The organism is Diplocloster agilis (assembly GCF_019042275.1).
Lineage (GTDB): Bacteria > Bacillota > Clostridia > Lachnospirales > Lachnospiraceae > Diplocloster > Diplocloster agilis.
On sequence record NZ_JAHQCW010000045.1, the window covers coordinates 1 to 47411 of the forward strand.

Annotated in this window: 42 protein-coding genes; 4 read left to right on the plus strand and 38 right to left on the minus strand. The window is 49.8% G+C overall.

All coding sequences use genetic code 11. The features are described 5' to 3' along the window. Positions 1-254: 254 nt before the first annotated feature. The 12 genes from KTH89_RS20455 to KTH89_RS20510 form a co-directional block, all read right to left on the minus strand. Positions 255-896 (minus strand): GTP pyrophosphokinase, encoded by a 642-nt coding sequence (locus KTH89_RS20455; RefSeq protein WP_158344419.1) that lies wholly within the window; start codon positions 894-896, stop codon positions 255-257. A gap of 263 nt (positions 897-1159) precedes the next feature. Next, positions 1160-1396, minus strand: coding sequence for a DUF3343 domain-containing protein (locus KTH89_RS20460; RefSeq protein WP_238722925.1), 237 nt, complete (start codon positions 1394-1396; stop codon positions 1160-1162). 1 nt (position 1397) lies between these two features. Then, positions 1398-1604 (minus strand): sulfurtransferase TusA family protein, encoded by a 207-nt coding sequence (locus KTH89_RS20465; RefSeq protein WP_238722926.1) that lies wholly within the window; start codon positions 1602-1604, stop codon positions 1398-1400. A gap of 25 nt (positions 1605-1629) precedes the next feature. Next, positions 1630-2715 (minus strand): YedE family putative selenium transporter, encoded by a 1086-nt coding sequence (gene yedE, locus KTH89_RS20470; RefSeq protein WP_238722927.1) that lies wholly within the window; start codon positions 2713-2715, stop codon positions 1630-1632. Positions 2716-2983: 268 nt separating this feature from the next. Next, positions 2984-3895, minus strand: a complete 912-nt coding sequence (locus KTH89_RS20475; RefSeq protein WP_238722928.1) for a selenium metabolism-associated LysR family transcriptional regulator — start codon at positions 3893-3895, stop codon at positions 2984-2986. Beyond that, positions 3892-5808, minus strand: coding sequence for a selenocysteine-specific translation elongation factor (gene selB, locus KTH89_RS20480; RefSeq protein WP_238722929.1), 1917 nt, complete (start codon positions 5806-5808; stop codon positions 3892-3894). The genes KTH89_RS20475 and selB overlap by 4 nt, the downstream gene beginning before the upstream one ends. Beyond that, complete coding sequence (selA, locus tag KTH89_RS20485) at positions 5805-7214, minus strand: L-seryl-tRNA(Sec) selenium transferase (protein WP_158344414.1); 1410 nt, start codon at positions 7212-7214, stop codon at positions 5805-5807. Before selA ends, selB begins: the two co-directional genes overlap by 4 nt. Before the next feature lie 66 nt (positions 7215-7280). Continuing rightward, the gene (gene selD, locus KTH89_RS20490; RefSeq protein ID WP_238722930.1) at positions 7281-8339 is read right to left on the minus strand and encodes a selenide, water dikinase SelD; all 1059 of its coding nucleotides are present in this window, start codon (positions 8337-8339) and stop codon (positions 7281-7283) included. Positions 8340-8566: 227 nt separating this feature from the next. Next, positions 8567-8923 (minus strand): hypothetical protein, encoded by a 357-nt coding sequence (locus tag KTH89_RS20495; RefSeq protein WP_238722931.1) that lies wholly within the window; start codon positions 8921-8923, stop codon positions 8567-8569. A gap of 313 nt (positions 8924-9236) precedes the next feature. Beyond that, positions 9237-11573 carry a ferrous iron transport protein B gene (gene feoB, locus KTH89_RS20500; RefSeq protein ID WP_238722932.1) on the minus strand — a complete coding sequence of 779 codons (2337 nt, stop codon included), beginning with the start codon at positions 11571-11573 and terminating at the stop codon, positions 9237-9239. Between the two features lie 128 nt (positions 11574-11701). Further along, positions 11702-13585, minus strand: a complete 1884-nt coding sequence (locus KTH89_RS20505; RefSeq protein WP_238722933.1) for a heavy metal translocating P-type ATPase — start codon at positions 13583-13585, stop codon at positions 11702-11704. A gap of 23 nt (positions 13586-13608) precedes the next feature. Continuing rightward, on the minus strand, positions 13609-13827 hold the full coding sequence (locus KTH89_RS20510; RefSeq protein WP_158344409.1) for a cation transporter: 219 nt from the start codon (positions 13825-13827) through the stop codon (positions 13609-13611). A 168-nt stretch (positions 13828-13995) separates the two neighbouring features. Here KTH89_RS20510 and KTH89_RS20515 point away from each other — a divergent pair, with 168 nt between their 5' ends. The 3 genes from KTH89_RS20515 to KTH89_RS20525 all read left to right on the plus strand — a co-directional run bounded on the left by KTH89_RS20515 (position 13996) and on the right by KTH89_RS20525 (position 19532). Beyond that, positions 13996-14361 carry an ArsR/SmtB family transcription factor gene (locus tag KTH89_RS20515; RefSeq protein WP_158344408.1) on the plus strand — a complete coding sequence of 122 codons (366 nt, stop codon included), beginning with the start codon at positions 13996-13998 and terminating at the stop codon, positions 14359-14361. A 15-nt stretch (positions 14362-14376) separates the two neighbouring features. After that, entirely contained in the window at positions 14377-15291 is a 915-nt protein-coding gene (locus tag KTH89_RS20520; RefSeq protein WP_238722934.1) for a helix-turn-helix transcriptional regulator, read from the plus strand. Positions 15292-15533: 242 nt separating this feature from the next. Beyond that, complete coding sequence (locus tag KTH89_RS20525; protein ID WP_238722935.1) at positions 15534-19532, plus strand: lectin like domain-containing protein; 3999 nt, start codon at positions 15534-15536, stop codon at positions 19530-19532. 295 nt (positions 19533-19827) lie between these two features. On the opposite strand, the gene KTH89_RS20530 is transcribed toward KTH89_RS20525, so the two are convergent. The 6 genes from KTH89_RS20530 to KTH89_RS20555 form a co-directional block, all read right to left on the minus strand. Further along, entirely contained in the window at positions 19828-20643 is an 816-nt protein-coding gene (locus KTH89_RS20530) for a DUF2442 domain-containing protein (protein WP_238722936.1), read from the minus strand. Then, the gene (locus KTH89_RS20535; protein ID WP_238722937.1) at positions 20618-21442 is read right to left on the minus strand and encodes a hypothetical protein; all 825 of its coding nucleotides are present in this window, start codon (positions 21440-21442) and stop codon (positions 20618-20620) included. Before KTH89_RS20535 ends, KTH89_RS20530 begins: the two co-directional genes overlap by 26 nt. 212 nt (positions 21443-21654) lie before the next feature. Beyond that, on the minus strand, positions 21655-22680 hold the full coding sequence (queA, locus tag KTH89_RS20540; RefSeq protein WP_158344501.1) for a tRNA preQ1(34) S-adenosylmethionine ribosyltransferase-isomerase QueA: 1026 nt from the start codon (positions 22678-22680) through the stop codon (positions 21655-21657). A gap of 32 nt (positions 22681-22712) precedes the next feature. Then, positions 22713-23189: a ribonuclease HI gene (gene rnhA / locus KTH89_RS20545; RefSeq protein WP_158344499.1), complete on the minus strand. Its 477-nt coding sequence runs from the start codon at positions 23187-23189 to the stop codon at positions 22713-22715. Positions 23190-24256: 1067 nt separating this feature from the next. Continuing rightward, complete coding sequence (locus KTH89_RS20550; protein ID WP_158344403.1) at positions 24257-25402, minus strand: toxic anion resistance protein; 1146 nt, start codon at positions 25400-25402, stop codon at positions 24257-24259. Positions 25403-25444: 42 nt separating this feature from the next. After that, positions 25445-26740 (minus strand): 5-bromo-4-chloroindolyl phosphate hydrolysis family protein, encoded by a 1296-nt coding sequence (locus KTH89_RS20555; protein ID WP_238722938.1) that lies wholly within the window; start codon positions 26738-26740, stop codon positions 25445-25447. Between the two features lie 311 nt (positions 26741-27051). On the opposite strand from KTH89_RS20555, the gene KTH89_RS20560 reads away from it, so the two are divergent. Then, on the plus strand, positions 27052-27876 hold the full coding sequence (locus tag KTH89_RS20560; RefSeq protein WP_238722939.1) for a polysaccharide deacetylase family protein: 825 nt from the start codon (positions 27052-27054) through the stop codon (positions 27874-27876). A gap of 3 nt (positions 27877-27879) precedes the next feature. Here KTH89_RS20560 and KTH89_RS20565 read toward each other — a convergent pair whose 3' ends face one another. The 20 genes from KTH89_RS20565 to hisH all read right to left on the minus strand — a co-directional run bounded on the left by KTH89_RS20565 (position 27880) and on the right by hisH (position 46810). Next, a complete protein-coding gene (locus KTH89_RS20565) occupies positions 27880-29571 on the minus strand; it encodes a MutS-related protein (protein ID WP_238722940.1) in 1692 nt (563 codons plus the stop codon). Between the two features lie 218 nt (positions 29572-29789). Next, positions 29790-30065, minus strand: coding sequence for a spore coat protein (locus KTH89_RS20570; protein WP_158344497.1), 276 nt, complete (start codon positions 30063-30065; stop codon positions 29790-29792). 16 nt (positions 30066-30081) lie between these two features. After that, complete coding sequence (locus KTH89_RS20575) at positions 30082-30267, minus strand: hypothetical protein (protein ID WP_158344399.1); 186 nt, start codon at positions 30265-30267, stop codon at positions 30082-30084. Positions 30268-30542: 275 nt separating this feature from the next. After that, positions 30543-31982, minus strand: a complete 1440-nt coding sequence (glgA, locus tag KTH89_RS20580) for a glycogen synthase GlgA (protein ID WP_158344398.1) — start codon at positions 31980-31982, stop codon at positions 30543-30545. Between the two features lie 83 nt (positions 31983-32065). Then, complete coding sequence (gene spo0A, locus KTH89_RS20585; RefSeq protein ID WP_158344397.1) at positions 32066-32860, minus strand: sporulation transcription factor Spo0A; 795 nt, start codon at positions 32858-32860, stop codon at positions 32066-32068. A 195-nt stretch (positions 32861-33055) separates the two neighbouring features. Further along, positions 33056-34276, minus strand: coding sequence for a SpoIVB peptidase (spoIVB, locus tag KTH89_RS20590; protein WP_158344495.1), 1221 nt, complete (start codon positions 34274-34276; stop codon positions 33056-33058). A 98-nt stretch (positions 34277-34374) separates the two neighbouring features. Continuing rightward, the gene (recN, locus tag KTH89_RS20595) at positions 34375-36060 is read right to left on the minus strand and encodes a DNA repair protein RecN (protein WP_238722941.1); all 1686 of its coding nucleotides are present in this window, start codon (positions 36058-36060) and stop codon (positions 34375-34377) included. 49 nt (positions 36061-36109) lie between these two features. Further along, positions 36110-36565, minus strand: coding sequence for an arginine repressor (argR, locus tag KTH89_RS20600; protein WP_158344395.1), 456 nt, complete (start codon positions 36563-36565; stop codon positions 36110-36112). Positions 36566-36580: 15 nt separating this feature from the next. After that, the gene (locus KTH89_RS20605) at positions 36581-37429 is read right to left on the minus strand and encodes an NAD(+)/NADH kinase (RefSeq protein WP_238722942.1); all 849 of its coding nucleotides are present in this window, start codon (positions 37427-37429) and stop codon (positions 36581-36583) included. A gap of 18 nt (positions 37430-37447) precedes the next feature. After that, positions 37448-38275, minus strand: coding sequence for a TlyA family RNA methyltransferase (locus KTH89_RS20610; protein ID WP_238722943.1), 828 nt, complete (start codon positions 38273-38275; stop codon positions 37448-37450). A gap of 6 nt (positions 38276-38281) precedes the next feature. Continuing rightward, complete coding sequence (gene dxs, locus KTH89_RS20615) at positions 38282-40147, minus strand: 1-deoxy-D-xylulose-5-phosphate synthase (RefSeq protein ID WP_158344392.1); 1866 nt, start codon at positions 40145-40147, stop codon at positions 38282-38284. Positions 40148-40158: 11 nt separating this feature from the next. Continuing rightward, on the minus strand, positions 40159-41046 hold the full coding sequence (locus KTH89_RS20620) for a polyprenyl synthetase family protein (RefSeq protein ID WP_238722944.1): 888 nt from the start codon (positions 41044-41046) through the stop codon (positions 40159-40161). Continuing rightward, positions 41036-41260, minus strand: coding sequence for an exodeoxyribonuclease VII small subunit (gene xseB / locus KTH89_RS20625; protein ID WP_158344390.1), 225 nt, complete (start codon positions 41258-41260; stop codon positions 41036-41038). Before xseB ends, KTH89_RS20620 begins: the two co-directional genes overlap by 11 nt. Beyond that, on the minus strand, positions 41241-42470 hold the full coding sequence (xseA, locus tag KTH89_RS20630; protein WP_238722945.1) for an exodeoxyribonuclease VII large subunit: 1230 nt from the start codon (positions 42468-42470) through the stop codon (positions 41241-41243). The genes xseB and xseA overlap by 20 nt, the downstream gene beginning before the upstream one ends. 22 nt (positions 42471-42492) lie before the next feature. Continuing rightward, the gene (gene nusB / locus KTH89_RS20635) at positions 42493-42891 is read right to left on the minus strand and encodes a transcription antitermination factor NusB (RefSeq protein ID WP_158344388.1); all 399 of its coding nucleotides are present in this window, start codon (positions 42889-42891) and stop codon (positions 42493-42495) included. Positions 42892-43057: 166 nt separating this feature from the next. Further along, complete coding sequence (locus KTH89_RS20640) at positions 43058-43438, minus strand: Asp23/Gls24 family envelope stress response protein (protein ID WP_158344387.1); 381 nt, start codon at positions 43436-43438, stop codon at positions 43058-43060. 515 nt (positions 43439-43953) lie between these two features. Further along, positions 43954-44241 (minus strand): hypothetical protein, encoded by a 288-nt coding sequence (locus KTH89_RS20645; protein WP_238722946.1) that lies wholly within the window; start codon positions 44239-44241, stop codon positions 43954-43956. 495 nt (positions 44242-44736) lie between these two features. After that, positions 44737-45411, minus strand: coding sequence for a uracil-DNA glycosylase (locus KTH89_RS20650; protein WP_158344385.1), 675 nt, complete (start codon positions 45409-45411; stop codon positions 44737-44739). A 16-nt stretch (positions 45412-45427) separates the two neighbouring features. Then, entirely contained in the window at positions 45428-46189 is a 762-nt protein-coding gene (hisF, locus tag KTH89_RS20655; protein WP_158344384.1) for an imidazole glycerol phosphate synthase subunit HisF, read from the minus strand. Further along, positions 46190-46810: an imidazole glycerol phosphate synthase subunit HisH gene (gene hisH / locus KTH89_RS20660; protein WP_238722947.1), complete on the minus strand. Its 621-nt coding sequence runs from the start codon at positions 46808-46810 to the stop codon at positions 46190-46192. It abuts the gene before it with no gap. Between the last annotated feature and the right edge of the window lie 601 nt (positions 46811-47411).

Here is a 47411-nt window from a genome sequence, read left to right on the forward strand (position 1 = left end):
CACGTCCGACGGGCAAGAGCCTCTGAACCGGGAACACATCACGTGTTCCTGGTGAATAGGCTCGGTTCCTGAACCCGGCTTTTCGATTCCCCTTAGCGGCTGCCAGCGCAAGCCCTCTGCGCTTCCGGGGAGACAAAAAGACCCCGTCGGCCGGGAGCCTTCCCGGATACCGTCTCTGTCCCCTGCCAGAAGCAGCGGGCATACCCAAACCCGAGGAAGAACCTGGTTTTGTCCCAGAATACAGAACTTTTCCGCTAGCCTTCCCTCTCCGCCTCGGGATCATAAAATCGTTCCATGCGTCCCTCGATTTCTTCCAGCAGTAAGGAACATTCTTTTAATTCTTTCGAGAGCAGCGTCTTGTCGTCCCGCACCGCTTTATAGCACAACTGGTGCTCCATACTGGCCCAGAAGTCCATGGCCAGCGTTCGGATCTGGATCTCCACCGGATAATACTGTTTTCCTTCCGCGTGATATACCGTCACTCCCAGTACCAGATGGTAACTTCTGTAACCGTTTTTCTTCGGCTCTTCTATATAGTCCTTCTCCTTGATCATAATAATATCCATCTGCTTTTTCAAAATATTGACTATCGTATATACATCCTGAACATAAAAGCAGATTACACGGATACCCGCGATATCGGTCAGATAATCTTTCGCCGCCTCAAAACTGACCGGTATCCCTTTCCGGTCCAGCTTACCAACGATGCTGTTCAACGTCTTAATCCTGCTTTGCATACTATGTATTGGATTATGCTTGTGTCTGCGCTGAAAATCTTTATCCAGAGTCTCAAGCCACACCTGGACGATCGACACCGCGTCCTCATAGGGTTGAATAAAATCCTCGTATTCTCTTAAATCGGAGGCGATACTGCTGACATTAATCCCTGTTTCCATACGCACCTCATGTCGTTATTCTTTCTTCATTTCTTTCATACATGCGTCTTTGCGCTTATATCGGTATGGGCAGGCTTCTTTTTTTCTGCCTTGTGTCTTCTTAAAATTCCCACATGAAATTATCCTACCACTCTTCCCTAAAAAAATCCTTAATCTCAGCACAATTTAATAAAAATTTTGTAAAATTTATAATTTCTTAATAGATAAGATCTATTTGTTTTCTAATCCGCTATGAGAAGTAATAAGGAGTGCCGGTCTGCTGTTCAGACCAGGCACTCCTGTATCGATTCATATCTTAAGTGTCTCTCCTGCATCCACCTTGTCAGCTGTTCCGAATCAAGAGGAGGGCAAGCCCAGGCCATTCCGCAGCCGGCGGATAAAATCCGGGGAACGGGTATCAGCCTTCCCTCCATTTTTTCTGTTTTGCACCTCTTCTCCATAGCCATCGCATCGGCGGTCGTATGGAATGTAATCACTAATTTCATTTCTTTTTTTCTCATATCACTCCACGATAAGCTCAAACTCTGATCCCAATTGCCTCACGCTTATCTTTTTCCCCTGGCTTTTTGCATATTTCTCCACATTCATCTTCTGATGCGGTTCGGAAACCAGAATTTTGATCTTCTCTTTCGGGTTCTTTTTCACCGCTTCCATCGCCATCATCAAAGGCTCCGGACAGGATAATCCCCTGGCGTCTACCTCTACCATAACCAATTCCTCACTTTCCAAACATTTACTGTCTGTCTTCCCGTTTTCGTATGCCAAAACCGATGGCCAGCAAAATTACAATGCACAAAAGCACCGCCGCTTTACCGGCCGCAGCCGGCCCTCCGGGCGCATTGGTTTCCGCGTTGGCCGCTGCGGCGGCCAGACCGAAATTATGGCATACAGCCGCGCCCACGAACATCCCAAGAAACGTGATGGCGCTGTCTGAAGATCCCTGTCCCGCCAAAACCAGCTGTCTTAGCGGACAGCCGCCTGCCAATACCGCCGCAAATCCAACCACGTACATGCCCAGCAGGTTCCATATATGCTGCGCATGCGCCACCGGCTGCCCGGAGAAAGAAAAATGAAACCCTCCTGTGGCGATATTGTAGATCAGCATCACTACGAAGAATCCCCCGATCACCGAGATCAGGTCAAAGTTTTTGAGCAGCAGGATATCCCGTACGCTGCCCGCGAAACAAGCGCGGCTCTTCTGCGCAATAGCTCCGAACAAAAGGCCTCCGGCCAAAGATAACAGAATGGGCGCCCGCATACTTCCCGGACCGCTCTCACTGGAGGCCATGAGCGTCGTTGTCACACTGAGAAGCAGTAATCCCACGAGGATCACCGGCAGGACCCAGCCGCCGGACTTTTTTGTCTCATAGGCACGCCCCAGGCTAAAGCCTTTTTTCAGGGCCAGGCTCCCCGTCGCCACGCCGAGCACAAACCCTATCAGCGCTATGTACGCGTTCAGATCGCCCGCCGCCATACGGATCACCATGCGAAGAGGGCATCCCAGGAATACCAAGGAACCGATCATCATCAGGACGCCCAGCAGAAACCGGATCATGGGAGAGGATCCCGCGGAAGAGCGGTATTCCTTCGTTATCAGCGCGATCAGAAATGCCCCCGCTACAAATCCCACAATCTCCGGCCGGAAATATTGCACGGCTTCCGCCTGGTGAAATTTCATTGCCCCTGCCGTATCACGGATAAAACACGCCACACAGATTGCCATGTTCTTCGGATTGCCGAAATAAGCCAGCAGCGCTGCGATTCCTCCAAGCATCGCGCCGGATGCCCATAACATTTTTTTCGAACTTGTCAGATTCATATCGTCCTCCTTTTTTCGCCTGAGCTGCGATAGAATCTTGCAGGATTCCCGGAAGATCTCTTGCATGTTCTATTCCCCCCACTCAGTTTCCCTGTCCAACAAAAAAAGGCAGGTTATGCTTAATAACCCGCCCTTTCCCACAATTCTGTTATTATCATACAAAAAATACCGGTGCCTGTCCAATCGATATTACCCATAGGCTGCCATGAATTATAGAAAATATCTATAATTTCCGCATCTGCCTCCTCGGGGCCTTGATGGCAAAAGTTCAGATCCGATCTTTGCCATAGGTCATCCTCACGTAATCTGCCAGGGCGGCCGCAGCCGCGGATAATTCAATCTCTTTTTCCCATACCAGATAAAGATCCCTGTGAATGACGCCCTCCTGCAGATCGAACTGCAGGATTTTCCCCTCTTCCGTATAATCCCGGACCGCTTTTTCCGATATGATAGCCACTCCCAATCCTTTGCTGACCGACCGCTTGATCATCTCCGGATGATCCATATGAGCCGCTATATTAAGCTCCGATATATGGATTCCAAAACGCTGCAGGAACTCCTCCGTCTCCCTGCGGGTTCCGGAACCGGACTCCCGGATCAAAAAGGGGACCTCTTTTAGTTTTTGGGCCGGGAAACCGTTCTGCTGATATGTTCGATATTCCTCTGCCGGAGGGGTGATAACGACCAGCTTGTCTGTATAAAAGGGAGTGAACACACACCGGCTCTCGGGAAGTCTGGTGCCGGTGAATCCAAGCTCCGCGTCATGGCTGATAATTTTTTCCACCACACCCTGGCTGTCGCTTTGGATCACCTGGAATTTTTCATCCGGATACTGTTTCCGATACGCGCTCAGAATCTCCGGCAGTATATATTGACCCGGGATCGTGGATGCCGCCAGCGCCAGCCGCTCATTACGGCGTCTTCCCTTTAAATGGAATTCCTTTAGTATTTTTTCTTCCAGGCCCAGCATTTGTCTGGCGTACAGATAGAGCCGCTCCCCTTTGGCAGTGACAAATAGCTCTTTCGTGCTTCGGGCCAGAAGCCGGCAGCCCAGTTCTTTTTCCAGGGACTGGATATGGGCGCTCACGGTGGGCTGTGTCAAATACAACGCTTTTGCTGCTTTGGAAAAACTCTTTTGTTCCACTACGCAGACGAACGCTTCCAGTTGTTTCAGATTCATAACGCAGACACCCTTTCGCTTTCTTTCCCGTCTTTTCTCGTAATCCCCCGGGAGTCCAGATCTTCCAGCAGAATACGGATGCTCCTGCGGTTTGTTCCGAACAGATCCCGAAGTTCCGTAACGGTAATTTTCCCATTTTGTCTTAACAGGGCGGATATTTTTGCGCAGGCATCCTCATAGAGCTCCGCCAGTGTATAGCAGTCCTGCGTGAGCTTATATAACTTGCCTTTTTCCAGCTCGTCCGCGCAGATATCCAGGACCGTCTGTTCCGCTATGCCCCCAAAGTCCATATCCCTCAGGCGCACAAAGTCCATGCCGCCGGCAGTGAGATTCTCAAACAGGATGTCCGTGACCTTTTGATAGGTACCGTCACAGGGTACCTGATAGTTTTTCAGGCGGACCAGCTGTGCGCCGGTTTGTAGCCTTCCCTGGTCACTGGCCGTCTGGCAGAAGGCATCGCAGAATTCCTGGGTCATCCAGGGATCACAGCCGGTGCGCAGCTGGGCTTTTCCAATTCCCCAGCGATAGGGACGCTCCTTATGAAAACGGCTCAGATACGCTTCCGTCCGGCTGATCTGCTCCTCGTACCGCTCCCGTTCATAGAGAAAAGTCTTTGTTTTACCCTGAAGCGATACCAGATGCTCCTCTTTTTCTAAAACAGCGGCGGCATAGGCAATGCTGCTTTCATCCGCCCCAAAAGCTGCGGCCAGCTCTTGTTTTACAATAAACCCATGGGGTTGTTTTTGTATATACATCAGGATTTCCTGCGGAAAGTCCGCCGCTTCCTCCCGGCGAAACTCCTCCAGATCCTTTGGCCGGTATCTATGTTTTTTCACAGGATTCGGATCCAGTATTTCTCCGCCACCGATGGTTTCAAGGGGGGAATAGAATCGGAGAATAAAACGATCCCCTTTCAGCACCGCCAGATCTTCCTCCAAAACAAGCTGGGCATATCCGCTTTCACCGGCCGCCAGTTCTTCCGTATCCATCAGTACGGCACGGCACAATAATTTCGCAGCCCCTATATAGAGATGAAGCCTTGTGCGGTTTAAAAGCCTGCGTTTCGTATGCCGGCACATATGAATCCGCACGTCCAGAAGCCGTGTATTGCGAAGGGCTCCTTCCCTGGCGATCACCGTACCTCTCCTGATTTGGGAACATACGATGTCCGGAAGGTTCACGGCTGTGCGCTGGCCCGCGGACGCTTTTTCCATCTCCTGTCCATGTACCTGCACCCCACGTATTCTGCAGGGCAACATCTGGGGATAGAGAAACAGCCGGTCTTCCCTGGCGATCTCTCCTGACAGCAGCGTTCCCGCCGCTATGGTTCCCAGTCCTTTCTTCTGAAAAATACGATCAATAAAAAGGCGCGGGAAGGTGCTTACGTTACGAAAGAGCGGCCCCTGTCTTAAGAGCCGCTCCATCAGAATCGCCAAATCCGGTATCCCTTCCCCCGTCACGGCGGACACGTATGCCATAGGCGCGTTCGCAAAGCAGCTGCCGCTCAGCCGCTGCCGGACATCTTCTGTCACCAGATCTCTTAACTGCCTATCCACCAGGTCACACTTGCTGAGTACAATCATTCCGCGTGTGACTCCCAGCTGTTCCAGTATCTCCACATGCTCTACCGTCTGGGGCATTACACCCTCGTCCGCCGCGATCACCAGCAGCACCAGGTCGATTCCGCTGACCCCTGCCAGCATATTGCCGATAAACCTTTCATGGCCGGGTACATCGATTATCCCGACCCGATCTCCGCCGGGCAGATCAAAATATGTGAATCCCAGATCGATGGTAATTCCTCTTTTTTTCTCTTCCTCCAGCCGGTCCGTGTCCCGGCCGGTCAGGGCTTTGATCAACGCAGTTTTCCCGTGATCGATGTGACCGGCCGTTCCCACGGTCCAATAGGTCATAGGGCGATTCCTCCCAATGACTGAAGCAGCACTTGCCCCAGAATCTCGAAATCCTCCTTCAGCACCGTGCGAAGATCCAGCACCAGTTTCTCCTCCGTCACCCGGACGATCACCGGGGTACTGCCCCTGCGCAGCAGCTGTTCCGCCTCCACAACCGTTCTTCCCTTGGGCGTGAACGTGATGCACTTACTGGGAAAATATTCCTCCGGGAGAGCGCCTCCCCCCATCTGCGACATGCTATCCTCGATCTGTATTACATACTGTCCTCCCAGGGGCTTTAACATTTCTTTTAATTTCCAGGCCATCTGTTCCAATTCCGTAATCGGCCTGGTCATCATATTCAGAATCGGAATCCGGTAGCAGGCTTCCTCCTCCCGGAGATAAGCCCGGAAAGTCATCTCCAGGGCCGCCGCCGTAAATTTATCGATCCGCAGCGCCCGCATCATCGGATGCTTTTTAAGCGCAGCCACATATTTCTTACGGCCCGCGATAATACCGGCCTGGGGGCCTCCCAGAAGCTTATCCGCGCTGAAGCATACCAGATCCGCCCCCTCCTCTATGGTCTCCTGCACGGTAGGTTCGTGGGGCAATCCGTATTTACTTAAGTCCAGCAGGCTGCCGCTGCCCAGATCCACGATCACCGGCACACCCTGCTTCTCTCCGATGGAGCTTAGCTCCCTTACCGGCGTACTCTGTGTAAATCCGATGATCTTATAATTGCTGGTGTGCACTTTTAGGATGGCTCCGGTGTTCCAGGCTACCGCTTTCTCATAATCCGCAAGCCTGGTCCGGTTCGTGGTTCCCACCTCGCGCAGTGTGGCTCCGCTTTGTTCCATCACATCCGGAATCCGGAACTGGCCGCCGATCTCGATCATTTCGCCTCTGGAGATCACCACTTCCTTCCCCTTAGCCAGAGCGGTCAGGGCTAGCAGTACCGCCGCCGCATTATTATTGACGGCCACAGCGCTCTCCGCACCGGTCATCCGGCAGATCCAGGATTCAAAATGGGCACAGCGCTCTCCCCGCTCTCCGGCTTCCAGATCATATTCCAGATTCGAATACCCCGTCAGCAGATTCGAGAGCCGCTCCATCTGTTCCTGCCCAAGCGGTGCCCGTCCCAGATTCGTATGCAGTATGGTTCCGGTGGCATTGATCACCCGTTTCATTCCATAGTCCGCCATCTTTTCCGTACGCCTTCTGATCGAAAGCGGCAGATTCGTCACTTCCTCTAACATCTGTTCCTCGGCCATCCCCTGCGCGATCCGTTCCCGCAGCTTCTCCGTTTCCAGCCGGATCGCCTCCAGCACCAGCCTTCGGTCATAATCCAGCAATAAGTCCTGTATTTCCGATAGTTCCAGCAGCATATCCACCTTCGGTATGCTCCTGTACAATTCCCTCTGATCCATCTTCCGCCTCCTTTTCTATTTATCTTACATCTCTACCTTACGTCTGTGTTTTCTCAGGCCTTTCCTTTACTTCAGCCGCAGAAAGCATCCCTTATATTCCTCAACGCTTCCTATGACCGCCGCCTTCGTCCTAAGGCCTTCGTCCCGAAGCTCCTTCAGTATCTTTTCCGCGTCTTCCTCCCGCACACAGGCCAAAAGGCCTCCGGATGTCTGCGGGTCCAGCAGGATATCCTGCATATACTCTTCTTTACGCTTCACGACAGCGGTTACATCCATATCCGCCAGCAGAAAATTTCCATTCTGATATGCGCCGGCCGGGATCACCCCCATCTGCGCGTAGGCAGCCGCGCCTTCCATGACCGGAATGTAACCGGAAAACAGATCCATCGATACTTTGCTGGCCTTCGCCATCTCCATAGAATGCCCTACCAGCCCGAAGCCGGTCACATCCGTACACGCGTGCACCTCATAGCGTTCCAGCACTCTTTTCGCAGTCCGGTTCAATTCAGCCATTACCCGGACCACTTCCTCCACCTGGTCCGAAGAGGCAAGTCCGGCCTTCACCGCGGTATTCAGAATCCCGCTTCCCAGTGGCTTTGTAAGAATCAGCACATCTCCGGGTCTCGCTCCGTAATTTTTCCACAGCCTGTCCGGATGTACAAATCCGGTAACACACAATCCATACTTGGGCTCGTCGTCCTGAATCGTATGTCCGCCCACCAGTACGGCCTGCGCCTCCTGTACCTTCGAAGCTCCCCCCGCCAGTATATCCCCCAGAATACCCGGGTCCAGGCAATTAGGGAAACCTGTCACATTCAGCGCCAGCTTCGGCTCTCCTCCCATGGCATATACATCGCTCAGCGAATTAGCGGCGGCGATCTGACCGAACGTATAGGGATCATCCACAATCGGAGTAAAGAAATCGACCGTCTGAATCAACGCCAGCTCATCATTGATCCGATACACCGCGGCATCGTCCGACGTCTCCGTTCCCACGATCAAATTATCATCTGTAAATCTCGGCAGCTTGCTCAGCACCTGAGCAAGGGTCCCAGGACCTAATTTAGCCGCTCACCCAGCCGTACTGGACAGTTGGGTCAGCCTGATTTTCGTTCTGTCATCCATCGCAGATTCCCCCTTTCTTTCGTTTCTTACGTTATTTTAACACAGATGCGGTAAATTAAACACCCATTTTTGTTTTCAGCCCCCGGTTAGCCATCTGGTCCCGTGGCTTTCGCGAATCCGGATTGTACAGTCATTTACAGTATTCGCACACAAAAAAAGAGCGTTTATAACCTTCCGCTTTTTCCAGAAGGCTTGCGCTCTTTTCCATTTTATCCTTATGTGATTGACTATGCCGTGTGTGCATTCAAATCATGTCTGTGATTATCTAAGATCGTATGTACTCTTTCAACTTCATCGAGAATCAAGGTTTCTGACTTTTTGATTTCATTTCTGAGTACACGTTCCGTTGATTTAATCTGTAACTCAAGACAATCCATTCGGTCATTCATGGACTGCATGTCATCTTTTATGGACTGTATGTCATCCTTCATGGACTGCATTTCGCCCTTCATGGACTGCATTTCGCCCTTCATGGACTGCATTTCGCCCTTCATGGACTGCATGTCATCCTTCATGAACTGCATGTCGCCTCTCATCAATTGCATCTCGTTTAATAAAAGGTCAAATTTTTCACTTTCTGTCATTATCCTGATCACCTCCCCAAACAGATCTATACTACAACCACCTTATTAATGTGTTAAATTATAGCATAACGCGTATGAAAAGTCTACTCCGTTTTCGGACTAGAATTCTGAGAAACAATCGGAAATAATCGTTCGAGCTCATCGTTTTATTGTTTATCTCTGCCGTTTGGCTGCCCAATGCTTCCGCGAAAGCCGCCGCATCTTTTATATGCCCGATTCTTGTGTCAGGTGTCCTCCAAACCCGATGAGAAATTCCTGTCGGTCCTGCGGTACTATCCGGAACCATCTTAGTCCACCGCCACTGTGTAACTCATCAAAAAAGCATGGCGATATGATACACCGGAAATGCCGCGATCCAGGCAATTGCAAATTGTCCAAAAACAACTGTCAATGCCCATTTTCCGCCCAGTTCACGTTTTATAGAAGCCACCGCCGCCGCACATGGGGTGTAAAGTAAGCAAAAAACCAGAAGCGAAGCGGCGCTTGCTGTAGTCAGTGTTTCCTGCAAGGCTTGCGTTGTTCCAAATAGTACCGTAAGCGAAGAAACGACACTTTCCTTTGCCATAAGTCCTGTAACCAGAGCCGTAGATATTCTCCAGTCGCCAAAACCGATCGGCGTAAAGACAGGGGCGATAAAGCCCGCGGCCGCTGCCAAAATACTATCCCCGGAATCTGTTACCATATTAAAGCTCAGGTCAAAACTTTGCAGGAACCAGATTGCAAGTACCGCAACAAAGATAATCGTACAGGCTCTTTGAAGAAAATCTTTGGCTTTATCCCAAAGCAGCTGAGCCACATTTTTTGCGCTGGGCATTCGGTAATTTGGCAGTTCCAGCACAAAGGGAACCGGTTCTCCCTGAAACATCGTTTTCTTGAAAATGAGCGCCATCAGGATTCCCATAACAATTCCCAATACATACAGGCTTATCATAACGAGCGCACCATGCTCAGGAAAAAACAAGGCTGTAAAAAATGCATAAATAGGCAGCTTTGCCGAACAGCTCATAAATGGTGTCAGCAAAATTGTCATCTTCCGATCCCGTTCCGACGGCAGTGTCCGGCTCGCCATCACACCGGGAACTGTACATCCGAATCCAATCAGCATCGGCACAATGCTGCGGCCCGATAATCCTAATCTGCGCAGAAGCTTATCCATGATAAAAGCAACCCTGGCCAGATAACCGCTATCCTCTAAAATTGATAAGAAGAAAAACAAGGTGATGATGATCGGCAGAAAACTAAGTACACCGCCCACACCAGTAAATATGCCGTCCACGACAAGAGAACGCAATACCTCATTCACTCCCGCTGTAATCATTGCCCCGTTTACGAGGTCCGTAAGAGATGCAATACCTGCCTCCAGCAGATTTTTAAGACCCTCTCCAATTACATTAAAAGTCAGCCAAAACACCAATGCCATGATACCAATAAATGACGGAATACCTGTATATTTTCCGGTCAGGATCCGGTCCATTTTCCTGCTCCGTGTACGCTCTTTACTTTCACGGGGTTTCACAATCGTTGCATCGCAGACCTTTTGTATGTAATCGAAACGCATGGATGCAATGGCGGATGCCCGGTCAAGTCCGGTTTCCTCTTCCATCTGGCGGGAAATATGTTCCAGCGTTTCCATCTCATTCTGCGTAAGCTTCAAATATTCGAGAACTTGTCTGTCCCCTTCAAGAATCTTGCTTGCTGCAAAACGTACCGGAATATCCATGGTTTTCGCATGATCTTCTATCAGGTGCATTGCCGCATGAATTCCTCTATGTATCCCTCCTGTTGATTCATTGCAAAAATCCGCCTCTATCGGGCATTCCTGATATTTGGCAACATGTATGGCGTGTTTTACCAGCTCGTCTATCCCTTCCCCTTTCGCAGCGGAAATGGGAACGACCGGCACGCCAAGATATGCTTCCAGCTCATTTACCAGAACAGAACCGCCATTTTCCCGTAACTCGTCCATCATATTCAGTGCGATTACCATGGGCATATGGAGTTCCAACAACTGCATGGTTAAGTACAGGTTGCGTTCGATATTGGTGGTGTCGACAATATTGATGATACCCTTTGGCTTTTCCCGCAGAAGGAATTCCCGGGTTACAAGTTCTTCACTGCTATATGGCGACATGGAATATATCCCCGGCAAATCCGTCAGCAGGGTGTTGTCATACCCCCGGATCATCCCGTCTTTGCGGTCCACCGTTACTCCGGGGAAATTACCCACATGCTGATTAGCGCCAGTTAACTGGTTAAATAACGTGGTTTTCCCGCAGTTTTGATTTCCCACCAGGGCAAATGTGAGGACCGTGCTTTCCGGCAACGGTTTTTCTATCTTACGTTGGTGAAACTTTCCGCCCTCCCCGTATCCCGGATGCGGAACTATGGCTTTTGGGCGCCTGGATATGTTTTCAGGCATACCTTCATACGGATCGCTTATCAGGATTTTCTCCGCATCCTCCAAACGAATGGTCAATTCATATCCATGAATCCGAAGCTCAATTGGATCTCCCATCGGCGCATACTTCACTACGGTCACTAAAGCTCCCTGAATCAATCCCATATCCAGTAAATGCTGCCGCAAAGCGCCGCTCCCTCCAACAGAAAGAATCGTTGCCGTATATCCAATATTTAAACTCCTTAACGTCATATGTTTCACCCTTTCATTAAGTTAGTTATCTCTAACCATTTTACATATTTGTAGGTCTGTCTATTTTCCAGCAGCCATTTCATATCAAGTAAATGAGTACAGGCAAGCCGATACCTGTACTCATCTATTTAAAGATTATGAACACGCAGGGCGCGGATCGCATTAAGAATAGCCAGAATCATCACACCCACGTCTGCAAAGACCGCATACCACATATTCGCAATTCCCACGGCTCCCAGAGCGAGACATGCAAATTTAATAATAAGAGCAAAGCTGATGTTCTGGTACACAATCCGGATACATTTTCGGGAGATTTTGATCGCCTTGGGAATCTGTAAGGGATCATCGTCCATCAGCACCACGTCCGCCGCTTCAATGGCTGCGTCGGAACCCATCGCGCCCATAGCGATGCCAATGTCTGCGCAGGTCAGTACCGGAGCATCGTTGATTCCATCGCCCACAAACGCCAGCTTCTCTTTTTCGTGTTTCACATTCAGCAGCTCTTCCACCTTAGAAACCTTGTCGGCCGGTAACAGCTCGCTGTACACCTCATCGATTCCCAAAGAACCGGCGACCTGCTCCGCCACACGTTTCGCATCACCGGTCAGCATTACCGTCTTTTCCACCCCGGATTTTTTCAGTTCTGCGATTGCCTCTTTAGAGTGAGGTTTTACGATGTCGGAAATCACAATATGGCCGGCGTACTCGCCATCTATCGCCATGTGGGCAATTGTGCCTACGGAATGGCATTCATAATACGGGATGCCCAGCTTTTTCATCAGCTTGTCGTTGCCAATGGCAATAGCTTTGCCGTCCACCCTGGCCGTTATGCCATATCCTCCGATTTCTTCAACATCCGTTACACGGCTTAAATCGATTTCCCTGCCATAAGCCTTTTGTAAACTCTTACTGATCGGATGAGAGGAAGCGCATTCGGCCAGCGCCGCGTATTCCAGTATTTTCGCATTCTCTATTTCATTGTGATGTACGCCGCTCACCTCAAACACGCCTTGCGTCAGTGTGCCGGTCTTATCAAAGACCACATATTTTGCATGTGATAAAGTTTCCAGATAGTTGGAGCCTTTTATCAATATTCCCTCCCTGCTGGCGCCGCCGATCCCGGCAAAGAAGCTTAACGGGATACTGATAACCAGGGCACAGGGACAGCTGATAACGAGAAATGTCAGGGCGCGGTAAATCCAGACACTAAAATCTGCGGGCGCGCCTGTCATCATTTGAACTAGAGGAGGCAGGAACGCAAGCGCCAATGCGCTGTAGCAGACGGCAGGCGTATAAACCCTGGCGAACTTGGATATAAAATCCTCTGATTTGGATTTGCGGGAGCTTGAATTTTCCACCAGTTCCAAAATCTTAGAAACTGTAGATTCTCCGAATTCCTTCGTGGTCCGGATTTTCAATACTCCGCTCATATTGATACAGCCGCTGATAATCTCATCGCCCGCTTTCGCGTCTCTTGGCAGGCTTTCACCGGTAAGCGCGCTGGTATTTAAGCTGGAACTGCCTTCTATAATCACCCCGTCCAAAGGGACCTTTTCCCCGGGCTGTACCACGATGACGCTGCCGATACCCACTTCATCCGGATCAACCTTTACAAGCCGGCCGTTTTCTTCCACATTGGCGTAGTCCGGCCGGATATCCATCAGGGCGCTGATATTTTTCCGGCTTTTGCCGACGGCGTAACTCTGGAAAAGCTCACCGATCTGATAGAATAGCATTACGGCGATCGCCTCGTTGTAATCTCCGCTTCCTGAATAAATAGCTAAAGCAAACGCGCCGACAGTCGCCACCGCCATCAAAAAATTTTCGTCAAATACCCTGCGGTTCCAGATTCCTTTGCCGGCTTTTTGTAAAATATCATAACCGATAATCAAATAGTCGATCAAATACAATGCCAGGCGCAGCGGACCGGCAACCGGAATAACATTCAATACGGCCAGCATGACAGCCGCTATCAGAATACGCGCCAGCATCTTTTTTTGTTTCTTGTTCATGGTACCCCTCTCTTTCCTGTTCACTAGATGGCAATCTCGCAATCGGGTTCTACCTTTTTGCAGGCTGAGAGCACATTCCGCATAACCGCCTTCGGTTCCTGTCCTTCCTCAAATTCCACTATCATCTTCTGTGTCATAAAGTTGACAACCGCAGAGGTTACGCCGGCGGTCTTTCGGGCGGCCTCCTCCATCAGATTCGCACAGTTTGCGCAGTCTACCTCAATTTTATAAGTTTTTTTCATGGTAAATACCCCTTTCAGAATTTAACTTTTATATTTAGACAATTAATCACTTGTTTAATTATCATGAATGAAGTATAATACAACTGAAATTACAAGTCAATCACTCTCCGGTAATCGCTGCCGAATGGGCTAAAATCGTTTCTAATTAGATTAAAAGGAGGCTTTTCTATGGATCTAATCCGTCTGCCGCACCATCACGGCACGCAGGACACCACCATTCAATTACAGGAACCGCTCTCTCAAATCGACCATTTTTATACCGTTTCCGAAATATTCAAACAATTAGGGGATACCACCCGAATCCGTATCTTCTGGCTTTTATGCCACTGCGAGGAATGTGTCATCAATATTTCCGCCATGATGCAGATGTCAAGTCCTGCGGTCTCTCATCACCTGCGCCCGCTGCGAGCCGGCGGCCTGATTATCAGCCGCCGTGTAGGAAAGGAAGTTTATTACAAGGCCGCCGATACCGAACAAAGCCGTCTGCTGCACCAGATGATAGAAAAACTGATGGAAATCACATGCCCTGATTAGAATAGGAGACTCAATATGACACACAGCTTAGAGCAAATAGAACAGAAACTATCCCTGCTTCATAACGGAAGTCAAATGGACACCTTCCATCTCTATCACGGAATAGAACTGTCTTACCTTATTCTCAAATCCGATAAAATCACGCTTCCCCATGATGCAATGTGCCATATCCTGGAGATTAATTATTGCAAAGCCGGCCGTATGGGCTGGAAAATGAATAACGGGAATACGGTATACCTGGGGCCGGGCAATTACAGCCTGCATACTATGGATGTATGTGCGCATTCAGTCATGACCTTGCCCAATGGTTATTATGAAGGCTTAACGCTTTTCATTAACCTGGACGTTCTCTCCAAGGATCCCCCGGAACTGTTGGCGGACACCGGAATCACCGGCGAGTTTTTAGTCCGCAAATTTTGCAAAAGCGGTATCCTGCCCTCCTTTGCCGGAAACGCACAGACGGAATCTATTTTTTCCGGTTTCTACGAGCAACCGGAATCCTTTCGTTCCCCTTACCGGAAATTAAAAGCACTGGAGCTTTTACTATACCTGGGCAAATGTAATTTTACTGTCAACGAGCACTTAGCCGACTATCAGGCCGATCAGGTCGAGATCATCCGGAATATCCATGAACAGCTCACCAGACATGTGGACCAGCATTTTACCATCGAGTCCCTGGCGAAACAATATTTGATCAATCCGACTACTTTAAAGACCGTATTCAAAGCCGTTTACGGAAATTCCATCGCCGCCCACACAAGGGAACACCGGATGGAACAGGCCGCCAAGCTCCTGCTTGAAACAAACGACAGTATCTCCCGGATAGCGCAGGCTGTGGGGTACGGAAATCAAAGCAAATTTACAGCCGCGTTCAAAGAATACTTTCAAGTACTTCCGACGGAATACCGTAAGCACCATCACCAGGCTTAAAATCGTTTCCATAAAAAATCGTTCCTGTTTTTTCATCGGGAAGCTAACTCCATCTGCCGTAATCAAAACTTCCACGTCCAGTGGAAGTTTTATTTGATAGTACATAGACGATACGGTATAATCTCACTATAATATGATATCTATCAAATGTTTTAATGAGATTGTCATGCTGTTAGGAACAGCGTAATGGAAAATTATATTCAATCGTTTACCGCAAATTTATCAGCACTAAGGAGAGAATTATGAAAATGAAGAAGTTTATAAAGCGTATTACCGTTCTTGGAATGGTGGCAGCCCTGATTGCTTCCGGGCCGGTCTTAAATGTCAGGGCAGCGCCAAATGGTAATCCCGGAGAGAAAGATTCAGTGGAAATGCCGGAGTTGATTGAGATAGACCAAAGTTATGCTTCCGGCGGAATTACCCCTACAGTCTTCAAGGATTCTTACAAAAATACCAGGTACCGCAGCAGGGCCGCACTTCCTGCGCAATATATTTTGAGTACACATGGCAAATCTACAACCGTAAAAAATCAGAATCCATGGGGTTCCTGTTGGGCTTTTGGGGCATTGTCCTCACTGGAAAGCAGCCAGCTTACCGATAATACCAATAGTGCGGCCGAAGCAGATCCGGACTATTCAGAACGGCAGCTGGCATGGTTTGCCTATGAACCGCAGACCGCAGACAGTATAAAAGTCAGTGCGGCAAATTCTGACCAGGCTGGAGAGGGCGCGTCATATATCACGGTCGACCGTCTGGATAGGGGCGGCAATATGCCTCAGGCAACCGCGCTTTTGTCTACCTGGCAGGGGGCAGCATTAGAGGCAGATGTGCCATACAAGAATGAAGCGGGTACTACGGACAGGTCAGGCACATGGGATGTGGCTGCAGCAAGCAGGAATCTTTCTGCCGTACATCTTCAAAATGCGGACTTTCTGGCAAGTCCTGCAACCTTTGATAAATACGACGATGAAACCGGACTTCCGTCGGCAGATGCCGCTTACACTCATGACGAGGCGGCTACAGCCGCTATTAAGACAGCAATCATGAACCACGGAGCAGTAGCTATAGCCTATTTTGCAGACCAGTCAACACCGGATGGCGCACAGAACGGCGACTATTTCAATTACAAGAATTATTGCCAGTATGTAGACGTGCTGAACCGTGATACAGTTCAGAACCACGGAGTCAGCATTGTGGGCTGGGACGATGATTATCCCAGTGCGAATTTCAAGACAGGAAAGCAGCCGAAAGGCAACGGCGCATGGCTTGTGAAAAACAGTTGGAGTGACTCATGGGGACTGGACGGATACTTCTGGCTTTCCTACTATGACAGGACTATTGACCAGGTAACCAGCTTTCAGGGGGAAAGTATAGACAACTATGACAACATCTACCAGTATGATTATCTGGGACTTGCCAGCGTTATGCAGTTTGGAGCGAATACGATCGAGAAAGGGGTAGCCAATGTATTCACTGCGAAAGGAAATGAGGAACTTCAGGCAGTATCTGCAGTCACACTGGCGCCCGATTCCACTGTATCTGTAAAAATTTATAAAATTCCGTATGGGGCAACTGAGCCGGTGCCGGCTGATGCGGAATTAATCGCAGAACAATCCGAGACGATTGCGTACAGCGGTTATCATACGATAAAACTGGATACGCCCGCAGCCATTGCGGCCGGAGAGAAATTCTCCGTGGTACAGTTCATTAAAGGCGGGGACCACAAATGGTATACTCCGGTAGAAATTGGTGCGGATTCCGCTTCACAGATAGCGGTATGTAATCCGGGAGAAAGTTATATCATTCAAGGCAGTGTGTCTTCAGATATGGCGGACGAGAGTTGGAAGGGACTGTCCTTTGGCAATGCTATGATTAAGGCTTTTACCAAGGATGCAGAGCCGGAATCAGAAGCTCCGGCCGTATCTGCCTTCAAATATCAGGCATACGACAATACCGATGCAGCGCTTGGAAATGAAGAAACCATAAATGTTGCGGCAGAAAGCAGCGGCATAACCAATATTCCGCTTCCCGCAGCAACTTCTTATATTAAGATTACCGCTGTCACACTGTCGGACAGTGCGGACCCTGCCGTTCAGGCAGCAATCACAGTCAAGGGCAGGGCATATAATTTGGGAGATAAGATTGCCCGTACAGATTTTATAATGCTCGGAGATGATTCACCGATTGTATTTACAACCAAGTCTGTTCCCCTGGGTACGAATACGAAGGCGTGGGGATTTGATTTTAGCCCGGCGTCACTTGAACTGAAAGCAGACAACGGCAATGTGGCAGTATCAGATGCCAACGCTTATTTACCGGCCAATGCTGTCTTGACTGCAGATGCTGTAACAGCAGGTGGAGATTTTGAGGCAGTGATGACTGCACTTAAGCCTTACGGCGCTGAAAACCAGTTTTATCTTTATTTTCTGGCGCTTTCACCGGCTCTGAAGAGCGGAGAAACTGTGAATCTGGCGATTACGCCAAAAAGTGGATATGACAATGATGAAAAAACTAAATTATACTATGCCACCAGCGAATCCGGGAGCATGGTCCTGACAGAGGTTGCGGATTTGTCTGCAAATACCGGGGTTCTCCGGGCAGATGTATCTAGGATGGGATATTATGCTGTGGCCCGTGTAAAAGATGCACCGGCGGTTCCTACTCTGGAGAAGATTACCTACAGCCAAGGCAGAACACTTTCAGATGTAACTCTTCCCACAGTGGACGGCGGAAGCTGGAGCTGGGACAATGAAGCAACAGTGCCCCAGGTAAACACAGCTTCTTATCCGGCTACTTTTACACCGGACCACGAAAGCCAGTACCGTACATATCATGCAGACATTGCTCTCCAGGTGGAGAAAGCCACTCCGGATCTCAGCGGAATCACCAGCAGCCCGGCGGTCTATGGGACGAAGCTGAACGGTTTTCCAGTAAGCGGAGCCGGCCTTGACAATGGTCATGCTGTTTCCGGGACTATGAGTTGGAAGACTCCGGATGTATATCCGGAATGTGGAAGTACAACAGAGTATGAATTTGAGTTTGTGCCCAATGATACAGATAATTATAATCATGCATCAGGTACCATGACGCTGGCTGTCAACAAAAAAGCTGTGACAGTAGCGGCGAAAGATGCAAAGAAGTTTTATGGTGATGCCAATCCGGAATTCTCTCTTAGCATACCGGACGGAACACTGGTGGGAGATGACACGGCGGCAGATCTGGCTGTAACGCTCAGTTGTACAGCGAATGAGACAACCTCAGTAGGCAATGTGGCCATTACCGGAAGTTCAGCGGCAGCAAATTATGATGTGACAGTGACAGACGGTGCGCTTTCTATTAAGCCGCGGGCGATTGGGGTTAAGGCAAAGGATGTTATCATAAACTATGGGGACGCATTTCCGGGCAGTTATGAGGTGGAAGTGACCAATCTTGTACCGGGAACAGACCAAAGTGCAATCGGTTTGACTGCTGATGTTGAGCCTCAGAATGTACCGGACGGTAATTTGGCGGGTACTTATACTCTGAAAATGAATTCTGCTTCTGTAACAGATACCAATTATACAGTCGGGAGTCTGTTTGACGGGATACTGACGATTAAGGAGGGCGTAGTAAGTAAAGTAAAGAACGAATCCGGTATTCCAGACTCCATTGCCGGACACTTTGAGGCTTCCGGAAACCTTACAGGCGATGAGATTCTGTTGATTACGGATAGTGCAGATAAGACAGTGCAAAACGCATTCCAAAATATGGTGAAAGACGGCCAGGTGCTTAGTTCCCTTTTTGGTGTCACTCTGAAAAAGGCAGACGGTAAGACCGATGCAGTATTGAAAGGTGCACTTACTGTTACGATTCCGGTAGACGCAAAATACAATGGAAAACAGATTACTGTTTTACACTATGTGAAAGCAGGCAGTTTAACAGCAGAAAATGTGAAGGCGGATCAAGATACTATTGATGCATACCGCAATCTGACAGTAACAGACGGCAAGGTTCAGGTAAGAGTATACTCCCTGTCTCCGTTTGCGTTGATTCTGCCCAAGGATGCTGATACCCCCGGCGGAACCGATACACCTTCTTCCGACCGCACTAACAGGAAGCCGACAGTGACAAGCAATAAAGTAGACAGTGCCATGACAGGTGATACGGCGCCGCTATCCGTGCTATTCATCGCGGCTGCGGCTGCGCTGCTTGCCGTCGTTGGGATATTAGTTTTCAAGGTGAGAAGACGCAGAAAATTATAAATACATTCACATTTATAAACCAGAGGCTTTTGCAGATTAGCTGATTGAACACTATAATATGCTCCCCTTCTAGGCAGACGAGTGAAATAATAAAAACTTGCTGCTTAGGAGGGGGCATATTTTATGTCTAAAGAAAATACTGGAGGCCTTTCGGAATTGGCTGCACAACAATGGATGGCAATTAAATAATAGGAACGTCCTGGCAGCGCGTATCAAATCAACAGATCAGATTGGAATTGTGCCTGACGGTGTTATGCCCTTTTATTTTGAAAGCTATATCCCCGAAGAAAACATTTTAGTGCCACTTCCGTTGAATGATCTCACTTTTTAGAAATAACTTATTCTTCGGCGTCGCCTTGATAGGGTGAAGCTTTCCACGCCGGGTCAGATCCTCGATATTCTGTCTGGAGCATTCCAGCAGTTCAGCAGCTTCCGTGGTATTGACTACACGGTTCTCTACAAAGTTGAGAAAATCCTCCAAAGAAAGCGGTACGATCTTTCCCCCGTCATACAGCGCCGTATCCGGCACATTTAGGTTTTCACCCCAGCAAATGCCATAGCCGCCGGTTTGGACGGATACCCTTTGAAAAAGCTCCTCGCTTTTCAGCACCGGCGCAAACGATACGTCCTTTTCCAATATCACATTTCCATCGTATTTTTTGACAGTCCCATCACGGAAGAATATCAGCAGATGTTTTCCCGCAAGGGGAATAACATCCTCTACCCTCTTCTCGAAACGAATCAATACAGAATCGGGCAAATCGCTTTCTGTTACGGGAACAAGATAGTAATCATCCTGTGCACAGCGGCCACTCCCCAGCATCAATAGCTCAAACTCATCATAAGAATCGAGATGATTCTCTTTTAGTATCTGCCCTAAATTCTGCCGGTCCGACGGGACAATACGCTGCTGTACCCAAAGCCTGCTCCAGTACGCGTTCACCGTCCGTTCGCCTCGTTGCAAAAAGGAAGAAAGTAACAAGGGTGTTTCCCATGGATCCGCATCATCCGGTAACTCAATGTAGAAACGTTTGTCCATCTCATAATAAATGAGCCAGGCGAGCGTCCTTTTTGTGGTGTCCGTCTCATCTTTGACCGCAAAGATTTTCATATTCCAGCCACCTCCCCCACAGCATCTCCCATATCTTATCCAGCCATACCGAACCAATGGCGTCTTCGAGACCGGCAAAAAGAATCTCCCGGTCTCTTTCCTGCAATGGTTGCAGAGTTGGAATTTGGTCAATTGGTATCAATTTTAAATTCTCCCAAGACGAACGAGAACCGACAAAACACTGAACCGGCTTATCCTCCAGGACCTGTACTGCTCTCACGGCGCTTGTGTCCTGACAATTGAAAATTAATGACAGGCCATGATCAAAGAGCGGAGCGAGCCGCACCGTTTTCTTTTTTGAATTTCTCAAAACTTCAATATTGGCGCCATGCCGGTCACGGTTCAAAATCAAAAAATCCACCGCAAGCATCTGCCAAATATACTCCTTCCAGCCATTGCGAATACAGAATTCGAGCGGACCTTCCCCTGCCAGGCGTTCCGCCTGATAGAAGGCATCCAGCGCCAGCTTACTTTCGCCACGCTGCTTAAAATCCCTTGATGCACAAAGCCATGTGGTGTATGGCTGGTCATCGATCCGGATATCCGCATGGATCAACTGATAAGGCAAATGCTCTATGCCAAGTATCGTTAAAAGACGGTCAACAATGATTTCATTGACACACTCATGGCCTACGATTCCCTTGACCGAGTCATAATTAGAAAGCTTATAATACGTCTTCACTCCATCCAAATCGGAATACGCCTTGAGAAAAGAACCTGCTGTTCCGGACGAGTTGCGAATTTTTGACCACGACAGCCATGTCAGATCCTGCTTGTCGCCGATAATTTGCTTCTGCATGAGTATACCCTCCTTGCTATATTATACTTATTTACTTGTCATACGTCAAGTACATCCCTAAATTTTTTACAAGAGTTGTGGGTAGAAACAGCCTTTTACCCCGATTTTAACCCAAAACGCCCAAAAGTTGTCTTTGAAATTAGATGTCAAAAACCCGCAACAGCCCAGTATTGCTGCGCCTTTGCGGGTTCTCCTTAACCTAATTTTTTTACTTACACTACGAGCATCGCGTCCCCGAACGAAAAGAACCGATACTTCTCCTGTACCGCCTCCTCATACGCGTGTAGCACATTCTCCCTGCCTGCCAGCGCCGAAACCAGCATAATCAGAGTGGACTTCGGGAGATGGAAATTTGTGATAAGGGCATCCAGGATCTTAAACCGGTATCCGGGATAGATAAATATATCGGTCCAGCCGCTGCCGCTTTTGAGAAGCCCGCTCTCATCCGCCGCAGACTCAAGCGTTCTGCAGCTGGTAGTCCCCACAGCGATCACCTTACCCCCTCCGGCTTTTGCCGCATTAATTTTATCCGCTTCTTCCGGCTCGATCCGGTAAAATTCCGAATGCATATGGTGTTCGAGAATATTGTCCACTTTCACCGGACGGAATGTCCCCAATCCCACATGAAGCGTCACATGGGCGATCAAAACCCCCGCCCGTTCAATCTGTTCCAGCAATTCCGTAGTAAAATGAAGTCCCGCGGTGGGCGCAGCCGCAGATCCTTCATGTTTGGCATAGACCGTCTGATACCGGTTCTTATCCTTCAGCTCATGCGTAATATAAGGCGGCAGAGGCATCTGCCCCAGCTGATCCAGAATCTCCTCAAAGATCCCCTCATAAGAAAACTGAATCAAACGATTCCCTTCCTCTTCCACCCCGATCACTTTTCCTGTCAAAAGCCCTCCGCCAAAAGAGATCTCCGCCCCCACACGGGCCTTCTTCCCTGGCTTCACCAGAGTCTCCCACACATCATTCTCCCGGCGTTTCAGAAGAAGCACTTCGATCCCTGCTTCCGTTCCGACCTTATTACCCATCAGTCTGGCCGGAATCACCTTCGTATCATTAATCACCAGGCAGTCACCCGGATGCAGAAAAGAAAGGATATCCCGGAACATCCGATGTTCCACCTCTCCCGTCTCCTTATCCAAAACCAGAAGCCTGGAGCCCGCCCGGTCCTCTAAAGGATCCTGCGCGATCAGTTCCTGTGGTAAATTAAAATCAAATTCATCTAAATGCATCGTGATCTCCTCATCTATCAAATCCTGTGCGTTCAGCACAAGACCTCATCATCCAATAAATTATCTCCATCCGCCGCGCTGGTAGCCAAAAAATCACAGCGTTCATTTTCCGGATGTCCATCATGTCCCTTCACCCAGATATACCGCACCACATGCGGCTCCATCGCCTTCAAAAGCCTCTTCCACAGATCCACATTTTTCACCGGCTCATTGCCGCTGCGTTTCCAGCCCTTCTTCAGCCAGCCGTCGATCCATCTCTGATTAAAAGCGTCCACCAGATACTTAGAATCCGAATAAAGATCCACCGTACAGGATTTCGTAAGAGCCTCCAGCCCCACGATCGCCGCCATAAGCTCCATCCGGTTATTCGTAGTCTTCTTATATCCTCCGCTATATTCCCTCTTATGCAGGTTCCCCTGAGAATCCTGAAAATGTATCACCGTGCCATATCCTCCCGGTCCGTCCGGATTTCCCCTGGCCGAGCCGTCCGTATAAATATCCACATGCATTCCTTCATTCACCTCTTCCAACGTCTTCCATGATTGTATCATTAAGCTTATCACTTCTCAAGCCCCTTTTCTTTTTCACTTTAGGGGCCTACACTATTCTACTATGGGCCGGAGAGGGAAGCGGCGGGGGACGACAGCGGGAGCGGGAGCCCTGCATATCGGGCGTAGAATCGCTTCGGACAGGCCTAAGAACGGGTAACTCCGATGGCGGGAGAACCTCTTATTAGCAGGGCCCGGAACAAACTCGCCAAAAAACGGCTCGGACAGTGTTCCGGGCCCTGCGAGGTTCTCCCATCATCTGCGTAACCCGTTCTAAGGCCTGACCTCAAGCGATTTTACGCCCGATACGCAGGGCTCCCGCTCCCGTTGCCGTCCCCCGCCGCTTCCCTCTCCTTCTTTGGTGAGAGCTTAGTTGCATTGGACTATCCGCTATACACTGTATCCAGCTCATAAGGCCTGCGTGTAATTAATAAAAGTAGTAGGTGTAAGGGATGCTTCAGGGAGGTTGGACAAAAGGAACGGGGGGCGTATCGCTTGAGGTTCTGCCTTAGGACGGCTGACTCGGGTGAGGGCGGAAAATCGCTGTAACCGGGGGCTTCCCGGAGGGGTATGCCCGCTGCTTAAGGCTGGGGACCGGTACGGTATCCGGGGAGGCTCCCGGCGGCCGGGTTCTTTTGTGTCTCCCCGGGAGCGCATAGGGCGGCTGTGCAGACGCTTAGGGAAATTGAAAAGCCGGGTTCAGGATGACCGGCGGACTTCACGTCCGACGGGCAAGAGCCTCTGAACCGGGAACACATCATGTGTTCCTGGTGAATAGGCTCGGTTCCTGAACCCGGCTTTTCAATTTCCCTTAGCGTCTGCCAGCGCAAGCCCTTGGCGCTCCCAGGGAGACACAAAAGAACCCGGCAGCCGGGAGCCTCCCCGGATACCGTACCGGTCCCCAGCCTTAAGCAGCGGGCATACCCAGACTCCGGGAAGCCCTCGGGTACAGCGGTTTTCCGCCCTCATCCGAGTCAGCTGTCCTAAGGCAGAACCTCAAGCGATACGCCCCCCGTTTCTTTTGTATCTCACCCCCGCATACCAAGGAGCTTCTGCTTAAGCTCGCCTTCCAGGCGGGCCAGCTCTTTTTCGGCTTCGCGGCGTTTTTGACGGCCTTCTTCCTGGATTCGCATGACTTCATCCAGGGTGGTGATCAGGCTCTCGTTGGTGTGCTGCAGGGTCTCGATATCTACAATGCCGCGCTCGGACTCTTTGGCGATGTCTATGGTGGCGGTTTTTAGGGTGTCCGCGTTCTTTCTGAGAAGGGCGTTGGTCATCTCCGTGACTTCACGCTGGGCTGCGGCAGCCTGCCTTGAATTCTCCACGCCCAGGGCCAGAACCATCTGGCTCTTCCATAAGGGGATCGTGTTGACCAGGGTGGACTGGATCTTGTCGGACATGAGCGTGTCGTTGTTTTGAACCAGACGGATCTGGGGCGCCATTTGAATGGATATCATCCGGGTCAGCTCCAGGTCATGCAGTTTTTTTTCGAAGCGGTCGCAGAGGTTCGCCAGGTCGTTGGCCGCCTGCGCATCCTCCGGCAGGCCGGAACGGCTGGCCTGGTCTAAGAGATTGGCCAGATCCACATCATGTACCTGCTTGAGTTTCTTTTTGCCGGCTATGATGTAGAGGCTTAGTTCTTTGAAGTAAACGGTGTTCAGCTCATACATCTGATCCAGCATAGCTGTGTCCTTTAACAGGTTTTTCTGGTGCTGCTCCAGGACATCGCAGATTTTGTTGATGTTGACTTCGGCTTTGTCGTATTTGGATTTCATGGCTGCCATTTTATTAGAGCTGCGTTTGAAGATGCCGAACAGGCCTTTTTCCTCTTCCACATCGAAACTTTTCAGTTCATTTACCACACCGGAGAGCATCTCACCGATCTCGCCTAAGTCTTTGGTTCTTACGTTGTTCAGAACGTTCTGGGAGAAATCCGCTATTTTTTTCTGGGCCCCGGAACCGTACTGCAGGATCATGTTGGAGTTGTTCAGATCGATCTTCGGTATGAAGTCTTCCACCATCTTCTGCTCCTGCTCATTTAACGGCATATCCTCCACTCCGGCCGGTACCGGTTCTTCTTTTGCTTCCTGCTTTACCACCGGCGGAGCCGCGGGTATGGGGTCCGTGTCCAATTCCAGGGTAAATGACGGCATTTCTTTTAATGTATCGCTCATTCTTTTTCCTCCAGTGCTGCGGTTTTTACAGCATATTCTTCCTTATAACAGGCTCCGGTCAAAATCCCGGCCGCTGGTCAAGCCCTCCTGGGCCAGCATGGCTTCTAATGTGGAGATCTCCGCCGACAGATCCATCAGATCGTCCTGCATCAGATCTTTTAACAGGTTCCCGAAGGCCAGGTTGATGTTTCCAAGCGCCTGTTTGATTTCATTTTCCGTGTTGATGACTTCTTCACTGCGGATGCCGTGTTCTTCCAGATCCCGGTAAGCCTCCACCAGTTTCAGGGTGGTTGGCAGATAATAGCACATAAACTTTCGGATCTGGGTCACTTTCGCCGGATGCTGCTCCACATAGCTGAAGATCTTCGAGGTGATCTTCTCCAGCTCGTCCAGCTTCTGTGAGATTTCCTCCTCCGGCAAAGCGACATTGATTTCTTTGATTTTCTGAATATAGTGTTTTCCTTCGTCCAGCAGTTCCTGTAGACGCGCCGCCTGAGGGTCTTTTTCCTCCATCTCTCTCCGGCGTTTTTCTTCTTCCTGCATCTGCTTGATATGTTCCTGGGTCTCCAGATACTGGTGATAGGTCTCCTGATCCAGAATCAGACAGGTCTCTTTGTCATCCAGATAGCCGACCGGGAACAAGCGCAGACGAATCATTTTTTTCAAATCCTTTACAATCTCTTTCGCCGTCTTCCCTGTGGCTGCGGCTAGCTCCGAGATTTCACAGTAGGTTCTGCCATGAATCAGCGCCCGGTATCTTGTAAACCGCTCAAACCGGCCTTTTTGCACGCCTCCTCTGGCAATCAGGGAAACGCTGCCGGCCAGAAGCAAAAAGAACATCACAGCCGCCAGAATCCCCGCGGGATTAAAATTCAGTATCAGATTTAACACCATACCCAAAAAGGCTGCTCCGGTAAATGTGCAGCCGATCACGCCAAGAACAATGTTCGCCGTTCCCTTCGGCTCACGGTACCTCACGGCCGGCTGGGTGGGCGGCTTCTGCCAAGCCGCGTTTCCGGCCCTTTGCTCCTCCTGGTAGGGGTGCGCCTGCCTCATTCTGTTATGGGTTCTGGTATAGTTCGAGTGAAATTCCGACGGATCAAAATTCTGGTAAGCCTGCCGGAAATGATCTCTCGTCTGATATCCCTGTCTTTTGACGTCATTCATGGTCTGCTGCGTCTGTCTGCGCACATCGTCCATGGTCTGGCGAATACCGTTATTTGCCTGGTTCATGGCTGTGTTGATCGTATCCTTCAATTCATGCACAGCCCCGGATGACAACACCCGTTCTACCGCTTCATTGATCTCCCTGCTTATATTTGAAAAACTGTCGTCCATTTTTACCTCCAGTGGCGCAATGGCCGCGCCATCCATTCTACGGATAAAAGGCCCGCATTCCCTTTTTGTCTCTCGCGGATCTTTGGTACTATTATAGCTTGTTTCCTTTATGGGGGCAACTAAAGCGTGAAAAAAATTTTTCGTACCTGCCCGGGCCGGAAATTACCGCGGTATAAGAAAAAGAAGGAATGACAAGAAGGATACCCAAACCCGAGGAAGAACCACTCGCCGGCCGTTCCATCCGCCGGAATCTGGTATAAATAAATAAAACTGTCCATATATTTTAAACAAATGGAATTCGAGGGGATCAATTGAAAAGCCTGAAAAAAATTCCTTATAAAAATCTATTTAAACTCACTGTGCTGTTCGCCGCCGCCTTTTTCATAGGGCAGATTGCCGGACGGGTCGTGGATTACATGCAGCCGGAAGCCGTACCGACCGCCGCTGAGGGCAGCTGGGGCTTAAGCTTCCAGGAGGAAGGCAAACCTCCGGTTGCCAACGCGACTTTCGATGAGTTAAAACAGTACGACGCATATTATGCGGAGAATACAACCGATAAGGTTATCTATCTGACCTTTGACTGCGGATATGAAAATGGCAATACGGCCCCGATTCTGGATGCCCTGAAGAAGCACAACGTTCATGCCACCTTCTTCGTGGTCGGCAATTTTCTGTCCACCAGCCCGGATCTGGTGAAACGCATGGTTGCAGAAGGCCATATCGTAGGAAATCATACATACAACCATCCGGATATGTCCAAGATCTCCACCATGGACGCCTTCTCCAAAGAATTGGGGGACATCGAAACTCTGTACCAGGAGACCATCGGCCAGCCCATGATAAAATACTACCGTCCGCCTCAGGGAAAATACAGCGAATCCAACCTAAAGATGGCGCAGGAGCTGGGCTATAAGACCTTCTTCTGGAGCCTCGCCTATGTAGACTGGTATCAGGATAAACAACCTTCGAAAGAAGAGGCCTTCGACAAGCTTCTGGGCCGTATCCACCCCGGAGCCGTCGTTTTGTTGCACAGCACTTCCAAGACCAATGGAGAGATCCTGGATGAACTGCTGACCAAATGGGAAGAGATGGGCTATACCTTTAAAACTTTGGATCAGCTCGTAAGCGGTTCCTGATTTCTACTCGCTCAATGCCCAAACGCCTTCCTCCGCGAACCGGGTGGCCATGTTTTCCGCCTGATTGATAATCTCCTCATCGTATCCGATCAGACCAAGCAGGCGGATCGCATTTCTTGAGGTCGCCCGTCCTTCACGGAGGCAATAGTCAAACAGTATGTCCTGATCCTTAATTTCTTCCCGGAAATGATAATTATCATAAGAATTTTCCAAAATGTAAGTCAGCTCTATATCATGAGTGGCCGCAAAACAGAGCACACCCGCGTCATTTAAGCTTTTCAGGATCTCGGACGACGCCGCTATCCGCTCCACCGTATTCGTCCCCCGCAGCACCTCATCCACGAAACACAAAACCGGATGTTCCTGATCCACCGCATCCATAATCCGCTTCAAAGACTTGATCTCCACTATAAAATAGCTCTCCTGCCCCATCAGGTTATCCTTTAAGGCCATCGAAGAATATATGCTGAAATAATTTCCCACATACCGGTCGGCCAGCACGGTATGAACCGTCTGGGCCAGAATCGCATTGATCGCGATCGTTTTTAAAAATGTAGATTTGCCGGATGCGTTGGAACCGGTGAGAAGCACTCCCCGCCCCGCCTGTATGGAGCTGGCCACCGCATGCTCTACCAGCGGATGATAGATATTCTCCGCTTCCAGGCGGACTTTCTTTCCCGGCTGAAGCTCAGGCAGACATACATAGGGCATCATTTCCCTGAAATTAGCGATGGCGATCATGCTCTCCAGCATTCCGATCTGCTCGATAAACAGCTCCGCATCCTTTAAATGCAGCTTCACTTCCTTGAGCATCCAGTTAAATTTGATCAGATCCACATGGAAAACCATGCGGATATAATCCAGGATCATAGCCAGAGGATCTTCATTCATCCCGCCCTGACCGGCCAGCACCAGAAAAGAATTCTTCCGGAACTTATGAAACTGCCTGGACGTTTTCTTCATCTCGGCCTGATAGCTTTCAATCTCTCCGATATTTAACTTCTCCAGCTCTTTCGCCGTATCCATCATTTTTATAATAAAAGCGAAAGCGTTGATATATGGCTCGATCTCTTTCTTCTGGGAAAAATAATTCAGGATATTCGCGCACATGACCACGATAAAAAATATAATCCCCTGAGCCGGCGCGATAAAAATAGAGACGATTCCCGCCAGCGCCAACACCGCCATAATAATATGCGGCACCAGCTTCATCTCCGTCAGATCCGCAAGCCAATAGATATAATCCGCCAAAGACACGCCCTTAACCCGGCCCATCTTCGCGTAAATCTTCTCCACAGCCCGGCGTTCGCTCTCGTGGGAAGCGAAATAAGAGATCAGCCCTTCCCTTTCCTCCAGCACCTCTTTCTCATAAACCGGAGTCCGCATAATATCATAAAGACATTCCTGTCCCGGCGAAGACCAGGTATGGTTCACCAGCATAAACACTTCATCCATATCCAGATCATTCCAGGTAATATCATCGATCCCGGTCACCCCGTCATGCCTGCGCTTGCAAAAATGCGATATACTGTCAAACTCCTCCGCCGTATACTCCTGCTCCGGCTGTTTCCCCCAGCTGAGCGCGATCTTCCTCTCTCTCCTGCGTTCCCACTTAATCCGGTCGTAAAACAATTTCAGGAAGACAATCAGAAATACAGCTGCCACAGCAATTGCCACAAACCAATATTCATTCATATGCCCAACTCCTGTCAATTTCAGTCGTCTGTTTATTGTACTATTTTAATAATACAATAATACGCTTATCTCATTTTCATGTCAAGCACATCCTTTCATAAAAAACATACAAACACTTAATATAATCATTTAATATAAAGCATACAAAATCGGCCGTAAGGCTGCTGTAAAAGTCAACCTTACCGCCGATTTCCCAAATCTCAAAATCTGAAATCAAATTACAGAAGTGAAGATTTTCCGCTTCCGGACAGCTGAGTCAAAACGGATTTCACATGCTGTACTTCTTCAGCCGTAGCCTTCTCAGCAGGAACATAATAGCTCTTGCTGCGCGCGATCTGATACAGTTCTTCCTGGGACTGCTCGCACATATTTCTCATCTGTTTCAGAACCTGCTTAAGTGCCGGATTCTCTGTCTGAGGGATCATCTCACCGAATTTTCCCAGATCACCGTTGATGCCCCAGAGAGCATCCGCTACCATTGTTTTTTCATCCATCATGGTCATTCCCTCCTTAACCTAAGAACTGCATCAGCTGCTGCTTTTCCTGAGTAGCAGACTGTGCGGCCTTATTAAAAAATTGTTTTACGGACGGATCCGTCGCCTGCTCGGCATAAGCCTGCATTTTGCAATGATTTACATCATGAGCCAGGATCAGATGGCGTAAATTCTGTAAATCCAGTTCTGATAAATCAGCCATAAAAATTTCCTCCTTTAATCCACATCAGATTTTACACTCCTAGTATGCCTTCTTTCAGGAAATCTATACCAGTTTTATTTTAATTTTTTATGGCTATGAGCACTTCGCTTAGCGCCTGTACATCGGGCGCTTAACAGGCAATACCGGAAAAACAGTAAGGAATAAAACAGGCCCGGGATAAACTGCAGCCTGCACTACAGTTTGTCCCGGACCTTAGGCTTAAGAAGTTTCCTACCCTACCCACTCTTTTTCACCGCCACGCGAATCCTATTATCTCATCCTAACCAGCGGTAAAGCTCCTCATATTTCTTAGCGGAATTATTCCATGAAAAGTCTTTGGCCATACCACGGTCGATGATTTTATTCCACTCTCGTTTCTTATTATAATAGATATTCTCCGCATATCGGATAATAGACAGCATTTCATGGGCGTTATAGTTTGTAAAACTGAATCCTGTTCCGGAATTTCCAAATTCATTATATGGCTCTACCGTATCCTTTAAGCCGCCGGTTTCCCTGACTATGGGCACCGTTCCATAGCGCAGGCTCATCAGCTGGCTTAAACCGCAAGGTTCAAACAGAGACGGCATCAGGAACGCATCGCTGGACGCATATACCTTATGGGACATGGGTTCCGAATAATAGATCTGTGCCGAAACCTTGCCGTTATATTTCCAGTCAAAATGACGGAACATATTCTCGTAACGCTCTTCCCCGGTTCCCAGTATCACCAGCTGGACGTTGTCCTGACACAGTTCGTCCATAACGTAGGCGATCAGATCAAACCCTTTTTGATCCGTAAGCCTGGACACCATTCCGATCATCATCTTGCCGGGATCCACTTCCAGTCCCAATTCCTGCTGCAGCGCTACTTTATTTTTCACTTTTTCCTTGCGGAAATTCCTGGCATTATACTGCTGTGCAATAAAAGTATCTGTCTCAGGATTGTATTCATTGTAATCGATACCGTTGACGATTCCTCTTAAAGAGTTTGCTCTGGCGCGCATAAGCCCGTCCAGATGCTCGCCGTAAAACGGCTGTTTAATTTCTTCCGCATAAGTCTCACTCACAGTAGTGATAGCATCCGCATAGACGATACCGCCCTTCAGGTAATTCGCATCCCCGTAGGCTTCCAGCTTATCCGGGGTAAAATAATATTTCGGCAGGCCCGTGACATCCTGAACCGTCTTAATATCCCATACCCCCTGGAACTTCAAATTATGTATCGTTATGACGGATTTCATATTCCGATAAAACTCCCCATCATGAAAACGATCTTTTAAATAAACAGGCACCAAACCCGTCTGCCAGTCGTGGCAATGGATGATATCCGGCTGAAACCCGATTACGGGCAGGGCTGATAACGCAGCTTTGGAGAAAAATGCGAACTTCTCGATATCTTCAAAAATATTTCCGTAGGGTTTGGGCCCCGCCAGATAATATTCATTGTCGATAAAGTAAAACAGAATTCCGTCATACTCGATCTGCAGTACCCCGACATACTGGCTTCTCCAGTTTAAATCCATATAAAAGTGGGTTACATATTGTAATTGGTCTTTGAATTCCTGCTTCATGCACATATATTTTGGAAGGATTACTCTGACATCGAATTCATCTTTATTAAAGCACTTCGGTAAGGATCCTACGACATCGGCCAGCCCTCCTGTCTTGATAAACGGAACTCCTTCTGAAGCAATGAATGCCACTTTCTTCATACGCGTATCCTCCTTGATCTTAAAACTTTATGTAACTATTATAACGCATTGGCTCCGCGAATGAAAGTGTTAATATCCTGCTGCTATCTGGTTTTATACTCCAACCGGATTTTATCAGCGATCAAAGCTACGAATTCAGAGTTGGTAGGTTTTCCTTTTCCATTACTTACCGTATAACCAAATAATTCGTCTATCGTATCCATCTTTCCCCTGCTCCAGGCTACTTCGATCGCGTGGCGGATCGCACGTTCCACTCTGCTCGGCGTAGTCTGATGTTTTTTGGCGATGGTAGGATATAAAACCTTGGTGATGGAATTTAACATATCCATATCGTTCACCGACATGATGATGGCATCTCTTAAATATTGATATCCTTTGATATGTGCAGGTACGCCTATTTCATGAATAATGTTGGTAACATCGTTTTCCAGATTGTGTTCCATGGAGCCGCCCCGGTTCTCATAAGCTGTGATCCTTTTGGCTTCTGCGAATTTCCGGTTCGATCCGCCTTTAAATCTTTTAATCCGATTGATTACCACTTCATTGTCGAAGGGTTTCATGATATAAAAATCTGCACCCAGATTAAACGCGTCTTCCGTAATACCCTCCTGCCCAATAGCCGTGATCATAATAAACGCAGGTTTCTTGAGATTTGCATCATTTTTCACCTTTTCCATTACGCTTAAACCGTCCATCTTAGGCATAATGATATCTAACAGAACCACATCCGGTTCTTTGGTTTTGATGATGTCCAGAGCCTCTTCCCCGTTGGTCGCTTTCCCTACTACCTGCAATTCCTCGTCCTGGCTGATAATTTCGTCAAGCAGCTCCAGGATTCTTTCATTATCATCGGCAATTGCAATATTTAATCTGTCCATAAGATCCTCCTTGGTTTTTATTCGGTTATATGATCAAAGAATGTAAAAGTATATTATCTTTTGCAGCAGAACAAACTGTTTGGCGCCAAAATTTGCAGTTTGTGAGAGCTGATTTTTATTATATATACAATATATTTCATAAGCAAGAATATGTTATCGCATGTTTTCGACAGCATTTTATTTTCATATACAGGATTACTGATTTTCACTCTCCATTTGCAGCATATTTTCGATGAAAATGCCAAATCCCCTCGAAGAATCTTGAATGAAAACATGGGTAACTGCACCAATAATTTTGTTATTTTGGATGATAGGGCTTCCACTCATCCCCTGGATAATACCGCCGGTCAGGTTTAATAATTCCGGATCTGTAATTTCCAGTACAATTCCCTTATTCACATCGTCACCGGTCATATTCACTTCTTTGATTTCGACCTGATACTCCTTCACCTCGCCGCTGGCACAGCACCGGATCGTGGCCGGACCCAGCTCGATATCCTGTTTCATGCAGATATCCATGGGCTCCGCTGCGACTTCCTGCTTTAACGCGTCGTTGGCTATGCCGAATATTCCGGCCTCGGTATTGTCCTTTATCTGTCCGCGCACATTTGCGTCGTTGTAGTCGATAAAGCCTGTCATCTCACCCGGGCTTCCCTTTTCGCCCTTGATAATGGACAGGATTTTTGTCTCATAGAGTTTCCCGTCATCCATCTCCATTAACGTGCTGGTATCTACGTCCGTGATACCGTGGCCCAGAGCTCCGAACCGTCCATTTTCGTCGATAAACGTCAGGGTTCCGATCCCCTGCGTATTATCCCTGACCCAGATGCCCAGCCGGTATTCTTCCGGCGCGGTCATGACCGGTTTTACCTTTAGTTGTATCTCCTCTTCATTTCTCCTGATATTCAGTATCACCTCCTCATTGCCATACTGGTTCACCTTCTCGATGAGATCCGTTTTGTTATAGATCGGCTCCGCATTAACCGCTTCGATATAATCCCCTGTTTTTACCAGGTGATATGCCGGTTCATAGTTCAGCCCATCCATCCCAGTGACTGTTCCGGTACCTATAATCAACACCCCTTTGGTCTCCATATAAATACCAATCGGCGTCCCTCCCGGTATCAGTTTTTGATCCTTTACAACTGAAACTTTGACGTCCTTTAAGTCTATGAGCCCGAATAACTTACATTTTACGGTATCCTGGCCCGAACTTCCATCCCCAAAAGAAATAGGGTAGTCCTTATTCAGGTGCAGCTGGTCCTTCGGGATATTCGATTCATTGGATTCCGCTACCAGTTTGATTTCATCCGGCACCGCATTTCGGATCCTCAGATACCCGAAGATACCGAGCAGCAGGATACCGAATATGGTACATAGAATTAAAATCCGCCGATAAGACGCCTTTTTCGACATTTTCTTCACATCCTTACCTCTTTCTTTCGAAAAAAAGCAAAAGGAATATAGCTAAGCTATATCCCTCAATTATTATGTGAAGAAATGGCGGTTTCACACTAGGATGATTTTGTACCTATTGCCAATTCTTTCATTTCCTTTGCGTTTTTGAGCACCGTTTCTGTAATTTCTGCGCCTCCCAGGATTCTTGCCAATTCCTGGATCATCTCGGAATCATTAAGCTTTCGTATTGTGGTAATCGTTTCTTTATTTTTTATATTTTTTTCAATGGCAAAATGGGTGTCCGCCATGGCGGCGATCTGCGCCAGATGTGTGATGCAGATCACCTGATGCCCTTTTGCAACGAAAGCCAGTTTCTCCGACACCTTCTGGGCCGTACGGCCGCTGATCCCTGTGTCGATCTCATCGAAAATCAGCGTCTCTGTGGCATCCTGATCCGCCATCACGGTTTTGATCGCCAGCATAATACGGGATAGCTCGCCCCCCGACGCCACCTGGGCCAAAGGCCTTTCCTCTTCTCCGGGATTCGTAGAGATCATGAATTCCGCCTCATCGCCCCCGTTTGCCGTAAAATGTCCGAGCGGGCGCATCTCTATATGAAATAAAACATCCAGGAAATTCAGGTCCTTCAGGGCGGACCGGATCTGTCTGCCCAGCTGTCCTGCATATTTTGTCCGAAGCACGCAAAGCCGTTCCGTTGTTTTACTTAAAACGTCTTCCGCCTGCTTCAGCTCTTCTGCCAGCTTCTTCCGGTATTGTTCATAATCCGCTAATTTTTCCAGTTTTTCCTGCCGGGCCGCCTGATATTCCTGAATCTGCCTGATGGATTGCCCGTATTTGGATTTCAGATGATTGATGGTATCCAGTCTGTCCTCCGTCTTCTGAAAATCTTCCTGGGAAAAGCAAAGCTCCTGCGCATAATCCGACAATTCCCGATGAAAATCGTTTAAAAGATTTTCAACCTCCTGAAGCTGTATGTTTAAATTTTGTATTTTTTCATCATAAGCCGCCACGCTATGAAGCTCCCGGACGGCTCTTCCGATCGTCTCCAGGGCGCCTGTTTCCTCCGCAGCGCCGGTCAGCCCGTCCGCCATGGTTACCGCCTCCAGAATCTTCCTGGCATTTACCATCTTCCGGTACCGGCTTTCCAGCTCCTCGTCCTCACCGTCCCTTAGGCCCGCGTCCTCGATTTCCTGAATCTCAAACTCCAGAAAAGAAATCTCTCTGGCCCTTTGTTCCTCATCCATCCCGGTGGCGTCATAGGTCTCTTTCAGCCCGCTGTATGCCGCATAGGCTTCCTGGACTTTCCTCTTCTGTGGTGCGATCTCTTTGCTGCCATAATCATCCAGAATCTCCAGATGCTTTTTCTTGTATAATAAGGATTGATGTTCATGCTGTCCGTGGATATTGATCAAAATTTCCGCAATTTGTTTTAAAACGCCGGCGGAGACGATTTCTCCATTTACCTTTCCGATGCTCCGCCCGTTCACCAGCTTTCGGGTTAAAATAAATAGCCCGCCGTCCTCCGGATACAGATCCAGTTCCTGAAGCTTATTCAGGCTGTCCGGATTGGTCACCTCAAACACCAGCTCCACCAAAGCCGGCTGCTCCGGATCCCGGATCAGACTTTTCGCGGCCTGCCCGCCCAAAGCCAGGTTAATGGAGCCGATCAAAATCGACTTACCCGCGCCGGTTTCACCAGTTAGTATATTTAACCCTTCGCTAAAATATACTTCCGCCTCGTCAATCAACGCCAGATTTTTCACATGCAGACTAATGAGCATTTCTTATCACTCCTCAACGCATTTGCATTGTTTGCTTTTTCGTTCTTTGTCAATTGCTTCCCAGAATTTTGCGGATTCGTTCCATGGCTACCAGGGTATCGTCCACGCTTCTGACCGCGCACATGATCGTGTCGTCGCCCGCGATACAGCCGACAATTTCCGACCAGCGCATGGCGTCCAGCGCGGCCGCCACCGCCATGGCCATCCCGGACACGGTCTTGATCACCAGAATGTTCTGCGCCATATCCATAGACAGAAAACCGTCCCGCAATACGCGGACATATTTTTGGTTGGTTACATCATCCCGCTCCTGATACACCATATATTTTTGGCGGCCGTCCTCCGACGCCATCTTAGTCAGTTTCAATTCCCGGATGTCCCTGGATACCGTGGCCTGGGTGACCTGATAACCGGCCTCCTGCAGACGCGCCGCCAGCTCTTCCTGGGTTTCTATGGAATATTTGGATATCAATTCGATGATTTTCGCATGACGTTGTGTCTTCAAAATATTCTCCTCCTGCTATCTGCCCGGCTGGTCCGCACCCATCTTCCGCCGCAATACTTCCAGAAAACTGCGCTTGCTCAATTTTACAATTTTTGTCTTACGTAACGCCTGATGAATCACGATCCGGTCACCGGTAACGATATGGATCGGGTTCTCTCCGTCAAAAGCCGCTTCCGCAGCTTCCTCATCCCGCTTCCGGCCCTCTCCCAGCTCGATGGTGATCTCATCATTGGCGGACAGGATGATGCTCCTGGTATTCAATGTATGAGGACAGATCGGAGTAATCATGATCAGCGACGCTTTCGGGTCCACGATAGGCCCGCCGGCGGACAGGGAATAACCTGTGGACCCGGTGGGCGTGGATACGATGATCCCGTCCGCGCTGTAGGAATTCAGAAATGAGCCGTTTACATAGATGTGATAGCTTAAAATACGCAGGGAGCCCGTCCGGTTAATGGCGATGTCATTCAGCGCCAGATCCGAACCCGCCTTGTGTGTTCCATGATACACGGATCCCCGCAGCATCATGCGCTCCTCGATCTCATAATTGCCATCCAGCAGCAGTTTCAGAGACGGAATCAAAGATTTTTGTTCCACCTCCGTTAAATAGCCCAGGGTTCCCAGATTGACCCCCAAGAGCGGAATCTCCTGCTCCACCGCAGCCCGGGCAGCCTGGATCATAGTTCCATCCCCTCCCAGGACAATCATACACTGTACATCTTCCGGAAGGGCCGCGCCGTCGGCCAGCGGCTCCGTTCGAACGATGGCTTCTTTGCCATTGGCATCCAGATATTCCCGGATCTGTCCGGTGACCTTTAAGTCCCGGTCTTTCATACTGTTCGTCAATATGTAAAACTTGTCCATATCATCGTCCACCTAAATTTATTTCCTGTCACCCGGGACATCCAGCTGCCGATGCGCCCGCGCAACCACCTCCACCGGATGAACCCGGCAGGATTCTGCCTGCTCACCATGCGCTCCCTTTTGCAGATATAACAGGTACTCTATATTTCCTTCCGGTCCCTTGATCGGAGAAAATTCCAGATTCAGGATACCAAACCCATTCTCTCCGGCAAAGGCAATCACTTTTTCAATCACTTCCAGATGCACGGCGGCATCCCGGACCACGCCTTTTTTCCCAACCTTTTCCCGTCCCGCTTCAAACTGCGGCTTGATCAGGCAGACAACCGCTCCGTCCGAAGTAAGAAGCTCCCGCACCGGAACCAGAACCTTGGTCAGGGAAATAAACGACACGTCGATGGAGGCGAAGCCAACCGGCTCCCCGATGTCCTCCGGTTTCACATAGCGGATATTTGTCTTTTCCATACAGACCACCCGCTCATCCTGCCGGAGTTTCCAGTCCAGCTGTCCATGCCCTACGTCCACCGCATAGACCTTCACCGCTCCGTTTTGCAGCATACAGTCCGTGAAGCCCCCGGTTGAGGAACCCACATCCATGCAGACCTTCCCGTCCACCTCCACGCCAAAGCAGTTCATGGCCTTTTCTAATTTCAGGCCGCCCCTGCTCACATAGGGCAGCGCAGTCCCCCGCACCTCTATCTTTACCTTTGTCTCATCAAACATCGTTCCGGCCTTGTCTTCCCTCTGCCCGTTGACAAACACATCCCCGGACATGATCACCGCTTTCGCTTTTTCACGGGAAGCCGCCAGGCTCTGTCTGACCATTAAAACATCCAGTCTCTCTTTCATTACCTTCTATAGCCCCACATATTCCGACAAAATTTTCTTAAATAAAGTCTCCTGGTCGATCCCGGATTCCCTCTTCAGAATGTCCACGTTGCCGTGTTCCACATACTCGTCCGGCAGCGCGTTAATCAGCACATTGGTTTTTAAACGTTCGGTGTTGACCAGATCCAGGACCCGCTCGCCGAAGCCTCCGCTCTTTACATTTTCCTCCAGCGTCACCAGCAGCTTGTGGTCTCCGGCTATATCCCGGACCATCTGCTCATCCAGCGGTTTTACAAAGCGTACGTTAACCAGGGAACAGTTATAACCCACATCCTTGATCCGTTCTCTGATTCCAAGCGCCGTCTCCACCATGTTTCCGACTGCCAGCAGCGCGATGTCCGACTCTTCGAAGAGTATCTCGCTTTTTCCGTATTCAATCGGATGCCGGTATTCCCTCAGACCGTCATAGGCTGCTCCCCTGGGATACCGAAGGGCGATGGGCCTGTCAAAATTCACCGCAAATTTCATCATATCGGACAGCTCCCACTTATTTTTAGGAGCCATGATCGTCATATTGGGGATGCTGGAAAGATAGGAAAGGTCGAAAATTCCCTGGTGTGTCTCCCCGTCGCTTCCCACCAATCCCGCCCGGTCGATGGCAAAGACCACATGCAGGTTCTGGATGCATACGTCATGCAGAATCTGGTCGTAGGCCCGCTGTAAAAAGGAAGAATACACGGCGACCACCGGTTTTAAACCGGCCGCGGCCAGACCGGCCGCAAAAGTGACCGCATGCTCCTCCGCGATACCCACGTCAAAAAAGCGGTCGGGGAACATATTGCGGAACCGCTTCAATCCTGTCCCATCCGGCATGGCGGCGGTTACCGCCACGACCTTCTCATCCCGGTCGCCCAGCTTTCGCATGACGGTTGAGAATACGTCGGTCCAATTGGATTTGGCCCGTTTGCTGGTGGGCAGGCCTGTCTTGATATCAAAGGGCTCCGCCCCGTGAAACCTTGCGGGATGCTGCTCAGCAGGAGCATAACCCTTGCCTTTTTTGGTAATCACGTGTACCAGGACACTGTTTTCTAATTTTTCCGCCTCGTGGAAGATCTTCACCATCTGCTCCACGTTGTGTCCGTCCACGGGCCCCAGATAAGTGATTCCCATCTCTTCAAAGAGCATGCCCGGAATAATCAGTTGTTTCAGGCCGCTCTTGGTCTTACGGATCTGCTCGATCATCTTGTCCCCGTATACCGGAATCTTGGACAGGGAATTATAAATCCCGGTCTTTAAACCCGTATAGGCGTCCGCCGTCCGCAGTTCGCTTAAGTAGGTGGACATGCCCCCTACATTCTCGGAGATCGACATATTATTGTCATTGAGCACAATAATAAAGTTGCTCTCCAGACGGGAAGCGTTATTCAAAGCCTCATAGGCCATGCCTCCTGTCAGGGCGCCGTCCCCGATCACCGATATCACTTTATTAAAGCCTCCCAGCAGTTCCCTGGCCTGAACCAGGCCCAGCCCCGCTGAGATCGAGGTGGAGCTGTGCCCGGTGTTAAAGCAGTCACAGGGGCTCTCCCGTCTTTTCGGAAAGCCGCTCATCCCTCCGTACTTGCGCAGCTCATCGAAGCCCTCCCGGCGTCCGGTCAGCAGTTTGTGCGTATAGGCCTGGTGCCCCACATCCCAGATGATCTTGTCTTCCGGCAGATCAAAGGCCAGATGCAGAGCCATGGTTAACTCCACCACTCCCAGATTGGACGCCAGATGGCCTCCCGTCGTACTGATCTTGTCAATCAGGAACCTGCGGATCTCCTCCGCCAGGAGCGGCAGATTCTTTTCTTCTATTTTTTTTATATCGTTGGTTTGGTTGATTCTTTCCAGATACATGAGCACCGCTCCTATTTTTTACGATTTATGAGGGATTCCATCAGAGCTGAGAGATACGCGTCTTCCCTGTTCAGGGAATGCAGCGCGTCCATCGCCCGTTTTGATATCCGCTCCACATCCGCTTTGGCCTGATCCAGTCCCTTGATCGTGACATACGTAGTTTTTTCATTCTTCTCATCACTGCCGATAGGCTTGCCCAGCTCTTCCATCGTGCTGGTGACATCCAGGATGTCATCCTGGATCTGGAATGCCAGTCCCACATCCGATGCGATCTGTTCCACAGTCTTCACCTGCTCATCGGAGGCTCCGGCCAGCACCGCCCCGGTCATCATGGCGGCTTCAATCAGCGCTCCTGTCTTCAGCTCGTAGATAAAGTCCAGCTTTTCTCTGGTCAGGGGCTGACCCACCGCTTCCACATCCACCGTCTGCCCGCCGATCATTCCATAGATCCCCGCCTTGACAGCCAGGATGCGCAGCGCCTTTCCGATGCGGGCATTCGAAGGCTCCATCTCAAAAGCCCGGGTCGCAGTCTCAAACGCGTAGTTAAGCAAGGCGTCACCCGCCAGGATGCCCATGGCTTCCCCGTAAACCACATGGGTCGTCTTACGCCCTCTGCGGTACTCATCGTTATCCATCGCCGGCAGATCATCATGAACCAGGGAATAGGTATGAATCATCTCCATGGCGGCCATAAACGGCTCCACCACCTTCGAGCTGCCGCCGAGCAAGCGGTAAGTCTCCTGCATAAACATCGGCCTTAAGCGCTTCCCGCCGGCCAGAATACTGTAATTCATCGCCTGAATGACAGTTTTCTGAAATCCCTCTTCCGCAGGAAGATACGTACTTATTATCTCTTCAATCTCATTTACCCTTTTTTGCAGTTCTTCTTTAAAATTCATCCAGACCACCATCTTCATTGATTACCAGCATTTTTTTCTCAACGGTATCAATTTTATCATTGCAATATTTTAACAGTTTCATACCTTCCTGATAGATTTGAAAGGAATTTTCCAGTGAAACCTGACTGTCCTCCAGCTGTTCGATCATTCCGTTTAACTCCCCGAAGGCTTCTTCCAGCGTCTTCTCTTCCTGCTTATCGTTCACCTTGCTCATCCTCTATCCTCCTGATCTTCTGGGCGCCGCATACCTTCGCCCGGATTTTCCCGTCTCTTACATGAATTTGCAGCATCTCATCCGTATGTACCTGATCCACACCGGTCACAGCCTGTCCGCTTTCATTCTCCGTATAGGAATACCCCTGATTCAGTTTTCCCAGGGGGGAAAGCCCATGAAACTTTTCGATGTACAGGGATAACCTGTGCCTGCGGTCCAGCAGCTTTGCGTTCATCCCCTGGGATAACTTGTCCATAAGCTCCGCCGTCAAAAGCCGCTTCTCCCTGATCTGGTTCTTAGGGCTTACGTAAGAAAGCCGCATCTGATACTGCTTCGCTAAGCTCCTGGCATCCGAAAGCTTCCGCCTCAGCCTGTGCTGCAGTTCATACCAATATCCTTCCAGCTGTTCCCGGAACAGTTCATAATCAAATACCGCCAGTTCCGCGGCCGCGGAAGGCGTCGGTGCTCTAAGGTCCGCCACATAGTCCGCGATCGTGGTGTCCGTCTCATGGCCCACCGCGCTGATAATCGGTGTACGGCATTCAAAGATCGCTCTGGCCACGCTCTCCTCATTGAACGCCCAGAGGTCCTCGATAGAGCCGCCTCCGCGCCCGGCTATGATCGTATCCACGCCCATGGCGTCCAGGGTGCGTATCCCCTTTACGATGCTGGCGGCCGCGCCCTCACCCTGCACCAAAGCCGGATACAGGATGATCTGCACATAAGGGTTCCTTCGCCTGGTAATATTCATAATATCCCGGACCGCCGCTCCGGTCGGTGCTGTGACTACGCCCAGCTTCCGGATATATTTGGGAACGGGCTGTTTGTACTGTTCCGCAAACATGCCCATATCTTCCAGTTCTTTTTTCAATTGTTCGTATTTTGTGTATAGCAGTCCGGCGCCATCTAAGATAATTTCTTTGGCATAGAGTTGGTACTTGCCGTCCCGTTCATAGACGTTCACCGCTCCCAGCACGATAACCTGCTGTCCCTCCTGCATCCGGAATGCCAGTCCTCTTCGCTGTCCGGAAAACATGACACAGGCGATCGCTCCGGTCGCGTCCTTCAAAGAAAAGTAGATATGACCGGACGTATGGTATTTGCAGTTGGACACCTCGCCTTTCACATAAATCCGGTTTAACACAAAATCCTGGGTAAACATATTCTTAATGTAGGCGTTCACCTGTCCTACGGAATACACATTTCTCATGAAAACTCCTCATTCGCCCGCCTTACGCCAGCTTCGCAAGCACTCCATTCACAAAAGCAGGGGATTCTTCCCCGCCGAATTTTTTACACAGCTCCACCGCCTCGTTGATGGCCACCCCCGTAGGGATATCTTCATCAAACAGCAGCTCATACACAGCCAGCCTCAGTATCGCCAGATCCACCTTGGCCATACGCTTCACGGACCAGCCTTCCGTCACTTCATCCAGCTTCCCGTCAATCTCTTCCAGTCTGGCCGACACATCCATATATTTCTTCCGTATATATTCCAGATCCGGGTCCTGTGGTACCTCCTCCAGGCTGTCAAAATAAAGAGCGATCTGCTCCTGCATCTCCTCTTCCTTATGAAATTCAATTCGGAACAACAGCCGGAAAATATGTTCCCGCAATTCTCTTCTTCCCATAGTTTCTCTCCTAATCGATTACTTCCGCAGCCACATCCCTGCCGGAAACCGGCCGCTCCAACCATATCCAAATCCTGAACTCCAAGCGCGCGGTCCGTCAAATTATAAAAAGGGTGTCCTGCACAGACACCCCTATTATACTATATTCTTTTCAAAGAAAAAAGGATTAATTACTTTTTTCCATCTCCACGCCGGCGATCCGGATATTCACGTCAATCACCTGAAGCCCGGTCATATTCTCAATCGCGGTCTTCACCCGGTCCTGGACCTTCTCGCTGGTTTCGGGAATATTGTATCCATATTTCAGATTCAGAGCCAGATCCACGCTGACATTGTTATCCACGATCTCAGCCTTGACGCCCTTGCTCAAATTCTTCATCCCCAGCTTGCTGACCAGCTCATTGGTGATATTACCCGCCATAGAAGCGACACCCTCTACTTCCGTAGCGGCAAGTCCCGCGATAATGGTCACCACTTCATCTGCAATCTGCACCTCACCCAGATTCCCATCTGCGTGTATCATATATGTGTTCCTAGTCTCTGCCATCTATCTGACCTCCTAAGCATTTCCAAAATCATTACTCCTACTCAATTATACCAGACTTCCCCATATTTGCAACAGTTTTCCGTCCGATCGCTTCCCTGCCTTCCCTGATCGCTTTGGCGGGTGGGGACTAAGGGCCGGAGCGTGCGGGCACCGGGAGGGACTTGGGGGCGGGGGAGCGGTCACGGGAACCGAATCGCTTCGGCCGGGCCTAAGAACAGGTAACTCCGAAGAGGACGAAACCTCTTATTAGCAGGACCCGGAGCAAACTCGCCAAAGGGCGGCTCAAACAGTGCTCCGGGTCCTGCGAGGTTTCGTCCTCTTCTGCGTAACCTGTTCTAAGGCCCAGCCTCAAGCGATTCGGTTCCCGTGACCGCTCCCCCGCCCCCAAGTCCCTCCCGGTGCCCGCACGCTCCTACTTTGGTGATGCCTGTAAGGCTCGAAGATCTCTTGTATTGATAATTAGCTCTAGTATTAATAACCTTCAATGTTGTATCCTTATTTTTGCAGGATATTATTCAGCCTTTCTTTATCTCTGACTGTTTTCTCCGCCCTTCTGCCCTTTTCTCTATCTTTTTCTCTTTCTTTTTCTCTTTCTTTTTCTCTGTTTTTCCGCTGCCCTTTTTGCAGTCTTTTCTCTGTTCTCTTCTCTGCCCTTTTACAACCTTTTCTCTGCTTTTCCCCTGTCTTTTTTCTATCTGCCAATAATCACAGCTTATTTTCAATGATTCTCCCGAACTTAGCAGCAGTAGATCTATGCTTACTATGTTGATATTTAAAAATACATGTAAGTATTCCTTGCACATAGTATATTCTGCCACCAACAGAATTCATTATTCACACGAATAATAACAACTCAGCAATCAGTACCGAGCAAAAATTGAGCCAAAGCAGGTGAGGGCTGAGGCGGGATTGCGGCGGCCGGCTTCCGGGTGTCTGTCCGGGTTTGGGGCGGCGGTTTCCCGGGGTGCTTTCTGCTTTGCGGAAAATGCTCACACGAGCTGTGACGGGCCTTAGGGAGAAAGAGCGGGACAGGGAGAACCAAATTTTTGCTTCCTTGCAAAAATTTGAGTGCCTCTGAGCCGAGAATTTCTTCAGAAATTCTTGGCGAATAGGCACGATGTTCCTCCTGTCCCGCTCTTTCTCTCTTAGGCCCAGCCAGCGAAGGGTGCGCAATTTCCGCAAAGCAGAAAGCACCCCGGGAAACCGCCGCCCCAAACCCGGACAGACACCCGGAAGCCGGCCGCCGCAATCCCGCCTCAGCCCTCACCGGCCCTCCTCACCAGCCCTCCGCTCCAAATTCAAATATTCTCAATCTGCCAGTCGATGGGCTGCAGTCCATTCTTTTCGAGGAATGCGTTGGCCTGGCTAAACGGCCGGCTCCCGAAAAAGCCTCTGGATGCGGATAGCGGGCTTGGATGGGGAGCTTCCAGGATCAGATGCCTGGGGTTGTTGAGCATGGCCTTTTTGGATTGGGCCGGACGGCCCCACAGAATGAATACGATGGGACGGTCCTGATCGTTCAGGGCCCGGATGGCCGCGTCGGTGAATTCTTCCCATCCGATTCCTCGGTGGGAATTCGCCTGATGGGCGCGTACGGTCAGTACGGTATTCAGTAACAGGACTCCCTGCTTGGCCCATTTTACCAGATAGCCGTTGTTGGGAATGTAGCAGCCGCAGTCATCGTGCAGCTCCTGATAGATATTGACCAGGGACGGAGGTATCTCCACATCCGGCTTTACGGAAAAGCAAAGACCGTGGGCCTGGCCGTTTCCGTGATAGGGATCCTGGCCTAAGATCACTACTTTGACATCGTGAAGAGGGGTCAGGTGGAATGCGTTGAACAGGTCGTCTGCGCTTGGGTAGATTCTTCTGGTATTGTACTCGTTTAGGATCGTTTTATGTAATTGGATATAGTATGGTTTCTTGAATTCGGCCGCTAAGGGCTCAAGCCAGTCGTTGCTGATGGGTGGCATAGTTTCACTCCTTTTCTTACAGGCGGACGGATACTCCGCGTTTGTTCAGGTATTCTTTTACTTCTTTGATTTCCAGTTCTTTATAGTGGAACAAAGAGGCCGCCAGGGCTGCGTCTGCGCTGCCCCTTGTGAGTGCTTCATAGAAGTGTTCTTTGGTACCGGCTCCGCCGGAGGCGATGACCGGAATGGAAACGCTGTCGGCGATCTGTCTGGTGAGCTCGATGTCATACCCGGCTTTGGTCCCGTCACAGTCCATGCTGGTCAGAAGGATCTCTCCGGCTCCTAGCTGCTCGGCCATGCGGGCCCAGGCGACTGCGTCGATACCCACGTCGATCCGCCCGCCGTTTTTATAAATATTCCAGCCGCTGTTGTCCTCTCTTCGCTTTGCGTCGATCGCCACTACCACGCACTGGCTGCCGAATTTGTCCGCGGCTTCCCGGATCAGATCCGGATTCTGTATCGCGGAGGAATTGATGGATATCTTATCCGCGCCTTCCCGCAGGAGCGCCCGGAAGTCGTCCACGCTTCGAATTCCGCCTCCCACCGTAAAGGGGATAAATACTTTCTCCGCCACCTTGCGCACCATATCCACTACGGTTTCCCTGGCATCCGAGGAAGCGGTGATGTCCAGAAATACCAGCTCATCCGCCCCGGCCTTATCATATGCCGCCGCAATCTCTACCGGATCACCGGCATCCCGCAGATTCACAAAATTAACTCCTTTTACGACTCGTCCGTTATGTACATCCAGACAGGGAATGATCCGCTTCGTAAACATCTAACCTACCTCCTTACCGATGGCGGCAAAATTTTTAAGGATCTGCAAGCCCACCTCGCTGCTCTTCTCCGGGTGGAACTGACACGCGAACAGATTACCCTTTTCCACCGAAGCGTGTATTCTGGCGCTATAGTCCGTCACTGCCTTTACAATCCCCTCATCCTTGGCACGCAGATAATAGGAATGTACAAAATATACATACGGATGTTCCGGCAGTCCCCGAAACAGCCGTCCGTCATTTATAAGCTCCAGGGAATTCCAGCCCATATGCGGGATCTTCAATCCCTCCCGCTTCGGAATCCTTACGATTCCGCCCTTCAGAATTCCCAAGCCTTCCACTCCCGGGCTCTCTTCGCTGTATTCAAACAACAGCTGGAGCCCCAGGCAGATCCCCAGAAACGGAATATTTTCCCCAACCGCCTCCCGGATTACCTGATCCAGACCATAAGCCCGCAGATTCGCCATCGCATCCCCAAAGGAGCCAACTCCCGGAAGAATCACTTTATCCGCCGCCAAAATGGTGTCCCGTTCTCTGGTCAGCACGACCTCCTGCCCCAGGGATACCAGTGCCTTTTCCACGCTCTTAATATTACCCGCGTCATAATCAATGATCGCTATCATCCGCACCACATCCTTATTTTTTCTGTCAACCAGTGTACCATAAAAAAGGGGACATGTCCATTCTACTTGATTGGGTTTGCTGCTGTAGGGGGGCGGGATGAGAGTGGAGCGGCAGGGCGGGGCGGCAGATATCGGGGGGCGGAATCGCTTCGGCCGGACCTAAGAACGAGTAACTGCGAGGTTCTCCCGTCATCTGCGTAACTCGTTCTAAGGCCCGGCCTCAAGCGATTCCGCCCCCCGATGTCTGCCGCCCCGCCCTGCCGCTCCACTCTCATCCCTGCTTTACAGCAGGCTGATTATCATGTTCTTCTGGTTTAGGAAACTGAGGGGGATGGGGAGTAGGCGAAAATAGCCGCGGAGGCGGACCGCCGGAGGCTCGGAACTTGGGGGCGGCTCTTCTTTGAAGGGGGAGCGGTCCGGTTCCGGGGGCTTGCGGAGGGTCTGTGCGGCATGGGAGGACTCCCCCGCGCCGGCCGGCTGCCCGGATGTCCGGTTCGGACGGGCATAGGGCGGCTGCGTATCCGCTTAGTGAAATCGGAAAGCCGGGTTCAGGATGACCGGCGGACTTCACGTCCGACGGGCAAGAGCCTCTGAACCGGGA

Coding starts and splice junctions, on each gene's coding strand:
- KTH89_RS20455 (WP_158344419.1), bottom strand. CDS start 896: ATGGAAACAGGGATTAATGTCAGCAGTATCGCCTCCGATTTAAGAGAA.
- KTH89_RS20460 (WP_238722925.1), bottom strand. CDS start 1,396: ATGAGAAAAAAAGAAATGAAATTAGTGATTACATTCCATACGACCGCC.
- KTH89_RS20465 (WP_238722926.1), bottom strand. CDS start 1,604: ATGGTAGAGGTAGACGCCAGGGGATTATCCTGTCCGGAGCCTTTGATG.
- yedE (WP_238722927.1), bottom strand. CDS start 2,715: ATGAATCTGACAAGTTCGAAAAAAATGTTATGGGCATCCGGCGCGATG.
- KTH89_RS20475 (WP_238722928.1), bottom strand. CDS start 3,895: ATGAATCTGAAACAACTGGAAGCGTTCGTCTGCGTAGTGGAACAAAAG.
- selB (WP_238722929.1), bottom strand. CDS start 5,808: ATGACCTATTGGACCGTGGGAACGGCCGGTCACATCGATCACGGGAAA.
- selA (WP_158344414.1), bottom strand. CDS start 7,214: ATGGATCAGAGGGAATTGTACAGGAGCATACCGAAGGTGGATATGCTG.
- KTH89_RS20495 (WP_238722931.1), bottom strand. CDS start 8,923: ATGACAGAAAGTGAAAAATTTGACCTTTTATTAAACGAGATGCAATTG.
- feoB (WP_238722932.1), bottom strand. CDS start 11,573: ATGACGTTAAGGAGTTTAAATATTGGATATACGGCAACGATTCTTTCT.
- KTH89_RS20505 (WP_238722933.1), bottom strand. CDS start 13,585: ATGAACAAGAAACAAAAAAAGATGCTGGCGCGTATTCTGATAGCGGCT.
- KTH89_RS20510 (WP_158344409.1), bottom strand. CDS start 13,827: ATGAAAAAAACTTATAAAATTGAGGTAGACTGCGCAAACTGTGCGAAT.
- KTH89_RS20515 (WP_158344408.1), top strand. CDS start 13,996: ATGGATCTAATCCGTCTGCCGCACCATCACGGCACGCAGGACACCACC.
- KTH89_RS20520 (WP_238722934.1), top strand. CDS start 14,377: ATGACACACAGCTTAGAGCAAATAGAACAGAAACTATCCCTGCTTCAT.
- KTH89_RS20525 (WP_238722935.1), top strand. CDS start 15,534: ATGAAAATGAAGAAGTTTATAAAGCGTATTACCGTTCTTGGAATGGTG.
- KTH89_RS20530 (WP_238722936.1), bottom strand. CDS start 20,643: ATGAAAATCTTTGCGGTCAAAGATGAGACGGACACCACAAAAAGGACG.
- KTH89_RS20535 (WP_238722937.1), bottom strand. CDS start 21,442: ATGCAGAAGCAAATTATCGGCGACAAGCAGGATCTGACATGGCTGTCG.
- queA (WP_158344501.1), bottom strand. CDS start 22,680: ATGCATTTAGATGAATTTGATTTTAATTTACCACAGGAACTGATCGCG.
- rnhA (WP_158344499.1), bottom strand. CDS start 23,189: ATGCATGTGGATATTTATACGGACGGCTCGGCCAGGGGAAATCCGGAC.
- KTH89_RS20550 (WP_158344403.1), bottom strand. CDS start 25,402: ATGAGCGATACATTAAAAGAAATGCCGTCATTTACCCTGGAATTGGAC.
- KTH89_RS20555 (WP_238722938.1), bottom strand. CDS start 26,740: ATGGACGACAGTTTTTCAAATATAAGCAGGGAGATCAATGAAGCGGTA.
- KTH89_RS20565 (WP_238722940.1), bottom strand. CDS start 29,571: ATGAATGAATATTGGTTTGTGGCAATTGCTGTGGCAGCTGTATTTCTG.
- KTH89_RS20570 (WP_158344497.1), bottom strand. CDS start 30,065: ATGGATGAAAAAACAATGGTAGCGGATGCTCTCTGGGGCATCAACGGT.
- KTH89_RS20575 (WP_158344399.1), bottom strand. CDS start 30,267: ATGGCTGATTTATCAGAACTGGATTTACAGAATTTACGCCATCTGATC.
- glgA (WP_158344398.1), bottom strand. CDS start 31,982: ATGAAGAAAGTGGCATTCATTGCTTCAGAAGGAGTTCCGTTTATCAAG.
- spo0A (WP_158344397.1), bottom strand. CDS start 32,860: ATGGACAGATTAAATATTGCAATTGCCGATGATAATGAAAGAATCCTG.
- spoIVB (WP_158344495.1), bottom strand. CDS start 34,276: ATGTCGAAAAAGGCGTCTTATCGGCGGATTTTAATTCTATGTACCATA.
- recN (WP_238722941.1), bottom strand. CDS start 36,060: ATGCTCATTAGTCTGCATGTGAAAAATCTGGCGTTGATTGACGAGGCG.
- KTH89_RS20605 (WP_238722942.1), bottom strand. CDS start 37,429: ATGGACAAGTTTTACATATTGACGAACAGTATGAAAGACCGGGACTTA.
- KTH89_RS20610 (WP_238722943.1), bottom strand. CDS start 38,275: ATGAAAGAGAGACTGGATGTTTTAATGGTCAGACAGAGCCTGGCGGCT.
- dxs (WP_158344392.1), bottom strand. CDS start 40,147: ATGTATCTGGAAAGAATCAACCAAACCAACGATATAAAAAAAATAGAA.
- KTH89_RS20620 (WP_238722944.1), bottom strand. CDS start 41,046: ATGAATTTTAAAGAAGAACTGCAAAAAAGGGTAAATGAGATTGAAGAG.
- xseB (WP_158344390.1), bottom strand. CDS start 41,260: ATGAGCAAGGTGAACGATAAGCAGGAAGAGAAGACGCTGGAAGAAGCC.
- xseA (WP_238722945.1), bottom strand. CDS start 42,470: ATGAGAAATGTGTATTCCGTAGGACAGGTGAACGCCTACATTAAGAAT.
- nusB (WP_158344388.1), bottom strand. CDS start 42,891: ATGGGAAGAAGAGAATTGCGGGAACATATTTTCCGGCTGTTGTTCCGA.
- KTH89_RS20640 (WP_158344387.1), bottom strand. CDS start 43,438: ATGGCAGAGACTAGGAACACATATATGATACACGCAGATGGGAATCTG.
- KTH89_RS20645 (WP_238722946.1), bottom strand. CDS start 44,241: ATGTGCAAGGAATACTTACATGTATTTTTAAATATCAACATAGTAAGC.
- KTH89_RS20650 (WP_158344385.1), bottom strand. CDS start 45,411: ATGCCACCCATCAGCAACGACTGGCTTGAGCCCTTAGCGGCCGAATTC.
- hisF (WP_158344384.1), bottom strand. CDS start 46,189: ATGTTTACGAAGCGGATCATTCCCTGTCTGGATGTACATAACGGACGA.
- hisH (WP_238722947.1), bottom strand. CDS start 46,810: ATGATAGCGATCATTGATTATGACGCGGGTAATATTAAGAGCGTGGAA.